This is a genomic window from Klebsiella sp. AqSCr, assembly GCF_008452795.1.
GTDB classification, from domain to species: domain Bacteria; phylum Pseudomonadota; class Gammaproteobacteria; order Enterobacterales; family Enterobacteriaceae; genus Klebsiella; species Klebsiella pneumoniae.
Window position 1 is genome coordinate 220771 of the sequence record NZ_MJDM01000010.1, and the last position, 56355, is coordinate 277125.

The following is a 56355-nucleotide window of genomic DNA, read 5'->3' on the forward strand; positions in this document are numbered from 1 at the left end:
GTGGTGGTGAAACGGGCCGACCCGCCGCCGGTGATGCCTTCCCGGACGACGACGTCAGGGCGTAACCCGTTCAGCTCGTCGGGTCATGAACGGCAGACGGTGATGACCTCCTCTCAGCCGGCGATGACCAACAATCAGACCGTGACTCGCCCGGCGGCCCGCACGGTGTCGGCGGATGATAAAGTCATTATCGCCATTGATGCTGGGCACGGCGGCCAGGATCCTGGCGCGATTGGCCCGAACGGCACCAAAGAGAAAAACGTGACTATCGCTATCGCGCGCAAGCTGCGGGCGTTACTGAACGCCGATCCGCAGTTTAAGCCGGTGCTGACCCGCGACGGGGATTACTTTATTTCGGTGATGGGCCGCTCTGACGTGGCGCGTAAGCAAAACGCCAATTTCCTCGTCTCTATCCATGCTGACGCCGCGCCAAACCGCGATGCCACTGGCGCCTCGGTGTGGGTGCTCTCGAACCGTCGCGCCAACAGCGAAATGGCCGGTTGGCTCGAGCAGCATGAGAAACAGTCTGAACTGCTCGGCGGTGCGGGCGATGTGCTGGCAAACAGCCAGGCCGACCCCTACCTGAGCCAGGCGGTGCTGGATCTGCAGTTTGGTCATTCCCAGCGCGTCGGCTACGATGTGGCGACCAACGTGCTGAGCCAGCTGCAGCGTATTGGCAACCTGCACAAACGCCGCCCGGAGCATGCCAGCCTTGGAGTGCTGCGCTCGCCGGACATCCCGTCGATCCTCGTGGAAACGGGCTTTATCAGTAACAACGGCGAAGAGCGGCTGCTGGGGAGCGATGATTACCAGGAGCAGATTGCGGAGGCGATTTATAACGGCTTACGCAACTACTTTATGCAGCATCCGCTGCAGTCGGCGCCTCGCGGCGAGGCGGCGCAGACCGCCAGCGCCGCGGCGCCGGGCGGGATGTTGATTAACTAAGGAGCAGGGGATGCCGATTCAGGTTCTGCCGCCGCAGCTCGCCAACCAGATTGCCGCCGGCGAGGTGGTGGAGCGGCCCGCGTCGGTGGTGAAAGAGCTGGTTGAGAACAGTCTTGATGCGGGCGCCACGCGGATTGACATTGATATCGAACGCGGCGGCGCGAAGCTTATTCGCATCCGCGATAACGGCAGCGGCATCAAAAAAGACGAGCTGGCGCTGGCCCTGGCTCGTCATGCGACCAGCAAGATCGCCTCGCTTGACGATCTGGAGGCCATTATTAGCCTCGGCTTTCGCGGCGAAGCGCTGGCCAGTATCAGTTCGGTAGCGCGCTTAACGCTGACTTCGCGCACGGCGGAGCAGCAGGAAGCCTGGCAGGCGTATGCTGAAGGCCGCGATCAGGCGGTGACGGTGAAGCCGGCGGCGCACCCGGTCGGTACCACTCTGGAAGTCCTCGATCTGTTCTATAACACCCCGGCGCGGCGCAAATTTATGCGCACCGAAAAGACCGAGTTCGGCCACATTGACGAGGTGGTGCGCCGCATTGCGCTGGCGCGCTTCGACGTCACTATCAACCTCAGCCATAACGGCAAGGTGATGCGCCAGTATCGGGGAGTCGCTCAGGATGGCCAGCGCGAGCGCCGGCTGGGGACAATTTGCGGCGCCGCTTTTCTCGAACATGCGCTGGCGATCGAGTGGCAGCATGGCGATCTGACCCTGCGCGGCTGGGTCGCCGATCCGCTGCATACCACCCCGGCGCTGGCGGAAATTCAGTATTGCTACGTTAACGGGCGGATGATGCGCGATCGGCTGATCAACCATGCTATCCGCCAGGCCTGTGAAGACAAGCTGGGGGCCGATCAGCAACCGGCGTTTGTGCTGTATCTGGAGATCGATCCCCATCAGGTGGATGTAAACGTCCACCCGGCCAAGCATGAGGTGCGTTTTCATCAGTCGCGCCTGGTGCACGACTTTATCTACCAGGGCGTACTGAGCGTACTGCAGCAGCAGCTTGACGCGCCGCTGGCGGAAAAAGACGACCCGCCGGCGCCGCGCCAGATGCCGGAGAACCGCATCGCCGCGGGAGGCAACCAGTTTGCGCGGCCAGCGGAAGCGCGGGAACCTGCGGCCCGCTTCAGCATCACGCCATCGCGTGAGCCTGCGGCCTCCAGCGCCAGGCCGGGCGGCGCGAGCTGGCCGCATGCGCAGCCGGGTTACCAGAAGCAGCAGGGAGCGCTTTATCGTCAACTGCTCGACACGCCAACGGCGCCAAAGCCAGCGTTGCAGCCTCCGGCGGCGGCAGAGTTGGCCGGTCACAGTCAGAGCTTTGGCAGAGTGCTGACGATTGTTGGCGGCGACTGCGCGCTGCTGGAGCGCGAGGGCGGTCTGGCGCTGCTGTCGTTGACCGTTGCCGAGCGCTGGCTGCGCCAGGCGCAGTTGACCCCGGGAGCGGAGGCGGTATGTGCTCAGCCGCTGCTGATCCCGCTGCGGTTAAAAGTTACGGAAGGGGAAAAACAGGCGCTGGCCGCCGCTCAGCCGGCGCTGGCGCAGCTAGGGATCGATGTGCATACCGATGCCCTGCACGTGACGGTGCGCGCGGTCCCTTTACCCTTAAGACAACAAAATTTACAAATCTTGATTCCTGAACTGATAGGCTACCTGGCGCAGCAAAACGCATTCGACGTCGGCAATATCGCCCAATGGATGGCGCGTAATCTGACGAGCGAACAGACGTCATGGAATATGGCGCAGGCGATTGCGCTGCTGGCGGACGTTGAGCGTCTTTGCCCGCAGCTGGTGAGAACGCCGCCGGGTGGCCTGTTACAACCTGTAGATCTCCATTCGGCGATGAATGCCCTGAAAGATGAATGATGTAACCGAGGCGAGCCTGCCCAAGGCAATTTTTTTAATGGGCCCGACGGCCTCCGGCAAAACCGCGCTGGCGATAGCCTTACGTAAAGTTTTGCCAGTAGAGTTGATTAGCGTTGATTCCGCCCTCATTTATCGGGGAATGGATATTGGCACCGCCAAACCGGATGCTGCGGAGCTTAGCGCTGCGCCGCATCGGCTGCTGGATATTTTGGATCCTGCGGAGGCCTATTCCGCGGCGGATTTTCGCCGCGATGCGCTGGCGGCGATGGCGGATATAGTCGCCGCCGGGCGAATTCCGCTGTTAGTCGGCGGAACGATGTTGTATTTCAAAGCGTTGCTGGAAGGATTGTCGCCCTTACCGTCGGCTGACCCAGAGGTCAGAGCGCGGATTGAGCAGCAGGCCGCAGAGCAGGGGTGGAATGCGTTACATCAGCAATTACAGGAGATCGATCCCGTGGCTGCTGCGCGTATTCATCCAAATGATCCGCAAAGGCTTTCCCGGGCACTGGAAGTTTTTTTCATTTCGGGTAAAACTTTAACGGAACTGACGCAAACGTCAGGAGACGCTCTGCCATATCAGGTGCATCAGTTCGCCATCGCCCCGGCGAGCCGTGAACTGCTCCATCAACGCATAGAACAGCGTTTTCATCAGATGTTAGCTTCAGGTTTTGAAGCAGAAGTACGGGCGCTTTTTGCCCGCGGAGATTTGCATACGGACATGCCTTCCATCCGTTGTGTCGGATACCGCCAGATGTGGTCATATCTCAATGGCGAGATCCCGTATGATGAGATGGTTTATCGAGGTGTTTGCGCCACGAGACAGTTAGCCAAACGTCAGGTCACCTGGCTGCGCGGTTGGGAAGGTGTGCACTGGTTAGACAGTGAACAACCTGAACAAGCGCTCAACAAAGTATTACAGGTTGTTGGTGCGAGCCAGAACTGAACGTGTACAATTAAACGGTATCGTGCGTAATTTTTTTGAGAATCGTAAGGTTCTGAGTACAAAACAAGCATACATATAAGGAAAAGAGAGAATGGCTAAGGGGCAATCTTTACAAGATCCGTTCCTGAACGCTTTGCGTCGGGAACGCGTTCCGGTTTCTATTTATTTGGTGAATGGTATCAAGCTGCAAGGGCAAATTGAGTCTTTCGATCAGTTCGTGATCCTGTTGAAGAACACGGTCAGCCAGATGGTCTATAAGCACGCAATTTCTACTGTTGTCCCGTCTCGCCCGGTGTCTCACCACAGCAACAATGCTGGCGGCGGTTCCAGTAACTATCACCACGGTGGTAGCGCGCAGGGTTCTTCTGCGCCGCAACAAGACAGCGACGACGCCGAATAAGGCCAGTGCTGTTTTTCCACGCCGGGGAGCCAGGTTTTCTGCGTTCCCCGCTGGTATTTTATAAGGGGTTTACGCTTGTTTGACCGTTATGACGCCGGTGAGCAGGCGGTACTGGTACACATCTATTTTTCGCAAGACAAAGATATGGAAGATCTCCAGGAGTTTGAAACTCTGGCCTCTTCCGCCGGTGTCGAAGCAATGCAGGTGATTACCGGTAGCCGTAAAGCACCGCACCCGAAGTATTTTGTTGGTGAAGGTAAGGCAGTCGAAATTGCGGAAGCCGTTAAAGCGACCGGCGCTTCGGTCGTGCTCTTCGATCATGCCCTGAGTCCGGCGCAAGAACGTAACCTGGAACGCCTGTGCGAATGCCGGGTTATCGATCGCACCGGTCTTATTTTAGATATTTTCGCCCAGCGCGCGCGCACCCATGAAGGGAAATTGCAGGTCGAGCTGGCGCAGCTGCGCCATATGGCGACTCGCCTTGTCCGCGGTTGGACCCACCTTGAAAGACAGAAGGGCGGGATTGGTTTGCGTGGCCCGGGTGAAACCCAGCTCGAAACCGACCGCCGTTTATTGCGTAACCGTATCATGCAGATCCTGTCGCGGCTGGAAAAAGTCGAGAAACAGCGCGAGCAGGGGCGGCGGTCGCGTGCGAAAGCCGATATTCCTACCGTGTCGCTGGTGGGCTATACCAACGCTGGAAAATCAACGCTCTTTAACCAGATCACTGCCGCCGAGGTCTATGCCGCGAACCAGCTGTTCGCCACCCTGGACCCGACGCTGCGCCGCATTGACGTCCCTGACGTCGGCGAAACGGTGCTGGCCGATACCGTCGGCTTTATTCGCCACCTGCCGCACGATCTGGTAGCCGCGTTTAAAGCGACGTTGCAGGAGACGCGTCAGGCGACGCTGCTGCTGCATGTGATTGACGCGGCGGATGTCCGCGTGCAGGAAAACATTGATGCGGTAAATACGGTTCTCGCTGAAATTGAGGCCGATGAGATCCCGGCGCTGCTGGTGATGAACAAAATCGACATGCTTGACGATTTTGAACCGCGCATCGATCGCGACGATGAAAATAAACCGATTCGGGTCTGGCTTTCAGCCCAGACCGGGGTTGGCGTACCACTGCTTTTTCAGGCATTAACGGAGCGTCTTTCCGGTGAAGTGGCCCAGCATACGCTGCGCTTACCGCCGAAAGAAGGGCGACTGAGAAGCCGTTTCTATCAGCTTCAGGCGATAGAAAAAGAGTGGATGGAGGATGACGGCAGCGTGAGTCTGCAGGTGCGCATGCCGATCGTTGACTGGCGGCGCCTCTGTAAGCAAGAGCCAACGCTTGTTGACTATGTGGTTTAACCTTGCAGCTTGCCTGAAGATATTGACCCCTGTGGGGATATCAAAAACAAATATGGAGCATATACATGGCGTGGAATCAGCCCGGTAATAACGGACAGGACCGCGACCCGTGGGGGAGCAGCAAACCTGGCGGCAACTCTGAGGGAAATGGCAATAAAGGCGGTCGCGAGCAGGGGCCGCCGGATCTGGATGATATCTTCCGCAAGTTAAGTAAAAAACTTGGCGGGCTCGGCGGCGGCAAGGGCGGACTGGGCGGCGGCAATAGCGCGCAGGGGCCTCGCGGACCGATGGGCGGGCGTATTGTCGGCATCGTTGCCGCGGCGGCAGTGATTATCTGGGCGGCCAGCGGTTTCTATACCATTAAAGAGGCCGAGCGCGGCGTGGTCACCCGTTTTGGCAAGTTCAGCCATCTGGTTGAGCCTGGCCTGAACTGGAAACCGACCTTTATCGATAACGTTCAGGCGGTGAACGTGGAGTCGGTGCGCGAACTTGCGGCTTCCGGCGTCATGCTGACCTCTGACGAAAACGTGGTGCGCGTTGAGATGAACGTGCAGTACCGCGTCACCGATCCGGAGCGCTATCTGTTTAGCGTGACCAGCGCGGACGACAGTCTGCGTCAGGCCACCGACAGCGCGCTGCGCGGCGTGATCGGCAAATACACCATGGATCGCATTCTGACCGAAGGTCGTACCGTGATCCGTAGCGATACCCAGCGTGAGCTGGAAGAGACGATTCGCCCGTACAACATGGGTATCACTCTGCTGGACGTCAACTTCCAGACGGCGCGTCCGCCGGAAGAGGTGAAGGCCGCGTTTGACGATGCCATTGCCGCGCGTGAGAACGAGCAGCAGTACATTCGTGAAGCGGAAGCGTATACCAACGAAGTCCAGCCGCGGGCGAATGGTCAGGCGCAGCGTATCCTCGAAGAGGCACGCGCCTATAAGACCCAGACCGTTCTGGAAGCCCAGGGTGAAGTGGCTCGCTTTGCGAAGATCCTGCCGGAATACAAAGCCGCGCCGGAAATTACCCGCGAGCGTCTGTATATCGAAACCATGGAAAAAGTGCTGAGCCACACCCGTAAAGTGCTGGTCAATGACAGCAAAAACGGCAATCTGATGGTTCTGCCGCTGGATCAGATGCTGAAAGGCGCCGCTGCGCCGGCAGCAAAGAGCGATAGTAGTGACGCCAGCGATCTGCTGCGCCTGCCGCCAGCATCCAGCTCAAGCAGCGCCAGCACCTCATCAACCTCGAGCTCAACCGGGGGTAGCATTATGGACCAACGCCGCGCTAACGCGCAGCGTAACGACTACCAGCGTCAGGGGGAATAACGATGCGTAAATCTGTTATCGCGATCATTGTCATCGTGCTGGTAGTGCTCTACATGTCTGTCTTTGTCGTAAAAGAAGGCGAGCGCGGTATCACGCTGCGTTTCGGTAAAGTTCTGCGCGACGACGAAAACAAGCCGCTGGTGTATGCGCCAGGCCTGCACTTCAAGATCCCGTTTATCGAATCGGTGAAGATGCTGGATGCGCGTATTCAGACCATGGACAACCAGGCTGACCGTTTCGTTACTAAAGAGAAGAAAGACCTGATCGTCGACTCCTATATCAAGTGGCGCATCAGCGACTTCAGCCGTTACTACCTGGCAACCGGCGGCGGCGACGTCTCCCAGGCCGAGGTACTGCTGAAGCGTAAATTCTCTGACCGTCTGCGTTCTGAAATTGGTCGTCTGGATGTGAAAGATATCGTCACCGACTCCCGTGGTCGCCTGACCCTGGAAGTGCGCGATGCGCTGAACTCGGGTTCGGCCGGTACGGAAGATGAGGTTAGCACCCCGGCGGCTGACGACGCGATTGCTAAAGCGGCAGAGCGTGTGGAAGCCGAAACCAACGGTAAAGTGCAGGTGATCAACCCGAACAGTATGGCGGCGCTGGGTATCGAAGTTGTCGACGTACGTATCAAACAGATCAACCTGCCGGCAGAAGTGTCGGAAGCGATTTATAACCGTATGCGCGCGGAGCGTGAAGCGGTTGCTCGTCGCCATCGTTCACAGGGTCAGGAAGAGGCGGAAAAACTGCGCGCGACTGCGGACTATGAAGTCACCAAGACGCTGGCGGAAGCCGAGCGCCAGGGCCGTATCCTGCGTGGTGAAGGTGATGCGGAATCAGCGAAACTGTTTGCCGACGCGTTCAGCCAGGATCCAGGCTTCTACTCCTTTATCCGTAGCCTGCGTGCCTATGAGAAGAGCTTCCAGAGCAATCAGGATGTGATGGTCCTGAGTCCGGACAGCGATTTCTTCCGCTATATGCGTTCACCGGATTCGGCGCGTAAATAAGCCGGAGAAGGTGTAAACCTGAAGTAATAATGCGAAAAGGCGCCTGAAACAGGCGCCTTTTTTCATGCTGCGAGGGCGGGAATTAGTTGCCGAGTAGCTTGTTCAGCAGGCCGCCGATCACCGGCAGGCCTGCCAGCGCACTTTCGATGGTGCCGCCGATAGTCGACCCAACGCTTTCGCCCAGGGTTTTGCCCAGGTCCGGCGCCAGGTCGGCCAGATTGAGGGTGCCAAGCAGTGGCAGGTTAATGCTCAGGGCATCAGTGCCCATCGTCCATGCGGCTGCGCCGACCTTGCTGCCTAAGGCCGCCAGACCATCCTGTAACCAGCCTGCGCCGCTCACATTTTCGATTTCAAATGCGGTTAATTCTCTCATCATAATCTTCCTGATTAAGTAGACGTACCGGGTTGTAGTACGCGATGGCATAGTTACAATTTAAAAAATATCCAGCAATACAATTAGTTGTGAATTTTGTTTCACCTTTCCGGTTCATAATGAAGCTGAAATACGGGACAATGTGAAATGAGGGAATGAATTCACCATGCTGGCCGAGACGCCCGCGAGGGCGGCAATGATACTTTTCAATTAGGGTTGACGATGAACTCCACCATTTGGCTGGCGCTGGCGCTGGTTTTAGTACTTGAAGGGCTTGGCCCGCTGCTTTATCCGCGCGCCTGGCGCAAGATGGTAGCCAGCCTGAGCCAGCTACCGGATAATTTATTGCGTCGTTTTGGCGGCGGACTTGTGGTTGCCGGGATTGTGATCTACTACATGTTGAGGAAATCGATTGGCTGATCAAAAAGTGGTCGGATTTGCCTTATTTTGGATGCAAAAAGTGCTGTAACTCTGAAAAAGCGATGGTAGAATCCATTTTTAAGCAAACGGTGATTTTGAAAAATGGGTAACAACGTCGTCGTACTGGGCACCCAATGGGGTGACGAAGGTAAAGGGAAGATCGTCGATCTCCTGACTGAACGGGCTAAATATGTTGTGCGCTACCAGGGTGGTCACAACGCCGGCCATACTCTCGTAATCAACGGTGAAAAAACCGTTCTCCATCTTATTCCATCAGGCATTCTGCGTGAAAACGTCACCAGCATCATCGGTAACGGCGTCGTGCTGTCTCCGGCCGCGCTGATGAAAGAGATGAAGGGCCTGGAAGACCGTGGTATCCCGGTTCGCGAGCGTCTGCTGCTCTCTGAAGCCTGCCCGCTTATCCTTGACTATCACGTGGCGCTGGACGTGGCGCGTGAAAAAGCGCGTGGCGCGAAAGCGATCGGCACTACCGGTCGCGGCATTGGCCCGGCTTACGAAGATAAAGTCGCTCGTCGCGGTCTGCGCGTTGGCGATCTGTTCGATAAAGCAACCTTCGCCGATAAACTGAAAGAAGTGATGGAATATCACAACTTCCAGCTGGTGAACTTCTACAAAGCAGAAGCGGTTGACTACCAGAAAGTGCTGGACGATGTGATGGCGATTGCCGACATCCTGACCAGCATGGTGGTGGACGTATCCGACCTGCTGGATCAGGCGCGTCAGCGCGGCGACTTCGTGATGTTCGAAGGCGCGCAGGGTACGCTGCTGGATATCGACCATGGTACCTACCCGTACGTTACGTCCTCTAACACCACCGCAGGTGGCGTGGCGACCGGCTCCGGCCTGGGCCCGCGTTATGTGGATTACGTTCTCGGTATCATTAAAGCGTACTCAACTCGCGTCGGTGCAGGTCCGTTCCCGACCGAGCTGTTTGATGAAACTGGCGAGTTCCTCTGCAAGCAGGGTAACGAATTCGGCGCCACCACCGGCCGTCGTCGTCGTACCGGCTGGCTGGATGCGGTCGCAGTCCGTCGCGCGGTGCAGATTAACTCCCTGTCCGGCTTCTGCCTGACTAAACTGGACGTCCTCGACGGCCTGAAAGAAGTGAAAATCTGCGTTGGCTACCGTATGCCGGATGGCCGCGAAGTGACCACCACTCCGCTGGCTGCCGATAACTGGGAAGGTATCGAGCCTATCTACGAAACCATGCCGGGCTGGTCCGAAACCACCTTCGGCGTGAAAGAGCGCAGCGGCCTGCCGCAGGCAGCCCTGAACTACATCCAGCGTATTGAAGAGCTGACCGGCGTGCCGGTGGATATCATCTCTACCGGTCCAGACCGTACCGAGACTATGATTCTGCGCGATCCGTTCGACGCGTAATCACTCTCAAGGGGCGCCGTTCGGGCGCCCTTGTTTTTGCTGTTCGCCCGCCCCATTTCAAATAAATTAGCGGCCTGAGCGCTGGCTGGTTTATCATCAATAATAATGATGTCGCTCGACATACCCTGTTTTCTTTTCCCTGAGGTTTATGTGCAGTTAACGAGTTTCACCGATTACGGACTACGCGCGCTGATTTATATGGCGTCGCTGCCGGAAGGACGAATGACCAGTATCTCGGAAGTGACCGAGGTCTATGGCGTCTCCCGTAATCATATGGTTAAAATAATCAATCAGTTAAGTCGCATGGGCTACGTGACTGCCGTGCGGGGGAAGAACGGGGGCATTCGCCTCGGCAAACCAGCAGGACAGATCCGCGTCGGTGACGTGGTGCGTGACCTTGAACCCTTATCGCTGGTCAACTGCAGCAGCGAGTTTTGCCACATTACACCAGCCTGTCGTCTGAAACAGGCACTAGCTGAAGCCGCGCAGAGTTTTCTCAAGGAACTGGATAACTATACGCTGGCTGATTTGGTTGAGAAGAATCAACCGCTTTATAAATTATTGCTGGTGGAGTGACGCCACTCTACCGGAGATGACAACGGAGGAACCGATATGTCACAAGATCCATTCCAGGAACGCGAAGCTGAGAAGTACGCGAACCCTATCCCGAGCCGGGAATTTATCCTCGAACATTTAACTAAACGGGAAAAGCCTGCCAGCCGCGATGAGCTGGCCATCGAGTTAAATATCGAGGGCGAAGAGCAAACCGAAGCGCTGCGCCGCCGCCTGCGCGCGATGGAGCGCGACGGTCAGCTGGTCTTCACCCGCCGCCAGTGCTATGCCCTGCCGGAACGCCTCGATCTCCTCAAAGGAACCGTTATTGGCCACCGCGATGGCTATGGTTTCCTGCGCGTTGAAGGGCGCAAAGACGATCTGTACCTGTCGTCAGAACAGATGAAAACCTGTATTCACGGCGACCAGGTGCTGGCTCAGCCGCTGGGCGCGGACCGTAAGGGCCGCCGCGAAGCGCGCATCGTCCGCGTCCTCGTGCCGAAAACCAGCCAGATAGTTGGCCGTTACTTCACCGACGCTGGCGTCGGCTTTGTCGTCCCGGACGACAGCCGCCTGAGCTTCGATATCCTGATCCCGCCGGAAGAGATAATGGGCGCGCGGATGGGCTACGTGGTCGTGGTCGAGCTGACCCAGCGACCAACCCGCCGCACCAAAGCGGTGGGTAAAATCGTCGAAGTGCTGGGCGACAACATGGGCACCGGCATGGCCGTCGATATGGCGCTGCGTACCCATGAAATTCCTTATGTCTGGCCGCCGGCGGTGGAAAAACAGGTTTCCGGTCTCAAAGAACAGGTGCCGGAAGAGGCGAAGGCCGGCCGCGTCGATTTACGCTCGCTGCCGCTGGTTACCATTGACGGCGAAGATGCCCGCGACTTCGATGACGCGGTGTACTGCGAGAAGAAACGCGGCGGCGGCTGGCGCCTGTGGGTAGCCATTGCCGACGTCAGCTACTACGTGCGCCCGGGGACGCCGCTGGATGCGGAAGCGCGCAGTCGTGGCACCTCGGTCTACTTCCCGTCGCAGGTAGTGCCGATGCTGCCGGAAGTGCTGTCTAACGGTCTATGCTCGCTGAACCCGCAGGTCGATCGCCTGTGTATGGTGTGCGAGATGACGATTTCGTCAAAAGGCCGTCTGACCGGGTATAAATTCTATGAAGCGGTGATGAGTTCACATGCTCGCCTGACCTACACCAAAGTGTGGCATATGCTGCAGGGTGACCAGGAACTGCGCGAACACTACGCGCCGCTGGTGAAGCACATTGAAGAGCTGCATAACCTCTACAACGTGCTGGAGAGCGCCCGCGAAGAGCGCGGCGGTATCTCATTTGAAAGTGAAGAAGCTAAATTCATCTTCAATGCCGAACGCCGTATTGAGCGTATCGAACAGACTCAGCGTAACGATGCGCATAAGCTGATTGAAGAGTGCATGATCCTGGCGAACATCTCCGCCGCGCGCTTCGTTGAGAAGGCGCAGGAGCCGGCGCTGTTCCGTATCCATGATAAGCCAACCACCGAAGCGATTACCTCCTTCCGTACCGTGCTGGCTGAGCTGGGACTGGAGCTGCCTGGCGGCAACAAGCCGGAGCCGCGTGATTACGCAGAGCTGCTAACCTCCATCGCCGATCGCCCGGATGCGGAAATGCTGCAGACGATGCTCCTGCGCTCCATGAAGCAGGCGGTCTACGATCCGGAAAACCGCGGTCACTTTGGCCTGGCGCTGCAGTCATACGCCCACTTCACCTCGCCGATTCGTCGTTACCCGGACCTGTCGCTGCACCGCGCTATCAAGTATCTGCTGGCCAAAGAGCAGGGACATAAAGGCAACAGCACCGAGACCGGCGGCTGGCACTACAGCATGGAAGAGATGCTCCAGCTGGGTCAGCACTGTTCGATGACCGAGCGCCGCGCCGACGAAGCGACGCGCGAAGTGTCTGACTGGCTGAAGTGCGACTTCATGCAGGATCAGGTGGGCAACATCTTCTCCGGCGTGATCGCCAGCGTGACCGGCTTTGGCTTCTTCGTCCGCCTGAACGATCTGTTTATCGACGGTCTGGTGCATGTTTCCAGCCTGGATAACGACTATTATCGTTTCGATCAGGTGGGGCAGCGTCTCATTGGTGAGTCCGGCGGCCAGACCTATCGCCTGGGCGACCGCGTGGAAGTCCGTGTGGAAGCGGTCAACATGGACGAGCGGAAAATCGACTTTACCCTGATCTCCAGCGAGCGTGCGCCGCGTAATGTCGGCAAGACCGCCCGTGAGAAAGCGAAAAAGAGTACCTCTGGCAAGCCGGGCGGCCGTCGCCGCCAGGTGGGTAAGCAGGTAAACTTCGAGCCGGACAGCGCTTTCCGTAAAGAGAAAGAGACCGCCCGACCGAAGAAAGAGAAAAAAGCGAAAAAACCGTCGGCGAAAACACAGAAAATCGCCGCCGCGACGAAAGCCAAGCGCGCGGCAAAGAAGAAGATCGCCGAGTGATTGACCTCCCTTCACCCTGAAGTCTGCTGACGCAGGATGGGGTGAAGGGGGCAGATAACAGAACCTAAAACGAGTACATCAATGAGTGAAATGATTTACGGCATCCATGCGGTGCAGGCACTGCTGGAGCGCGCACCTGAGCGTTTTCAGGAAGTTTATATTCTGAAAGGCCGTGAGGATAAGCGCTTGCTGCCGCTGATCCATGCCCTGGAAGCGCAGGGCGTGGTGATTCAGCTGGCCAACCGTCAGTTTCTTGATGAGAAGAGCGAAGGCGCTGTGCACCAGGGGATCATTGCCCGCGTGAAGCCGGGGCGTCAGTATCAGGAGAACGATCTGCCGGATCTGCTGGCGCAGCTCGATCAACCGTTCCTGCTGATCCTCGACGGCGTAACCGATCCGCACAACCTCGGCGCCTGCCTGCGTAGCGCTGACGCCGCCGGCGTGCATGCGGTGATCGTGCCAAAAGATCGTTCCGCTCAGTTGAATGCGACGGCGAAGAAAGTGGCCTGCGGCGCGGCGGAGAACGTCCCGCTGATCCGCGTCACCAACCTGGCGCGCACCATGCGTCTGCTGCAGGAAGAGAACGTCTGGATCGTCGGAACCGCAGGGGAAGCCGACCATACGCTGTTCCAGAGCAAAATGACCGGCCCGATGGCGCTGGTGATGGGCGCGGAAGGCGAAGGCATGCGTCGTCTGACCCGCGAACACTGTGATGAATTGATCAGCATCCCGATGGCGGGCAGCGTCTCCTCGCTGAACGTCTCGGTGGCTACCGGCATCTGTCTGTTTGAAGCAGTACGCCAGCGCAGCTAAGCTGAACCATCGACGAATCAAAAAAAAGCCATCCTCCGGGATGGCTTTTTTGTGACCGCTCTCGCGGGCGAGTATCCCTCCGGATAACCATACTTATGGCTATCGCCATTGATGGAGGGAGACACGATGCACTGGCAAACGCACACCGTTTTTAATCAACCCACCCCGCTGAATAACAGCAATCTGTTTCTGTCCGATACCGCTCTGCGTGAAGCCGTGGTCCGCGAAGGCGCCGGCTGGGATGGCGATCTGCTCGCCAGCATTGGCCAGCAGCTGGGGACAGCCGAATCGCTGGAGCTGGGACGCCTGGCCAACAGCAATCCGCCGGAGCTGCTGCGCTATGACGCCACCGGCGCCCGGCTGGACGACGTGCGCTTTCATCCCGCCTGGCACCTGCTGATGCAGGGGCTGTGCGCGAACCGGGTACATAACCTCGCCTGGCAGGAGGATGCCCGCGAAGGCGCGTTTGTCGCCCGCGCCGCCCGCTTTCTGCTCCATGCCCAGGTGGAGGCCGGGACGTTGTGCCCGATTACCATGACCTTCGCCGCGACGCCCCTGCTGCAGCACGCCCTGCCCGCGCCCTTTCGCGACTGGCTGTCGCCACTGCTGAGCGACCGTTACGATCCGCACCTTGCGCCTGGCGGCCAGAAGCGCGGCCTGCTGATCGGCATGGGGATGACCGAGAAGCAAGGGGGGTCTGATGTGCTGAGCAATACCACTCGCGCGGAGAAAACGGCGGAAGGGTTTTACCGACTGGTGGGACACAAGTGGTTCTTCTCGGTGCCGCAGAGCGATGCTCACCTGGTGCTGGCTCAGGCTCCGGCGGGGCTCTCATGCTTCTTTGTGCCGCGTCTGCTGCCCGACGGGCAGCGTAACGGCGTGCGTCTTGAACGCTTAAAAGAGAAGCTCGGCAACCGCTCCAACGCCAGTAGCGAAGTGGAGTTTTATGAGGCCTGCGGCTGGCTGGTGGGCGACGAAGGCGACGGCGTGCGGCAGATCCTCAGGATGGGCGGCCTGACCCGCTTTGACTGCGCGCTGGGCAGCCATGCCCTGATGCGTCGCGCCTTCTCGGTGGCGCTGTATCACGCGCTACAGCGTCAGGCGTTTGGCAAAAACCTGGTCGAACAGCCGATGATGCGCCAGCTGCTGGGGCAAATGGCGCTCCGTCTGGAGGGGCAGACCGCGTTTCTGTTTCGCCTGGCGCGGGCCTGGGACCGTCGGGATGATGCCCGGGAAAGCGCCTGGGCGCGCCTGTTTACGCCTGCGGCCAAGTTTGCCATCTGTAAGGCCGGTATCCCGTTTGTCGCCGAGGCGATGGAAGTGCTGGGCGGCATCGGCTATTGCGAGGAGAGCGAACTCCCGCGCCTCTACCGTGAGATGCCGGTCAACAGCATCTGGGAAGGCTCCGGCAATATTATGTGCCTCGATGTGATGCGGGTGCTCAGCAAGCAGCCGGCGGCGATGGAGCTGCTGGCCGCGGAGTGTGCGGAGGTGAAAGGACAGAACCGCCATCTCGACCGCGCATGGCGTCAGCTGCAGCAACTGCTGAAACGACCCGCCGAAGAGCAGGGGAGAGAGATTGCCCGGCTGGTCTATCGTCTTGGCGCGGGGGCGCAGATGCTGCGCCATGCTTCGCCGCCGCTGGCCGAAGCCTGGTGCCGGATGATGCTCGACACCCGCGGCGGCATACGTCTTGACGCGCCGACCCTCGACGACCTGCTGCTGCGGGCTATGGGGCGCGGGCGCCAGGCGCCTCAGGCGTAGAGAATGGCCTGCACGCGCCAGCTGTCCGGCTGTTGTTCCTCGTACATCTGAATAATGCGATACCAGGAGGCGCCTTGCTCGTCTGCTTTGCGGGCAATGGCGTGCTCTACATCCTGTTGGCTACCGGAAAGATTAGTGACGGAGATCAGACCGATTTCATTCAGGCCAGTGACGCAATCCGCGCTGGCGAATTCGGCTGACTGCGCGGACGTATTGGCCGTCGCAGCGGTTAACAGCAGGCTGGATAGGGTAAAAGATCGTTTCATCGTCAGCTCCATTTCACGTAGTCCCAAGGGCAGTCCGTTGCTAACGTCCTGCCAGGTGGCTGGCCGAACGTTATTATGCACAGGAGAACGTGAATGGACGCAAAGCTGTGTAAAGCAGATTTAAAGACGCCGCCTCGTTATCGACGATAGAGGATCGCCTGCGAATACCACTGGCCGGGTACCATGGTGTCATCGATCATGATGATGACGTAGTAATCGGCTTTGGCTGCTTCTGCTTTGGCCTTCAGCGCCGCTTCGACATCCATCGGCGAACCGTACATCAGTACGCTCACCGTGGCCATTTTCTGCAGGCCAGCCGTCTGGTAGCGCTGGATCTCCTGCGGATGGTCGGTGGCGGGCGGCGGGGCTTCCGGCGTTCCCTGCAGGGCGCTACACCCGCTGAGGACGATAGCCAGTAACCACGGTGAAAACCTGCGCATAACCATATCTCGTTTCCTGATAGTGATAGTGTAGTGGTAGCCTTAACAGGATTGCCGGGGAATGTTCCCGAACTGTTATCTCTGACGCGATTTTCGAATGAAAATGTTGTGAAAGCGTAACCGGGTTCTCAACATTATGAATCGTAGCAAACTGGGTTGCCTGGTGAATGAATTTTCCCATGACGCCTAACCACGATAGAGAAGGAAGACGATAAATGATTGCACTAGAAATGCGCAACCTCGGCGGTGGTGAAATTTTACATGCCTGTCCGCAGGAGAGTCTGGATAAGCCCTTGCCCTGTATCGTCTTTTATCATGGCTTTACCTCGTCGAAGCTGGTCTACAGCTACTTTGCGGTGGCGCTGGCCGAGGCCGGATTCCGGGTGATCATGCCGGACGCGCCGGAGCATGGGGCGCGCTATCAGGGCGATGAGGCCGGGCGGATGCAGCGCTTCTGGCCGATTCTGCAGCAGAATTTCAGGGAGTTTCCTGCGCTGCGCGAGGCGATAATCGCTGAAGGATGGCTGGAAGGGGAGCGGCTGGCGGTGGCGGGCGCTTCGATGGGGGGAATGACGGCGTTGGGCATCATGACGCATCACCCCGAGCTGAACAGCGTCGCCTGTCTGATGGGGTCGGGCTATTTTCGTTCCCTGTCGCAAACCCTGTTCCCCTCGCCTGATTTTGATGTCGATAGCCTCAACGAATGGGATGTCAGCCATCAGCTGGCGTCCCTTGCCCGGCGACCGCTGCTGCTCTGGCATGGCGATGCCGATGACGTGGTGCCGCCGGAAGAAACCTTTCGACTAGAGCAGGCGCTCCGGCAGGCTGACCTTGCCGCCAGGCTGACCTGCGTCTGGCAGAAAGGGGTCCGCCATCGCATTACGCCAGAGGCGCTGGCTACCACGGTCGCCTTTTTTCAGCAGCACCTTTAAACGCGGATTACGCTGACGCCCTGATCCTCAAGCTGTTTGAGGATCGCGGCATCGGCCTGTTTGCCGGTGATCACCACGTCTATTTGTCCGGCCTGGCTGAATAGCATCCCGGCGCGCTCGCCGATCTTGCTGCTGTCGACCAGCACCGCCAGTTTGCCGACCACGTTAAGCATTTTTTGCTCGGCCATGGCGGTCAACATATCCGTTTTGTAGAGGCCTTCGGCGGTGAGCCCTTTGCCGCTGGTAAACATCCAGTGTCCGGCATAGAGGCTGTTCTCGCTACCGTGGGGGCTGAGGGTGATGGCGTGGCTGCGGTTGTACTGGCCGCCCATGATAATCACGCTGTCATGCTCCTGGTCGATCAGGTAGTTAGCCAGCGGCAGATAGTTGGTGATGATCTGCACCGGTTTGCCGCACAGTTCCCGACCCAACAGAAAGGCGGTGGAGCCGCAGTTAATGACGATGCTCTCACCCGGCGCGATCAGTTGCGAAGCGGCGCGTGCAATACGCACTTTTTCATCCAGATTTTGCGCCTGGTGGATGTTCATCGGCGTCCAGCGGGGGCGCTGTTCGCTAATGGCTTCCGCGCCATTACGAACCTTTTTCAGTTTGCCGCTTTCATCCAGCTTGTTGATATCACGTCGGGCGGTAGCGGGTGAGATCCCGAGCCGCGACATCACCTGCTCCACGGTAACAAACCCCGTTTGGGCGAGCAGATCCAGCAGAATTTGGTGCCTTTGCGCTTCCGTCATGAGCGAATCCGATTAAAAGTGAACGGCAAAGATGATATTTGAAATCATGTGAAAATACTAACCCTGCGGCGGGGTATTTCCGGCAGGCAGGGCCTGCCGGCGGCGACTTACAGGAAGGATTTGAAAGGCAGATCCGGCTCAATGGTAAAGCAATCGTCGAAACCGCGCGGGTAGTGATATTCGAAATTGTCTTTATCCAGCGGCCAGGTAAATTTGCCGCCGACCTGCCAGATAAACGGCTTGAAGCCGTACTTCAGACGATCCTTTTTCATCTCCCACAGAACGCGGATCTCCTGCGGATCGGCCTGAAAGTTTGACCAGATATCATGGTGGAACGGGATCACAACTTTGGCGTTGAGCGACTCTGCCATGCGCAGGATATCGGCGCTGGTCATTTTGTCGGTGATCCCGCGCGGGTTCTCGCCATACGAGCCGAGGGCGACGTCAATCCGATGCTCGTTGCCATGCTTCGCGTAGTAGTTGGAGTAGTGGGAATCGCCGCTGTGGTACAGGTTGCCGCCCGGTGTTTTAAACAGGTAGTTGACCGCGCGCTGGTCCATGCCGTCCGGCAGTACGCCAGCGGCTTTTTGGTCCGCCGGGAGGGTGATCAGCGCGGTGCGATCGAACGCATCGAGCGCATGGATCTCAATGTCTTTGATCTTCACGACATCGCCAGGTTTCATGACGATACAGCGCGCTTTCGGCACGCCCCAACCGATCCACAGGTCGACGCAGGTTTTCGGGCCGATAAACGGCACATCGGCCGGGCAGTTCTGCATGACGGCGGCGGCGACGTTGACGTCAATATGATCGTTGTGATCGTGGGTCGCGAGGACCGCGTCAATCTGGCGAATGGCGAACGGATCCAGCACGAACGGCGTGGTGCGCAGGTTAGGCTGTAATTTTTTCACGCCTGCCATCCGCTGCATCTGGTGGCCGGTTTTCATCAGCGGATTGCCGTGGCTCTGTTTGCCAGTGCCGCACCAGAAATCGACGCAGACGTTAGCCCCGCCTTCGGATTTTAACCAGATACCGGTACAGCCGAGCCACCACATGGCGAAGGTGCCGGGCGCAACCTGCTCCTGCTCAATCTCTTCATTCAGCCAGCTGCCCCATTCCGGAAAGGTGTTCAGGATCCATGATTCACGGGTGATGGTCTGTACTTTACTCATCGTGCTCTTCCTCGTATTTTCAATAGTAATCAAATTTTGATTGGTTTTGATTTATGTTGTCACTGGATTTTCAAGATTGCAATCTTGTTTTCCATCAATTTTACGAAGATATGCGCATCACCTCTCAGGGGGTCCAGCATCCATAAAGGTTGTGCTTTTCTTTATCTATATGATTTGAAAATGTTTAATTATATTTCGGCGCTACTGATCGGCAATAGTCACAATGAAATAGAGGATTATTGCGGCGCGCGTCACATTTAATCAAATTCAATCTTGTTGTGATTATTTTTGATTATTAGAGTGGGCAGCGAGAAATGCTGAGCGTAAGGCGCGTTCAGCGCCTTCACCATCGGGAGTGTGTTATGGCAATCCTCTACAACATCTTTACCGTTTTCTTTAATCAGGTGATGACCAATGCCCCGCTGCTGCTGGGTATCGTCACCTGCCTGGGCTATATCCTGCTGCGCAAAAGCGTCAGCGTGATTATTAAAGGCACGATCAAAACCATTATCGGCTTCATGCTGTTACAGGCCGGCTCCGGCATCCTCACCAGCACTTTTAAACCGGTGGTGGCGAAAATGTCAGAGGTGTACGGCATCAACGGCGCGATCTCTGACACCTATGCCTCGATGATGGCGACCATCGACCGGATGGGCGAGGCCTATAGCTGGGTGGGCTACGCGGTGCTGCTGGCGCTGGCGCTCAACATCTGTTACGTCCTGCTGCGCCGGATAACCGGCATCCGCACCATCATGCTGACTGGCCATATCATGTTTCAGCAGGCGGGGCTGATCGCCGTCTCGTTCTTTATCTTTGGTTACGGAATGTGGACGACCATCATCTGTACCGCCGTGCTGGTCTCCCTGTACTGGGGTATCACCTCCAACATGATGTTCAAGCCGACTCAGCTGGTCACCGACGGCTGCGGCTTCTCCATCGGTCACCAGCAGCAGTTTGCCTCGTGGATTGCCTACAAAGTGGCGCCGTATCTGGGGAAAAAAGAGGAGAGTGTGGAAGACCTCAAGCTGCCAGGCTGGCTCAATATCTTCCACGACAACATCGTTTCCACCGCGATTGTCATGACCATTTTCTTTGGCGCGATCCTGCTTTCCTTTGGTATTGACGTCGTGCAGACGATGGCGGGGAAAACCCACTGGACGGTCTATATCCTGCAGACCGGTTTCTCCTTCGCGGTGGCCATTTTCATCATTACCCAGGGCGTGCGGATGTTCGTCGCCGAACTGTCCGAAGCCTTCAACGGTATCTCGCAACGCCTGATCCCCGGCGCGGTGCTGGCGATTGACTGCGCCGCGATCTATAGCTTTGCGCCGAATGCGGTGGTGTGGGGCTTTATGTGGGGCACCATCGGCCAGCTGATTGCCGTCGGCATTCTGGTTGGCATTGGCTCTTCAATTCTGATTATTCCGGGCTTTATCCCGATGTTCTTCTCCAACGCGACGATTGGCGTCTTTGCCAACCACTTCGGCGGCTGGCGCGCGGCGCTCAAGATCTGCCTGGTGATGGGCATGGTTGAAATTTTCGGTTGCGTGTGGGCGGTGAAGCTCACCGGTATGAGCGCCTGGATGGGAATGGCGGACTGGTCGATTCTGGCGCCGCCGATGATGCAGGGCTTCGCCTCCATCGGGCTGGCGTTTATGGCCGTCATCATCCTGATTGCTCTCGCTTATATGTTCTTCGCTGGCCGCGCGCTGCGCGCCGAAGAAGACGCGGAAAAACAACTGGCAGAAGCCTCTGCCCAATAAGGAGTTCTGATTATGACCGTACGTATTCTGGCTGTGTGTGGTAACGGGCAAGGCAGTTCCATGATCATGAAAATGAAAGTGGATCAGTTCCTGACGCAATCCAATATCGACCACACGGTGAACAGCTGCGCGGTGGGTGAATACAAAAGCGAACTAAACGGCGCGGATATCATCATCGCTTCAACCCATATCGCGGGGGAGATTACCGTCTCCGGCAATAAACACGTGGTGGGGGTGCGTAATATGCTTTCCCCCGCGGATTTCGGGCCAAAGCTGCTGGAGGTGATTAAAGCTCATTTCCCGCAGGACGTGAAATAAGGAGCGGCCATGAAACTCCATGAATCACTGGCGCAGAATCACTCCATTCGCCTGCAGGCGGAAGCGGAAACCTGGCAGGAGGCGGTGAAAATCGGCGTCGATCTGCTGGTGGCCGCCGACGTGGTGGAGCCGCGCTACTACCAGGCAATCCTCGACGGCGTCGCGCAGCACGGCCCCTATTTTGTGATCGCTCCGGGATTAGCCATGCCGCACGGGCGGCCGGAAGAGGGCGTCAAAAAAACCGGCTTTGCGCTGGTCACGCTAAAGAAACCGCTGATTTTCAACCACGAAGATAACGACCCGGTCGACATCCTGATCACCATGGCGGCGGTTGACGCCACCACCCACCAGGAAGTGGGCATCATGCAGATCGTTAACCTGTTTGATGACGAAGCCAATTTCGACCGTTTACGCGCCTGCCGCAGTGAGCAGGAAGTGCTGGATTTAATCAAAAACGCCACCGCGGCGGCTGTTTAAAAGGAACACTATCATGTCATTACCTATGTTACAGGTCGCCCTGGACAACCAAACGCTGGCCAGCGCTTATGAAACAACCCGTCTGATCGCCGAAGAGGTAGATATCATTGAAGTCGGCACTATCCTCTGCGTCGGTGAAGGTGTACGCGCGGTGCGCGATCTGAAAGCGCTGTATCCGCATAAAATCGTGCTGGCGGACGCCAAAATTGCCGATGCCGGCAAGATCCTGTCGCGGATGTGCTTCGAAGCCAACGCCGACTGGGTCACAGTGATCTGCTGCGCCGATATCAACACCGCCAAAGGGGCGCTGGACGTCGCCAAAGAGTTCAACGGCGATGTGCAAATTGAGCTGACCGGCTTCTGGACCTGGGAGCAGGCGCAGGCGTGGCGCGAGGCGGGTATTCAGCAGGTGGTCTATCACCGCAGCCGCGACGCGCAGGCGGCAGGCGTGGCGTGGAGTGAGGCGGATATCAGCGCGATTAAGCGTCTGTCTGATATGGGCTTCAAAGTGACCGTCACCGGCGGGCTGGCGCTGGAAGACCTGCCGCTGTTTGCCGGGATCCCTGTTCACGTCTTTATTGCCGGACGCAGCATCCGCGATGCCGCCTCGCCGGTGGAAGCGGCGCGCCAGTTTAAACGCTCTATCGCCCAGCTGTGGGGTTAAGGAGCGACTATGTTGGCGAAATCCATTCCGCTCGGCATCTATGAAAAAGCGCTCCCCGCCGGGGAGTGCTGGCTGGAGCGGCTAAAGCTTGCAAAAGCGCTGGGCTTTGATTTCGTTGAGATGTCTCTCGATGAAACGGACGCCCGCCTTGCGCGGCTGGACTGGAGCCCGGAGCAGCGTCTGGCGCTGGTCAAGGCGGTGGCTGAAACCGGCGTCCGGGTGCCGTCGATGTGCCTTAGCGCCCATCGCCGTTTTCCGCTGGGTAGCGAAGACGACGCGGTGCGGCATCAGGGACTGGAGATCATGCGTAAAGCCATCCGCCTGGCGCAGGATGTGGGGATTCGGGTGATCCAGCTGGCAGGCTACGACGTCTATTACCAGCAGGCGAACGATGAGACGCGCCGCCGCTTTCGCGACGGCTTGAAACAGAGCGTCGAGATGGCCAGCCGAGCCCAGGTAACCCTGGCGATGGAGATCATGGACTACCCGCTGATGAACTCGATCAGTAAAGCGCTGGGCTATGCCCATTACCTGAATAATCCGTGGTTCCAGCTTTACCCGGATATCGGCAATCTGTCGGCGTGGGATAACGACGTCCAGATGGAGCTGAAGGCGGGGAGCGGGCATATCGTGGCGGTACACGTCAAAGACACAAAGCCCGGCGTCTTTAAAAACGTGCCGTTCGGCGAAGGGGTGGTCGATTTTGAACGCTGCTTCGAAACGCTCAAGCAGACCGGCTACTGCGGACCGTACCTGATTGAGATGTGGAGCGAAACCAGCGCTGACCCGCTGGCGGAGGTGGCGAAGGCGCGTGACTGGGTGAAGGCGCGGATGGCCCGCGCGGGCCTGATGGAGGCGGCATAATGCAACAGCTGAAACAGCAGGTGTTCGAGGCCAATATGGATCTGCCGCGCTACGGCCTGGTGACCTTTACCTGGGGTAACGTTAGCGCCATTGATCGGCAGCGTGGGCTGGTGGTGATTAAGCCCAGCGGCATCGCCTACGAGTCAATGACCGTCGATGACATGTCGGTGGTTGATCTGCAGGGGCACGTGGTGGAAGGGCGCTGGCGTCCCTCCTCTGATACCGCCACCCATCTGGCGCTCTATCGCCGTTATCCCGACCTTGGCGGGGTGGTGCATACCCATTCGACGCACGCCACCGCCTGGGCGCAGGCGGGGCTGGCGATCCCGGCGCTCGGCACCACCCATGCGGACTACTTCTTCGGCGATATTCCCTGCACCCGGGCGCTTAGCGCACAGGAGGTGGACGAGGCCTACGAGCTGAACACCGGGCAGGTGATTATCGAAACGCTGGGTGAGGCCAATCCGCTGCATACGCCGGGGATCGTCGTCTATCAGCACGGGCCATTTGCCTGGGGCAAAGACGCCCACGAGGCGGTACACAACGCGGTGGTGATGGAAGAGGTGGCGCGCATGGCGTGGATTGCCCGCGGCATTAATCCGCAGTTGCAGCCCATCGATAGCTGGCTGATGAATAAGCATTTTCAGCGTAAGCATGGGCCAAACGCCTACTATGGGCAAAAGTAGATAGCGCGCTCCGGGGCTTTCACCCCTCACGGTGAAGCAACTGGTCTGGCCCCGGAGCCGTTTTTAATCCTGACGATAGGCCGACGGCATCACGCGCATGCCGATGAGCGTGACCACGCAAATTATCGCCCCAGCGTAAAACGTCGAGGCGGCGCCGAAGGTTTCCCACAGTACCCCCGCGCCGGTGCTGGCCAGCAGCAGAGCCAGGCCACTCATCAGATTAAACATACCGAACGCCGTGCCGCGTAGCTCCGGTGGCGCCGTATGGGCGACCATCGCCGCCAGCAGGCCCTGGGTCATTCCCATATGAATCCCCCACAGCGCGACGCCGATCAGCAGCGTGCTCCAGTGGCCGCTGAGCGCCAGCACGATATCGGCGAGGATCAGCACCAGCAGCCCCCACTGCAGCAGTTTGCTGTGGCTCATGCTGTCTGAGAGTTTACCGAACGGGTAAGCCGTGAGGCTGTAGACCAGGTTCATCGCCACCATCACCAGCGGGATGGTATAGAGCGGGATCTCCATCTGCTGGGCGCGCAGCACCAGAAAGGCTTCGCTGAAGCGGGCGAGGGTGAAAATGCTGCCGATCGCGACCACCCACCAGTAGGCGGCGGAGAGCTTTTTCAGGTTTTCGCGCTTCAGCGGATTGCTGCGTTTGTGCGCGATGGCGGATTTTGGCTCCTGTAGGCCGAATCCGAGCAGGAGAATGGAGAGCACGCCGGGAATGACCGCCACCCAGAAAATAGCGTGAAAATCGTTGGCCCAGATAAACATCAGCAGCACCGCCAGCAGCGGGCCGAGAAAGGCGCCGACGGTATCCAGCGCCTGGCGTAGTCCGTAGGCGGCGCCGCGGATCTCCGGCGGGGTGACGTCGGCGACCAGCGCATCGCGCGGCGCGCCGCGAATACCTTTGCCTACGCGGTCAATCATGCGGGCGCTAAACACCACCCCGGCGGTAGGGGCGATGGCAAACAGCGGCTTACTGAGCGCGCCCAGGCCGTAGCCCAGCAGCGCCAGTCCTTTACGCTTGCCGACATAGTCGCTGATCGCGCCGGAGAAGACCTTCAGGATCAGGGCGGTGGCTTCCGCCAGTCCCTCGATAAGACCGATAATTATCACGCTGGCGCCGAGGGTAGTGGCCATAAACAGCGGTAAGAGGCTGTGGATCATCTCGGAGGAGACATCCATCAGCAGGCTGACGCCGCCGAGTACCCAAACGCCTTTGGGGATACGGCCTAAGGTGGCGAAACGCGGAACCATCAATCACTCCTGATTATCAAATGGCGAGTGGCTGATTAAATCAGGTTGCGATGACGCTGGTAAGTCGGTTTGTAAAATAATTCTCAATTGCGTTTAGGCGCAGACCTCGCTTCGCCCCTCGCGAGGAGAGGCGAAGAATCGGGCAGGCGTTAGCGGTATATCACCGCGCTGGCGCGAAGCGGGCCGTTGGTTTCGGGTTCGTGCATCAGGATAGGCTGAAAGTATTTCGCCCCCTGCGCATCGCTCATCTGGCTAAGGGCCTGTTCGGCCTCGTGCTCAGTGGCCATATTGTGATTGATATAGATAACGCCGAGGCTCTGCACGTCGTCCATGTTGCGGGCCTGACGTTCGGTGATTTGGATAGCTGCCAGCGCGTTGGCGCTGAAGAAAAGCGCAGCCATCATGGCGATGATTTTCAGTTTCATATACTACGCTCCTGACTGACAGTCCTGACGCTGACTCGGGGCTCTCCTGTGGTCGTTGGGCTTTGATATAAGTGTAATCGCTGCGCGTTCATCGCATGGCGACCTTTTCTGATGCAGTTGTTCAAAAAAATGCCGCTTCCTTTATTGGTTAATTTTAAATCACCCACTTAGCCCAGCTTGGCGCTTAGTGCGAATTATTTGTGCAAATGCGCTTGTGTTCCTGAGGGGCCGCCATTAGAATGACGCGTCAATTTTTCAGCCGCCCTTTAACACGTTCCTTGCCTCCATGGGCCGCGGCTGACCCAGACAGGAGGCTGAATAATCCGTAAGGAGCAATTCGATGCGTCATTACGAAATCGTTTTTATGGTCCATCCTGACCAGAGCGAACAGGTTCCGGGCATGATCGAACGTTACACTGGTGCAATTACTGCAGCAGCAGGTACGATCCACCGTCTGGAAGACTGGGGCCGCCGTCAGCTGGCTTATCCGATCAACAAACTGCACAAAGCTCACTACGTTCTGATGAACGTTGAAGCGCCGCAGGAAGCGATCGATGAGCTGGAAACTAACTTCCGCTTCAACGACGCCGTTATCCGCAGCATGGTAATGCGTACTAAGCACGCTGTTACCGAAGCATCTCCGATGGTTAAAGCGAAAGACGAGCGCCGTGAGCGTCGCGAAGATTTCGCCAACGAAACCGCAGATGATTCTGAAGCTGGGGATTCTGAAGAGTAATCCTGATGACCAACCGTCTGGAGCTGTCCGGCATTATTTGCAGGACTCCACTTCGTAAGGTCAGCCCGTCAGGAATTCCTCACTGCCAGTTCGTGCTTGAGCATCGTTCAGTGCAGGAGGAAGCCGGTTTTCACCGGCAGGCATGGTGTCAGATGCCCGTTATTATTAGCGGTCACGAAAACCAGGCCATTACTCACAGTATAACGGTCGGTAGCGCAGTAACCGTTCGAGGGTTCATCTCTTGCCATAAGGCAAAGAACGGCTTGAGCAAAATGGTTCTGCATGCCGAGCAGATTGAATTGATAGATTCTGGAGACTAGCCATATGGCACGTTATTTCCGTCGTCGCAAGTTCTGCCGTTTCACCGCGGAAGGCGTTCAAGAGATCGACTATAAAGATATCGCTACGCTGAAAAACTACATCACCGAAAGCGGTAAGATTGTCCCGAGCCGTATCACCGGTACCCGTGCAAAATACCAGCGTCAGCTGGCTCGCGCTATCAAACGCGCTCGCTACCTGTCCCTGCTGCCGTACACTGATCGTCATCAGTAATCGGTCACGGTCCATTAATACGACTTTGAGAGGATAAGGTAATGCAAGTTATTCTGCTTGATAAAGTAGCAAACCTGGGTAGCCTGGGTGATCAGGTTAACGTTAAAGCGGGCTACGCTCGTAACTTCCTGGTCCCGCAGGGTAAAGCTGTTCCTGCTACCAAGAAAAACGTTGAATTCTTCGAAGCACGTCGTGCTGAACTGGAAGCCAAACTGGCTGACGTTCTGGCAGCAGCTGAAGCTCGTGCTGAGCAGATCAACGCCCTGGAATCCGTAACCATCGCGTCTAAAGCTGGCGACGAAGGTAAACTGTTCGGTTCCATCGGTACTCGCGACATCGCTGACGCTGTTACTGCAGCAGGCGTTAAAGTTGCTAAGAGCGAAGTTCGCCTGCCGAACGGCGTTCTGCGTAACGTTGGCGAGCACGAAGTGAACTTCCAGGTTCACAGCGAAGTATTCGCTAAAGTTATCATCAACGTGGTTGCTGAGTAATCGGCCTCTGACGTTCTGGTAACAACAAACCGCCGGCCTTGTGCCGGCGTTTTGCTTTTTAGCGCCTTTCATTTTGCGGTGGCGTAACGCTTGCTGTCGTCTTCTCTGCTATCGCGCACGCACAAAGCTGCCGTTCGACTGGCGGGTAAACAGCACCTGCTGGCCGTTGCCGGTATCGATAGTGAGCCCGGTGACCACGCCGTTGGCGTTCTGCCGAATCTGCACCGTCTGTCCGCTCTGCAAAGTACTTAGCGGCTTGCCAGCGCCTTCAACCTGCGCCATGGCGTAGACGTCAGTGGCCGGCAGCCCATGATCGCGGAACAGCTGCGCCAGGGTTTTGCCTGACTCGATGCGATAGGTCCGCCATTGCTGCTCAATACCCGGCGCGGACTGCTGTGATGAGGATTGATAAGGCTGGGTGGCGGCGGGCTGCTGCGTCTGCGCTTGATCCGGCTGCTCATCCTGAATCGGCTCCGGGGCGACCGGCGCCATCTGATCGGCGTCGCTCACGGTAGGCGTATTAGTGATCGGCGGCAGCGGAACGGCCTGATTGCCGCCAGCTTGCGGCTGGGACTGCGACTGTAGGTTCAGGTTCGCTTCACGGCTGGTGGACGCCGGGCTTTGGCTATCATCGGAGGGAAGCAGAATACCGATAATAACCAACAGGAAGCCAGCGATAATTCCCCGGCGGTGCATCGGAGGCAGCGGGTCCAGGAGGCGAAAATGATCCGGGGCGTGCCAGATTTTCGCCAGGGTAGATGTCAGTTCAAAGCGCCCGGGCATGGCTTTCCTCCTGCTCCGCATATTTATATCCTGCTCATGAGTATAGATGGCTAACGTCCTGATGACCGGAACAAAGTGAAGTTAACCTGCTGCCGCCTATTGTTTCTTTTTCGCTGAGATTTGTCATCATCCGCCGACAAAGTTTTACCCATTTCGCTATGGCTGTTATGCTTTCGCACGCTTTTATCTTGATGTTTATCACCCAAAAAGGAACAACGATGGCAACCCCAACTTTTGACACTATCGAAGCGCAGGCAAGTTACGGTATCGGCTTGCAGGTTGGACAACAGCTGAGCGAATCCGGCCTGCAGGGGCTGCTGCCGGAAGCGCTGGTGGCGGGTATCGCCGATGCGCTGGAAGGTAACCAGCCGCAGGTGCCGGTGGAAGCCGTTCACCGCGCGCTGCGTGAAATCCACGAGCGTGCTGACGCTGTGCGTCGCGAGCGTTTTCAGGCCATGGCCGCTGACGGCCAAAAATACCTTGATGAAAACCGCGAGAAAGAGGGTGTGAACAGCACCGAGTCTGGTCTGCAGTTCCGCGTACTGACCCAGGGCGAAGGCCCGATCCCGGCGCGTACTGACCGCGTTCGCGTGCACTACACTGGCAAACTGATCGACGGCACCGTCTTCGACAGCTCCGTTGCTCGCGGTGAACCGGCTGAATTCCCGGTGACCGGCGTGATCGGCGGCTGGATTGAAGCGCTGACTCTGATGCCGGTAGGTTCCAAATGGGAACTGACGATCCCGCACAACCTCGCCTACGGTGAGCGCGGCGCTGGCGCATCGATTCCTCCGTTCAGCACCCTGATCTTCGAAGTTGAACTGCTGGACATTATCTAAACAGCAGCGGCTTCCTCTTCCCCGCGGCAGGGGAAGCCATAAAAATAGCGTAAAATCCTTAAGTTAAAAATTAATTGGAATTATGTTTTGCATTCATCACGTATGGGTGTATTTTTGTGAGCTATTTCGCGTTAGATGAGTGATATAACACTCACTTTAAACATAAAATTAACATTATATCTAAATCATAGTATTCATCCCTCCGATTCTTACCTAATATCGACTAGCCCTTGCTGGGGTTAATGACAGACGACGGGCCATCAGAGCCTGAACAACACAGACAGGTACAACAGGAAGAAATCACATGGTAGATCAGGTTAAAGTCGCTGCTGTCGAGCAGGAGCCGACTGAACAATCGCTACGGCGAAATCTCACAAACCGACATATTCAGCTGATCGCGATTGGCGGAGCGATCGGCACCGGGTTATTTATGGGTTCTGGCAAAACCATCAGCCTTGCCGGACCATCCATTATCTTTGTTTATATGATTATCGGTTTTATGCTGTTTTTCGTGATGCGTGCCATGGGCGAATTACTGCTGTCGAACCTCGAATATAAATCCTTTAGCGACTTCGCGGCCGATCTGCTGGGGCCGTGGGCGGGCTACTTTACCGGCTGGACCTACTGGTTCTGCTGGGTAGTGACCGGGATGGCGGACGTTGTCGCCATCACCGCCTACGCGCAGTTCTGGTTTCCCGGACTCTCCGACTGGGTCGCCTCGCTGGCGGTGATCCTGCTGCTGCTGGGCCTGAACCTGGCCACCGTCAAGATGTTTGGCGAAATGGAGTTCTGGTTCGCGATGATCAAAATTGTCGCCATCGTGGCGCTGATCGTGGTCGGCCTGGTAATGGTGATGATGCATTTCAAATCGCCGACCGGGGTCGAAGCCTCTTTTGCCCACCTGTGGAATGACGGCGGCTGGTTCCCGAAAGGGCTGAGCGGCTTCTTCGCCGGCTTCCAGATTGCGGTGTTTGCCTTCGTGGGGATTGAGCTGGTGGGTACCACCGCCGCCGAAACCAAAGACCCGGAAAAGTCCCTGCCGCGGGCGATTAACTCCATCCCGCTGCGTATCATTATGTTCTACGTCTTCGCGCTGATTGTGATTATGTCGGTGACGCCGTGGAGCTCCGTGGTGCCGAGCAAGAGCCCGTTCGTTGAGCTGTTCGTGCTGGTTGGTCTGCCGGCGGCGGCGAGCCTGATCAACTTCGTGGTGCTGACCTCCGCGGCCTCCTCGGCCAACAGCGGCGTGTTCTCTACCAGCCGTATGCTGTTCGGTCTGGCGCAGGATGGTCAGGCGCCGAAGATGTTCGCCAAGCTGTCGAAGCGTGCGGTGCCGGCGAAGGGCTTAACCTTCTCCTGCATGTGTCTGCTGGGCGGGGTGGTGATGCTGATGGTCAACCCGAGCGTGATTGCCGCCTTCACCATGATCACCACGGTGTCGGCGATCCTGTTTATGTTCGTCTGGACCATCATCCTTTGCTCTTACCTGGCGTATCGCAAAAACCGCCCTCAGCTGCATGAGAAGTCGAGCTACAAGATGCCGCTAGGTAAAGTCATGTGCTGGGTGTGCATGGCCTTCTTCGTCTTTGTGCTGGTGCTGTTGACCCTGGAAGACGATACCCGTGAAGCGCTGATGGTCACCCCGCTGTGGTTTGTGCTGCTGGGCGCGGGCTGGCTGTTTGCCGGCAAAAAACGGCTGGCGAAATAAACGAAAATTTTAACGTTGCTTGCAACGGCCCGTCATAAAAAAGGCCACCCAGAGTGGCCAAATAAGACGGACAATGTCGAGGGCGCCCGCGGGCGCCTTTTTCTTTACTTTCCGCCGAGGGCGCGCGGGAACAGCACATTATTTTCCAGGCTGATGTGTTCCATCAGATCGTCGATCATCTCGTTGATACCGTTATACATCGCCTTCCAGGTGGTACAGGCTTCCGGCGGCGGCGTCACGTTGTGGGTGATGTGCTTAATGACTTCCAGCAGTTCACCCGCTTCATCATGCTCGCTTTCCATCACGCTGATCGGCCCCCCGGCCTGGGCGCCCATTCCCTGTTTGATCATCGGGAACAGGATCTGTTCCTCTTTCATCATGTGGCTGGAAAGCTCCTGATGCAGCATGGTCAGGTACTTAGTCAGTCCTTTCGGCACGTTCGGTTTATCGGCATGGACGCGTTCAACCTTGGTGGCCTGCAGGATCAGCTCCGGCAGCTGTTCACGGTGCCGGTCGTGATAGCGAACGATGATATGGTCGATAATCTCCGCGAGGGGCGCCGCGCGCCAGTCGCGGGAGAGAGGCTGTTCGGCCAGTTTCGCCAGCTCGGCTTCAATCACCGCGACATCCAGCGCTTTGCGCGACGCGGCGCGCGCCAGGGTCTGTTTGCCGCCGCAGCAGTAATCCATATCGTATTGACGGAACAGGGCGGAGGCGCGCGGGATGGTCAACGCCAGCTCGCCTAAAGGTTGGTCACGGAAAGCCATAGCAGTTACCTCGTCATCAGGAATATAAGATGTATTTTAAATGCATCTTTTTGGCGAGGGAATACCCCTTAAGGAGGCGAGGCTACTTTTTTTCGTCCGCCAGCGGCTGCAGCATCGGTTTTTCCGGTCTGGCGCGTACGGCGGAGACCACGCCGAGCACCAGCAGCAGGATGCCGCTCAGGGTCAGCAGCGGCGGTAAGCTTTGCCGCAGCAGGAAGGTATACAGCAGTCCGGCCAGGGTTTCGAAGACGATAAGCGGGCCGAGGATCACCGTCGGCAGCCGCTGGCTGGCAATATTCCAGCATAGCGCGCCGACCCATGAGCAGAGCACCGCGATGGCCAGCATCAGCGTAATAAACACCGCCGGACGCGGGCCGAAGGGCAGGGGAAACCCGGCCTGCTGACCGTGCAGCCAGGCGCAGGCGGCGAGATAGCCGGCCAGCGAAACCGGAAGCGTCACCAGCGCCTGAGCGGTAGCCCACATCATTGGCGGTTGATGCGGGTTCTCCCGCAGCCAGCGGGCGTTGCGCAGGGCATACCAGGCCCAGCAGACCACCGATCCCAGCGCCAGCGCAATGCCGGAGCCGTAGCGCCACGGGCTAAAATTCGGCAGCCCCTGACGCAGCTCCGCGACGTTAACGCAGATCAGGCCCACAGCGATGCAGATCAGCGCCGGAAACAGGCGCCGCCACGGCAGCTTCCCGTCGCGCTGGCTGTAGAGCAGATTGGCGAACACCGGCAGTACCACCGGCAGCGTGCCGATAATCATGGTGGAAACCGGCGCCCCGGTGCGCTGAATGGCGCTGGCCAGGCAGACGTAATAGATAAGGTTCCCCATCATTGTCAGGCCCAGCGCGGTCCACCAGTCGTGCCGGCTCAACTGGCGCAGTCGCGCGCGCCCGAGCCACGCCAGCGGCAGGGCGATCAGGCCCAGCGCCAGATAGCGTCCCATCGACTGCAGCATCGCCGGATACTCTGGCACCAGCAAAGGCCCGACGAAAATTAAACCCCACATCAGCCCCGCCAGCAGGGCGTATAACACACCACTAATCATCATTGCATCCGTTGTCATTACCGTTGTCTGCAGTGTAGAAGGGGGCCGGGCAGGAATATTGTATGAGATTGCGCATTAGCGCCTGGCGACCTGCTTCTGATAGCGCACCGGCGTAATGCCGTAACGCTGGGTGAAGGCGCGGGTCAGGTGGGACTGGTCGGTGAGGCCGACGGCTATCGCCACTTCGGCGGCGGGCATGCCGTGGGTGAGGAACGCTTTGGCGCGCCACAGACGGATGGCCATCAGCATCTGATGGGGCGTTACGTGATAGTGGGCTTTAAACTGGCGCTGAAAGTGGTACGGGCTCAGCGCCGCCACCTGCGCCAGCTCGTCGAGGGTGATGGGACGCATATAGTTATCGTGCAGGTAGTCGCGCACGCGGTCAAAGCGATGCCCGGCCTCACCTTGCGCAGAGGCATGGTGGGCCAGAGGGCGGAAGGCGTCGATGAGGTCGAGCAGCAGTCCCTGCTGGGCCAGCGGATCGTCGCTATGCCACAGGCCATAAATCAGCTGGCCAATTTGTCGGGAACGCAGGGGATCCTCGCGGACCACCTCGCTGAACCACCAGTCTCGCACCCCGGTGATGGCTTCCAGACGGTCCGGCTCCAGATAAATCATCCGGTAGCGCCAGCCGTCGGCGGTTTCCGCTTCGCCGGTGTGCAGCTCGTCGGGATTCATGGTGACAATTGAGTTTGCGGCGGCAATATGCTGACTGCCGCGGTAGCGAAAGCGCTCCGCGCCTTGCTCAATCACGCCGATGCCGAAGGCTTCGTGGGTATGGGGTTCAAAGGCGTAGCGGGATATATGGGCGTGGTAAAGCTCCACCCCGGGCAGCTGTTCGAGATGGCGAAAGCGCGCGCGGTCTTTTTCATCACTAAATTGGAGTGGTACGCCCTGCATGCCTGCCTCCCGACGGTTATCCCTTCAATATGGGAGAGGAACCGCCGGGACGCAACCGCAAAAGCTGAGAGGGGCGGTTACAGAATGCCTTTCACGCTTTCAGCAAGGGAGGTGGTCGGGCGGCCGATCAGCGTACTCAGGGTGCGGCTGTCGTCAAACAGTCCGCCTTTCGACGCGCCGACGTCGGAATCCGCCAGCATATCGGCAAGCCCGGCCGGCAGGCCGACGCTTTTCAGCGCGGCGGCGAAATCGGCTTCGCTGAGGTTCTGGTAGACCACGTTTTTCCCGCTTTGCTTGCTCAGCTCGGCAGCCAGGTCGCTCAGCGTCCAGGCGTTATCACCCGCCAGTTCGTAAATTTTGCCTTCATGACCCTCACTGGCGATAACGCGGGCGGCAGCGGCGGCATAATCCGCGCGGGTGGCGGAGGCGATTTTACCCTCGCCGGCGGCGCCGATAAACACGCCATGCTCCAGCGCCGGCGGCGCGCTGGCCAGATAGTTTTCGGTATACCAGCCGTTACGCAGCAGGGCGTAAGCGATACCAGAGTCGGCCAGCATCTGCTCGGTTTCGATATGCTCTGCGGCCAGACCCAGCGGCGAAGTGTCGGCATGCAGCAGGCTGGTATAGGCGATGAATTTCACCCCGGCGGCTTTGGCGGCGTTAATGACGTTGCGGTGCTGTACAGCACGCTGGCCGACTTCGCTGGAGGAGATTAACAGCAGTTTATCCACGCCCTGCAGCGCGGCGGTCAGCGCCGCTTCGTCGCTGTAGTCGGCCTGGCGGACAACCACGCCCTGCTGGCTGAGCGCCTGGGCTTTGGCCGGGTTGCGGACAATCGCCACAATCTGGCTGGCAGGGACGGTGTTAAGCAGGTCTTGCAGAACGTAGTGGCCAAGCTGGCCGGTGGCACCGGTAAGAGCGATCATGGGTCTTCTCCTTCGTGTTTATTGGCAGTTGTGGTAAGCTACCACCTTAACTAACTTTTAGTAAGTACGTACAAAAAGGTAAGTGTGAAATGGCCGAACCGACGCTGAGCGAGAAATTGCGCACCGGCAATTTGTTTGCGGAACAGTGCCCGTCGCGCGATGTGCTTAAACATGTCACCAGCCGCTGGGGCGTGTTGATTCTGGTGGCGCTGCGCGAGGGAACCCACCGTTTCAGCGATCTGCGCCGTAAGATGGGCGGGGTCAGCGAAAAGATGCTGGCGCAGTCGCTGCAGGCGCTGGAGCAGGATGGTTTTATCGACCGCGTCTCTTATCCGGTGGTGCCCCCGCACGTTGAATATAGCCTCACGCCGCTCGGCCTGCAGGTGAGCGAGAAGGTGGCCGCCCTGGCGGACTGGATCGAGGTTAATCTGCCCTCGGTGCTGGCTAACCACGGGGAGTGAAAATGTATCACTCCCTGTAGCCCCGGTAAGCGCAGCGCCGCCGGGGAACAGGCATTACTTGCTCAAATCCAGCTGATAAATGGCGAAGCCGATATCATCGGTGGCCACCTGGCGCATTGGATACTGCGCTTTCTCTTTGATAAACGCCGCGGCTTTGTCGCCAGGCGAGGTCTCAAAACGAATATCCAACGGCGTGTTGCTGTGGATCGGCGCCAGACGCCAGTTGTTATCCGCCGCCGGATGGATCGCGCCTTCCTTCTTCGATTGCGCGCCAATCCACGCCGCCAGCACCGAACGGTTTTCATCCGGTGAGGCGAAGGCGATATGGCTCTCACCGGTGCCGGCGAATTTGCCGCCGTAAGCGCGATAGTTATTGGTCGCGACCAGGAAAGTAGCCTGCGGATCAACCGGTTTTCCATTGAAGGTCAGGTGCTTAATACGCTCTGCCTGCGGATGGATCATCTGACATTCGCCGTCATAGCGGGCCGGCTGAGTGACGTCGATCTGGTAGTTCACCCCGTCAATGACGTCGAAGTTGTAGGTGCGGAAGCCGTCCCAGTTGATCAGCGACTGCGGCTTGCTGCTGGCGGGATCGATCTGGTTAAACTGTCCGGCAGAGCATTCCAGCCACTCCTTAACCTTTTTCCCGCTGACCTTCATCACCACCAGGGTGTTGGGGTAGAGATAGAGGTCGGCGGCATTGCGGAAGGTGAGCTGGCCTTTCTCCACTTCGACAAAGCTCGCCGGATCGTTTTTACGCCCGCCGACTTTAAACGGCGCGGCGGCGGAGAGCACCGGCAGCTTCGCCAGATCCGGGTCGCCCTGAATATAGTGTTCGACGTAGGCTTTCTGCGCCATGTTGACCACCTGCACCGTCGGGTCGTCCTGCACCAGCGCCAGATAGCTGTACATGTTGTCGGCGGACTTGCCGATCGGCTTGCTGACGAATTCGCGAGTGGCGTCATGATCGGCTTTCAGCACCGCCACCAGCTTGCCATCTTCGGCCGCCAGTGATTTCTTCGCCACCGCGTCATAGATTGGCCGCGCTTCCGCTTTACTCTGAGTTACCTGCCATTTACCGCTGTCGTTATTTAGCACCAGATCGACCACCCCGAGATGATCGCCCCACATTCCCGGCATCACCGCCGGTACGCCGTTCAGCGTCCCTTTGGCGATATCCGCGCCTTTGATGTTGGCGAAGTCTTTACCCGGGAACACCGCGTGGGCATGGCCGAACATAATGGCGTCCACGCCGGGCACCTGGCTTAAGTAGTAAACCGAATTCTCGGCCATCGCCTGATACGGGTCGGCGGAGAGGCCGGAGTGAGCGACCACTACCACCACATCAGCCCCTTTCGCCAGCATCTCCGGGATATATTTGCGCGCGGTTTCGGTAATGTCATTGACCGTCACCTTGCCGTTAAGATTGGCTTTATCCCAGGTCATGATCTGCGGCGGCACAAAGCCGATATAGCCGATGCGCAGGGTGTGGGATTGACCGTCGCTGTCCATGACCCGGGTATCCTGGATCAGGTACGGCGTAAACATCGGTTTGCCGGTTTTGGCATCGATGATATTGGCGTTCACGTAGGGGAACTTCGCCCCGGCCAACGCCTTGTGCAGGAAGTCGAGACCGTAATTGAACTCATGGTTGCCCAGGTTGCCGACGGCGTAATTCAGGGTGTTCATCGCCTTATACACCGGATGTACATCGCCCTCTTTGAGCCCTTTTGCCGCCATATAGTCGCCTAACGGGCTCCCCTGGATCACATCCCCGTTATCCACCAGCACGCTGTTTTTAACTTCTGCCCGCGCCTGTTCGATCAGGCTGGCGGTACGCACCAGGCCGAATTTCTCCGTGGCGGCATCTTTGTAATAGTTGAAGTCCATCATATTGCTGTGCAGATCGGTGGTTTCCATGATCCGCAGGTCGACCGTCGCGGCGTTGACGCTGGCGGCGATCAGCGTGGCCAGGAGCGTTGCGCTAAACTTAATCATCAGAGGCGTCCTTTTTTATGAGCGATAGCACAGAAGAAAATGTATTTATATTCTGTTGCTTACAGAAATGTGAATCTTGCCAGAAAAGCGGGCAGAGAAACCGCCATCGTTATCACAGATAGCGGAACTCGCGGTGATGCGATATAAATAAAACAACGAGTTAACGCCACTGTAACCAGACGAGGTGGAGAATGTTAGAACAAGTATGTCAGCTTGCACGGAATGCGGGCGATGCCATCATGGAAGTCTACGATGGAAACCAGCCGATCAACGTCGCCAGCAAGAAAGATGATTCTCCGGTCACGGCGGCGGATATCGCAGCGCATAAAGTCATTGTCAGCGGCCTGCAGGCGCTGGATCCGGATACCCCGATCCTCTCCGAGGAGGACCCGCCGTCCTGGGAAGTGCGCCAGCACTGGCAGCGCTACTGGTTGGTCGACCCGCTGGACGGCACCAAAGAGTTTATTAAGCGTAACGGCGAATTCACCGTCAATATCGCGCTGATTGAAAACGGCAAGCCGACGCTGGGGGTTGTCTATGCGCCGGTGATGAAGGTGATGTACAGCGCGCAAAATGGCAAAGCCTGGAAAGAAGAGTGCGGCGTACGCAAGCAGATCCAGGTCCGCGATGCCCGTCCGCCGCTGGTGGTGATTAGCCGCTCCCATAGCAACGATCCGGAGCTGCAGGAGTACCTTGAGCAACTGGGCGAACACCAGACCACCTCAATCGGTTCGTCGCTGAAATTCTGCCTGGTGGCGGAAGGTCAGGCCCAGCTCTATCCGCGCTTCGGGCCGACCAGCACCTGGGACACCGCCGCCGGCCATGCGGTCGCGGTGGCCGCCGGGGCGCATGTTCACGACTGGCAGGGGAAAACCCTCGACTACACGCCGCGTGAATCCTTCCTCAACCCCGGCTTCCGGGTCTCTATTTATTAAGCAATTTATGCAGCAGGTCGATCACCTGCTGCACCTCTTGTTGGGTGAGGGCGCCGTCTTTAGCCCACTGCACACGCCCGTTCTTATCCAGCACCACGATCGCTGAGCTCTTCTCGTCCAGCTGCCAGGCCTTCCGCACCAGGCCGTTGCTGTCGACGATAAATTGCGACCATGGGAAGAGCTTTTTATTACTTTCAATGCTGTTGCGTACAAACATCCCGGTGCCCGGGATGGCGTCGTCAGTGTTTACAATGGTGGTGGTCTGATAGCGATCGTGCGGGAAGCCCGCCGCTTTAATCGCCTCGATCAGATTGGCATTTTTCTCTTTTGCTGACGAGCGTCCGGCGATGTGCTGGACCACGCGCACTTTTCCCGCCAGCTGGGCGCTATTCCAGTTTTTATAGCTAAACTTATCCTTATCCAGAATAAGCTCTCCCCGATCCGCGACGCCAACGGGCGCCACGCGCTGGCCGTCGACGAAGTTATGCGCTGTGGCCAGCAGCGGGAGAAGCAGTAACGAGGCGGCCAGTATGCTACGTAGGGTCATGCGCAATCCTTAATCATTTTTATGCAGGTGATCCGACCACTTGGTCTCGTTTAATCATAAGTGCGATTGACGGTGATTACCCGCAATGAGGATGCCAGTTTGCGTGTTGACGCACAAATTAGTCGTAAAACGGCGACTTATACTTACTTCATCGTATGTCTGAAACGAAAATTCTGAATTATTGTCATCAAAGGGTAAATAAACTTATACATACTGGGTCCCTCTGAGATTCTGGACTATAGTTTTAGGGCATTAAAATTTGCGCTCCCAAGACGTGGGCTAACTGTGGCACCACAAGAGCGTAACCCTGGCAGGAGAGAAGAATGAAAATTTTCCAACGCTACAATCCGCTGCAAGTGGCGAAGTACGTGAAGATCCTGTTTCGTGGACGGTTGTACATCAAGGACGTTGGCGCATTTGAATTTGATAAGGGCAAAATCCTTATCCCGAAGGTCAAGGACAAGCTGCATCTGTCAGTGATGTCCGAAGTCAATCGTCAGGTGTTGCGTCTGCAAACTGAGATGGCATAACCTGGCACGTAGCAGTACGTAGTAGGTAAAAGACGGCTCCCGATGGGAGCCGTTGATGTTTTTAGCCCTTCATTTCCGCATAGCGTTTGCGATATTCGCCCGGTGGGATGCCGTTATGTTTACGAAACAAGCGGGTGAAATAGACCGGATCGCTGTAGCCCACCGATAAAGCAATTTTGTTAAGTGGGAGCGAAGTGCTCTGAATAAGCCACCTGGCGCGGTTGATGCGCTGCGTTTCCCGCCACGCATAGACCGTTTGCCCCAGTTCATTTTTGAAAAGGTGCGCCAGACGTGAAGGGGAGATAAACACCATCGCCGCCAGAGTCTCGATTTTTACCTCCTGTGCAATATGGGCGTTAAGATAGTCGCAGATGGCGTTAATCCGTGGGTCGTGGGCATGGCGGTTGCTAATGGGCTGCTGCTGAAAACAGCGGAGAATTAATCTCTCCAGCGCGTTCATTGCCAGCGCTTCTGACAGCGGTACGGACGCAGAGTGGTGGCGTATCACTTCGTAGAACAGATCGCGCAGTTGCTGGAGCTGCTCGGGATCGTTAATGGTTGTTTTGCCGATACCGTGGGTGGTTTGGTCCCACTTCAGCCAGTCTATCCAGTAGGGGCGGGGGATAAAGTAGATCCACAGATGGTCCCAGTACTCGCTGTGTTCGTCCCTGCCGTAATGATGGGGCACGCCGGGAGGAAACAGCAACAGATCGTTTTCCCGGCACAGCAGGAAGCCATCGCCCGCTTTCGCCCGCGCCTGGCCGCGCAGGGTCAGATTAATGATGTAACCTTTCATCCCCTGCGGGCGATTAATGTAGTAGTCCAGCGTGGAGCCGCGGGTAATCGGCGTGAAGCCTGCGACGACCCAGGCATTGAAGGTAAAGGTCTTCATCAATGGCGAGAAATTGAGTAGCTCATTGATATCCAGTTCCATTCTCTCTTCCACCTGAGCGCCGCCGCGTCGTTAGCTTTCGATGATAGTAAATTCCCAGGCCCCGAGGCGCAACGGCTGGCCGACGTATACTGTCTCCCCGCTCAGCAGCGCGGTACCCAGGGTCTCGCTGACAACATCCATCGCCTCGCCGGAGTAATTGAACAGGAAGTGGATATTATTTCCGGCGCGGTTACGCATCTTTTTAACCACTAACGGATAGCGATAGGCGGAAGTTCGCGAGTTCAGCGTGAGATCCGCCGTCAGGACATCAAACAGCTGGCTAATCAGGCCCTTCTGCGGCAGAAAGCCAACGTACAGGGCGCGACCCTGACCGTAATCCGCCTCCGTTGCGGCGGCGTATTCGCCCCATGCCGGGTGCTGATAGCGCAGCAGGGTGCGGGTCCCGTCATCGGGCGTCAGCAATTCCATCCACAGCTCAGCCTGATTGTCATTGCGACAATCAATCTCTGCGCAGCAAGAGCTTACCGTCGTCTCTTCCGGCAGGGTGAACTGGCTGTAGCTGACGCCGCAGCTCTGGCGCAAAACCCCCGGCTGCGCGCTGCTGCGCACCTTGACGTTTTCATCGCTAAAGCCTGATTTAAAGCCGATCAGCGCTCTGCCGCCCCGGGCGATATAGTCGTTAATCCGCGTTAGCAGGCCCTCATCGGCGGCGTACAGACCAGGAACGATCAGCACCCGGTAGCGCGAGGTTTCCTCGTTCACATCGTGGATGATGTCGAGGCTGATATTGTGGTCATACAGCGCATCGTGGAAGCGGCGGAAGATATCGTTATAAATGTTGCCCCTGGCGTCGCCGGGAAGGAAGTGATTGAGAGCGTCCATCGCCTCATTACTTATTAGCAACGCGACGTCATTTTCGGCCTTCAGCTCCGCCAGCTGCGGCGACAGGCGGGCGAAATCGGCGCCGATGGTGGTAGCTTCCTGCAAGGTTGGGTTGCGCGAGAAGTCGTGGCTGAGCAGCCCCTTCCAGTAGGTTTCAAAGGCGTTATGAATCGAATGCCAGTGCCAGTAGGAGACCATGGCGGCGCCGGAGGCGATATGGCTGAATGCCTGCAGGCGTAGCTGGCCCGGGAAGGGGGTCCACTGGGCGAAGCCCTGAGCCTGGGTTTCCAGCACGAAGTAGTTCTGGCCCGGCTTAAGCGAGCGGGTGATGGCGCCGCCAAAGGCGATTTCCCGTCCGGTCAGGTGTGCCTGACTCGGGTGATAGATATCGACGCCGGCGATATCCAGCGCCTGCGCCGCCGCAAAATGGTCGACCCGCGGCTGCACGCCGTAAGAGTAACCGCGCCATTCGAAATCGAAGTTGTGGGTGACGAACTGGTGCGGCTGGGCGTATTCCCGAACGATGGCCGCCTGCCAGGCCAGATACTCGGTGACCTGCTGACGCTGATAGCGGGAGAAGGCGCAGGCGAGGCTGGCGTTGATGGTGTTTTCCACCGGCGGAAAATCCTGCCAGCGGTCAATGCGGTTGCTCCAGTAATCCAGGCCGAAATCGTGATTCAGCTGCCGGAGGTCAGGATATTTCTCCTGCAGGCTGCGCACGAAGCCCTCCTGCATATAGCGGCCAATATTGTCGTAATGCTTGGTTTCGTTATCCAGTTGCCAGCCGATAATCGCCGGATGGTGTTGCACATGGGCCATCAGCGTGCGGATAATTTTTTCGGCATAGCGGCGAAAGGTCGGGTTGACGATATCCATGATCTGCCGCGGACCATATTTTTGCTGCCCCGCGACGGTGGTGACCAGAATATCGGGATGTTTCGCCGCCAGCCAGGCCGGGACCGCGTAGGTGGGCGTCCCGACGATGACCGCAATGCCGGCCTCATGCATCGCCTCCAGCACCCGGTCGATATGGTAGAAATTATACTGGCCCTCTTCAGGCTCCAGCGTACTCCAGGTGGACTCGGCAATACGCACCACGTTAATGCCGGTTTCGCGCATTAAGGCGATATCCTTAGCCAGCCGATCTTCCGGCATATATTCATCGTAATACGCCACGCCATAAAATAAATGAGACATACACACTACCTCCTGACATTAATTCGCGGGCACCGGTTGTGAAGCGAAGACACGCGCTTTATCCAGCGTAATAAAAGAAATAAGCGTGAAGCACAGAGCGATACCGCCGAGTACGATATAGCTACTGGTAAAGCCCATGCTCTGGTACATATGGCCGATACCGGTCGAGAGAAAAATAGAGCTAAAGCTTTTCGAAAATTGGAAGCCAATTAAGTAAACGGTCGCTGACAGCAGAGGATTAAAGTTAGCCGTAATATATTTTAACGCCGCGACAAGTAGCACCGAGCTTTCAAAACCGTGGAGGAGTTTAATCAGACTGATGGAGACGGGGCCAATAGCCCACGCGGAGCCGATAATACGCAAGCTCATAATCAGCCCGCAGTATAACAGCGCATTTTTCGGGCCGATTTTATTCACAAACCATGGCGCAAAGAACATCACGATGGCATCAAGGAAAATCTGACCCGTGGTTAAATAACCGAAGACTTCTGCACCCGGGCTTTACTCTCAAAAAAATGGCTGTAGTAGATAGCGAACTGCTGGTCATAGGTTTCATAGACCGCCCCGACGCCAATGACATAGAGGGCGAAGAACCAGAATTTTTTAACTTTTAACAGCGAGACGGCATCGCGGAGGGTAACCGGCGAGGCTTTGCCAGACAGCAATCCCTGCTGCGGGTGGGCGCTGATCTGCATTTTCCAGACAATGACCAGCAGGCAGACGCCTGCGCCGCTGGCCAACCAGAAAATCATATTCTGATCAATGCCGTAGAGTTTTCCTGCCGCAAAGGTGCCGATTGCGGCGCCGATGCCGCCGAACATCCGCGCCCGGCCAAATTCGAAACCGGAGGCGCGGCTGACTTTATCAATGTAGGCTTCGCAAACCCCGCAGCCGGCGCCGTAGGCCATGCCAATATAAAGGCCGCCAGCCAGCGCGCCGAGGAACACATTTATTTTTAACAGGGGAGCAAAGACATAAATCCAGTAAGGGGCGAATAACGTGATAATAATCGCCAGCATCCACATCAGATTCTTACGATACACCAGTTTATCGGAGATGAAGCCGAATAATGGCTGAACGCAGACGGCGACAATGGCGGTGAAAGAATAAACCAGGCCGACGTCTGTGTAGTTAATACCGATGGTTTCCGTCAACCACAGGGATAAATAAGGGTAGCAGCATCCCCAACCTATAAAGAAGAACAGGAAAAACAGACAGCTGATAAAGTAATTTTTATTTGACGTTATCATGGTAACCCTCGCTTCCTTTATTCAGGAATATGATCGTGTTGATGCGAGCAACGTTACCTTTTTGCGCGTCGGGGAGTCATGAACGTTTCGCTATCGAGCAGGAGTAATCTGCTATCGGCAGAGGGGCGTGAGCCGCTTCACATTCGAGCCATAAAAAAGGGCGGATGGTCATCCGCCCTTAGGAGAGAGAAAAGATTACGCTCAGGCGTTCTGGCTTTCCGCCGTTTCCGCCTGCTTCGGCACCAGCACCGTTGGCTTGTTATCGATGCGGGTCACCAGCAGCTGGTCGATACGGTAGTTATCGATATCCACGACCTCAAACTTATAGCCGGAGAACTTCACCGCGTCGGTGCGTTTGGGGATTTTACGCAGCATAAACATCATAAAGCCGCCGATGGTCTCGTAATTCCCGGACTGCGGGAACTCGTCGATATCCAGCACGCGCATCACGTCATCAATCGGCGTACCGCCATCGATCAGCCACGAGTTTTCATCGCGGGCGACAATCTGCTCTTCCAGCCCCTGGCCGACGAGGTCGCCCATCAGGGTGGTCATTACGTCGTTGAGAGTGATGATCCCGACCACCAGCGCGTATTCATTCATGATCACCGCGAAGTCTTCCCCGGCGGTTTTGAAGCTTTCCAGCGCTTCCGACAGGGTCAGGGTGTCCGGCACGATCAACGTGTTGCGGATCTGTACGCCGCCGGTCAGCACCAGGCTCTGGTTCGCCAGCACGCGGTTCAGCAGATCTTTTGAATCGACGTAACCGATAATGTGGTCGATATCTTCATTACAGACGAGGAACTTCGAGTGCGGATGTTCGGCCACTTTATTCTTCAGGCTCTGCTCGTCTTCGTGCAAATCAAACCAAATGACGCTTTCACGCGGGGTCATGGAGGAAGGAACGGTGCGGGACTCCAGCTCGAACACGTTCTCAATTAGCTCATGCTCCTGCTTGCGCAGCACCCCGGCCAGCGCGCCGGCCTCGACCACGGCATAGATATCATCGGAAGTGATATCGTCTTTCCGCACCATCGGCAGTTTGAAGATGCGGAAGATCATGTTGGCCATGCCGTTAAACAACCACACCAGCGGGCGGAAGACTAACAGGCAGAAGCGCATCGGGTTGATGATGCGCAGGGCCACTGTTTCGGGCGCAATCATACCGATGCGTTTCGGAGTCAGGTCAGCAAACAGGATGAACAAGCTGGTGACCAGGGTAAAAGAGATGATGAAGCTCAGCTGCTCGGAGAGCTCCGGTGACAAATACCCGCTGAGCAGGCTATGAAACGCCGGTGAGAAAGCCGCGTCGCCCACAATACCGCCAAGAATGGCGACGGCGTTGAGGCCAATCTGCACGACGGTAAAGAAGGTGCCCGGGTTCTCCTGCATCTTCAGCACCCGCTGTGCGTTGACGTTGCCTTCATCGGCCAGCAGTTTCAGTTTGATTTTACGTGAGGCGGCCAGTGAAATTTCCGATATCGAAAAAAACGCACTGACGGCTATCAGACAGAGTATTACTAAAATACTGTTTAACATATCTTTTCTGACCGTTGAGGCCAGATCCTCGGAAGGGAAGTTGATAACTCAAATGTGGAATACATAAAAAACCGGTCCGAAGGCGCTGGACCGGCTGTCACACTGGCTAGTATAGCGTAAGGGAATGTAAAGCCGCCAGAGCGTTCATTGACCGCCTCGCTGTTGAGGCGGAAATCAGAATTACGCCTGAGGCGGCAGGCAGACGCCAATGCCGCCGATGCCGCAATAGCCGTGCGGGTTTTTATACAGATACTGCTGGTGATCGTCCTCGGCATAGTAGAACGGTTTGGCGGTGGCGATCTCGGTGGTGATGTGACGGGTATCGTGCGCGTCGTTCATCGCCGCCTGGAAGCGCGCGAGGCTGGCCTTTGCCGCCTCCGTCTGTTCCGGGGTCAGCGGGTAAATCGCCGAGCGGTACTGGGTGCCGTGGTCGTTACCCTGCCGCATACCCTGCGCCGGGTCGTGATTTTCCCAGAACACCTGCAATAACTGCTCATAGCTAATCACCTGCGGATCATAAACCACGCGTACCGCTTCCGCGTGACCGGTCTGGCCGCTGCATACTTCGCGATAGGTCGGATTGGGCGTATAGCCGCCAGTGTAACCTGCGGCGGTGCTGTAAACCCCCGGCAATTGCCAGAACAGGCGCTCAACTCCCCAGAAGCAGCCCATGGCGAACAGCGCCACTTCCATCCCCGCCGGGACGTTGGTCATCGAGTGGCCGTTAACTGCGTGGAGCGTCGCCACTGGCATGGGGGTATTGCGTCCAGGCAGCGCATCCGCCTGGGCGACAAGATGCGTTTTATCAAATAGACTCACGGTTGGCCTCTCAATACAGAAATCGTCGTTAAGGTTGTAACGAAGCGTGTCTTTTAACACAATAAATACGCGTAATACGTCTAGATTAATACATAAGAATTATTTGGGTTATTGCCACTTTTTCAACCCTATGTTGTTAGGGTTTTGTTAAGCCGTGGAGCGGCGCCAGTGTTTCCTGTAGAGGAAACAGGGATATTCAGGAGAAAATGTGCTAAAAATCCGCCAGTTATGCGTCACCAGCCTTTTGCTGGTCAGCGGGGTCGCCAGCGCAGCGAATGTGCGTTTGCAGGTTGAGGGATTATCCGGGGAGCTGGAGAAAAACGTTCGCGCCCAGCTTTCCACCATCCAGAGCGATGAAGTCACGCCGGATCGTCGCTTTCGCGCGCGCGTCGATGACGCCATTCGCGAAGGTCTGAAAGCGCTGGGTTATTACGAGCCGACGATTGAATTTGATTTGCGTCCGCCGCCGAAAAGGGGACGTCAGGTGCTGATCGCCAAAGTGACCCCGGGAGAACCGGTGCGCATTGGCGGAACCGAGGTGATTCTGCGCGGCGGCGCCCGCACCGATAGCGACTACCTGGCGCTGCTGAAAACGCGCCCGGCCATCGGGACGGTGCTCAACCACGGGGATTACGACGGCTTCAAGAGCTCGCTGACCCGCGTCGCCCTGCGCAAAGGCTACTTTGACAGCGAGTTTCTTAAGAGCCAGCTCGGGGTCTCCCTCGACCGTCATCAGGCGTTCTGGGATATCGATTACGACAGCGGCGAACGCTATCGCTTTGGCCACGTCACTTTCTCTGGCTCGCAAATCCGCGATGAATACCTGCAAAACCTCGTGCCGTTTAAAGAGGGCGACTACTACACCTCGCAGGACCTGGCCGAGCTAAACCGCCGCCTGGCGGCGACCGGCTGGTTCAGTTCGGTGGTGGTGGCGCCTGATTTTGCTAAGTCGCGGAAAACCAAGGTGCTGCCTCTGCAGGGCGTTGTCTCGCCTCGCAAAGAGAACACCGTGGAAACCGGGGTCGGCTATTCCACAGACGTCGGTCCGCGGGTGAAAGCCACGTGGAAAAAACCATGGGTCAACTCGTATGGTCACAGCCTGACCTCCAGCGTCAGCCTCTCCGCCCCGGAGCAGCAGTTCGACTTTACCTATAAAGTCCCACTGCTGAAGAGCCCCCTCGAACAGTATTATCTGATGCAGGGCGGTTTTAAGCGTACCGACCTCAATGATACCCAGGCCGACTCTACCACCCTGGGGGTCTCGCGTTTCTGGGAGATGTCGAGCGGCTGGCAGCGAGCGATTAACCTGCGCTGGAGCCTGGATCACTTTACCCAGGCGAACGTCACCAACACCACCATGCTGATTTATCCTGGGGTCTCGGTGAACCGCACTCGCTCCCGCGGCGGTCTGATGCCTACCTGGGGCGATTCCCAGCGCTACTCGGTGGATTACTCCAACACCATGTGGGGCTCGGACATCAACTTCATCGTGATGCAGGCCCAGGACGTCTGGATCCGTACCCTCTATGACCGCCACCGCTTTGTGGTGCGCGGCAACCTTGGCTGGATCGAAGCGGACAACTTTGACAAGGTGCCGCCGGATCTGCGCTTTTTCGCCGGGGGCGACCGCAGTATTCGCGGCTATAAATACAAATCTATCTCGCCGAAGGACGATGACGGCAAGCTGATCGGGGCCTCGAAGCTGGCCACCGGCTCGCTGGAGTATCAGTACAACGTCAGTGGCAAATGGTGGGGCGCCGTCTTTATCGATAGCGGCGAAGCGGTCAGCGATATTCGCGAGAGCGATTTCAAAACCGGCGCAGGGGTGGGCGTGCGCTGGCAGTCGCCGGTGGGGCCGATCAAGCTGGATATCGCCCGGCCGATCGGCGACAAAGAAGAGCATGGTTTACAGTTTTACATCGGTCTGGGGCCTGAATTATGAGTTTATGGAAGAAGATAAGCCTCGGCGTCTTAATCGTGTTAGTGCTCCTGCTGGGCACCGTCGGGTTCCTGGTGGGGACCACCACCGGCTTGCATCTGGTGTTCAAGGCGGCGGATCGCTGGGTACCGGGGCTGGAAATCGGCAAAGTGACCGGTGGCTGGCGTGATTTAACCCTCGATAATGTTCGCTACGAACAGCCCGGCGTGGCGGTGACCGCCGGTCAGTTTCACCTCAGCGTCAGGTTGCGCTGCCTGTGGGACAGCAGCCTGTGCGTAAACGACATCGCGCTGCGCGATATTTATGTCGCCGTCGATACCAAGAAGATGCCGCCCTCAGCGCCGGTCGAGGAAGAGGACAGCGGGCCGCTGAATCTCTCCACTCCTTATCCGATCACCCTCAGCCGCGTCGCGCTGCATAACGTCAACGTCAAAATCGATGATACCGCGGTCTCCGTACGCGACTTTTCCACCGGCCTGAACTGGCAGGAGAAAAATCTGACCCTGACGCCGACCTCGCTGCAGGGGCTGCTGATCGCCCTGCCTAAGGTGGCGAAAGTGGCGCAGGAGCAGGTGGTTGAGCCGAAAATTGACAACCCGCAGCCGCAGGAAAAACCGCTCGGCGAGACGATGACCGACCTCTTCTCGCAGCCAGTGCTGCCGGCGATGACCGATGTCCATCTGCCGCTGAACCTCAATATTCAGGCGTTCCGCGGCGAGCAGCTGCGCCTGACCGGCGATACCGATATCACCGTGTATAACCTGCTGCTGAAAGTCAGCAGTATCGACGGCCAGATGAAGCTCGACGCCCTTGATATCGACTCCGATCAGGGCAAGGTCAGCGCCTCGGGCAGCGCGCAGCTGCAGGATAACTGGCCGGTGGACATTACTCTCGCCGGAACCCTGAACGTCGACCCGATGAAAGGGGAGAAGGTGCAGCTGAAGGTGGGCGGCGAAGTGCGTAAAACGCTCAAAGTCGGAGTGGACTTAAGCGGGCCGGTCGCGGCCACGCTGCGCGCGGATGCGCAGCTGGCGGAGGTAGGGCTGCCGCTCAATATGGAGCTGAAGAGTAAGCAGCTCGCCTGGCCGTTCAGCGGCGAGAAGCAGTTTCAGGCCGACGATGTCCAGCTGAAGTTCAGCGGCAAAATGACCGACTATGCGCTGGCCTTCTCCACCGCGGTGAAAGGTCAATCGCTGCCGCCGGCGAAAATCGCCCTCAACGCCAAAGGCAATGAACGGCAGATCAATCTCGACAAGCTGACGGTCAATGCCCTGGAAGGGAAAACCGAGCTGAAGGCGCTGCTCGACTGGCAGCAGGCGATCAGCTGGCGCGGCGAGCTGACCCTCGACGGCATCAACACCGCCAAAGAGGTGCCGGACTGGCCGTCGAAGCTTAACGGCCGGATCAAGACCCAGGGCAGCCTGTACGGCGGCAGCTGGCAGATGTCGGTGCCGGAGCTGAAAATTACCGGCAACGTGAAGCAGAACAAAGTGGATGTGGCGGGCTCGCTGCAGGGTAACAGCTATCTGCAGTGGAAAATCCCGGGACTGCATCTGGCGTTGGGCCCGAACAGCGCTGATATCAAAGGCGAACTGGGGGTGAAGGATCTTAATCTCGACGCCACCATCGATGCGCCGCACCTGGATAATGCGCTGCCGGGGCTCGGCGGGACGGCGAAGGGCTTGGTAAAAGTGCGCGGCACTGTCGATGCGCCGCAGCTGCTGGCCGATATCACCGCCCGGGCGCTGCGCTGGCAGGAGCTGACCATCGCCCAGGTCAACGTCAAAGGGGATGTGAAATCCACCGATCAGATTGGCGGTAACCTGGACGTGCGGGTGGATCGCATCAGCCAGCCGGGGGTCAATATCAGCCTGGTGCAGCTCAATGCCAACGGTACAGAGAAACAGCATGAGCTGCGGCTGCGCGTGCAGGGCGATCCGGTTTCCGGCCAGCTGGCGCTGGCAGGCAGCTTCGATCGTCAGGCCGAACGCTGGAAGGGCTCGCTGAGCGATACCCGCTTCCAGACGCCGGTGGGGCCGGTAGCGCTGACGCGCAGCATTGCGCTGGACTATCGCAATCTGGAGCAGAAAATCAGCATCGGGCCACACTGCTGGACCAACCCGAACGCCGAGCTCTGCGTGCCTGAAACCATTGACGCGGGCGCCAGCGGACGGGCGCGGGTGAATCTCAACCGCTTCGATCTGGCGATGCTCAAGCCGTTTATGCCGGAGGCGACCCAGGCCAGCGGCGTGTTTACTGGTAATGCCGATGTGAGCTGGGACACCACCAAAGAGGGACTGCCGCAGGGCAAAGTGACCCTCAGCGGGCGCAACGTCAAGGTGACCCAGGTCGTCAACGACGCGCCGTTGCCGGTGGCGTTCGATACGCTGAACCTCAGCGCCGACCTGCACAACAATCGCGCCGAGCTGGGCTGGCTTATCCGCCTGACTAACAATGGTCAACTGGATGGGCAAGTGCAGGTTACCGACCCGCAGGGGCGGCGTAATCTCGGCGGCAATGTCAATATCAGCAACTTCTCGCTGGCGATGATCAACCCGATTTTCGCTCGTGGTGAAAAGGCAGAGGGAAGGCTCAACGCCCGTCTGCGTCTGGGCGGTAATGTGAAAAGTCCGCAGCTGTTCGGCCAGATGCAGCTGAGCGGGGTGGATATCGACGGCAACTTTATGCCGTTTGATATGCAGCCGAGCCAGCTGGCGATGAACTTCAACGGCACGCGCTCGACCCTGCAGGGGACGGTGAACACCCGCCAGGGGCAAATCGCCCTCAGCGGTAACGCCGACTGGACGCAGATCGATAACTGGCGGGCGCAAATTGCGGCGAAAGGCAGCCGGGTGCGGATCACGGTGCCGCCGATGGTGCGTCTCGATGTATCGCCGGATGTGGTGTTTACCGCCACGCCAAGCCTGTTCAATCTCGACGGCAAAGTGGATGTGCCCTGGGCGCGGATCGTGGTCAACGAGGTGCCGGAGAGCGCGGTCGGCGTCTCCTCTGATGAAGTGATGCTGGATAAAAATCTCAAGCCGATTAAGCAGCAGAGCGCCAGCATCCCGATCAACAGCAACCTGACCATTCACGTCGGCAACAACGTTCGTCTGGAAGCCTTCGGCCTGAAAGCGCGTCTGACCGGTGATTTGAAAGTGGCGCAGGACAAGCAGGGGCTGGGCCTCAACGGGCAGATTAATATTCCGGACGGCCGTTTCCACGCCTATGGTCAGGACTTGATTGTCCGCAAAGGGGAGCTGCTGTTCTCCGGTCCGCCGGATCAGCCGTTGCTGAATATCGAAGCGATTCGTAACCCGGATGCCACCGAAGACGATGTGATCGCCGGCGTTCGCGTCACCGGCTCCGCCGATCAGCCGAAAGCGGAGATCTTCTCTGATCCGGTTATGTCCCAGCAGGAAGCGCTGTCTTATCTGCTGCGCGGCCAGGGTTTGAGTAGTGGTCAGAGCGATAGCGCCGCGATGACCTCAATGCTTATTGGTATGGGGGTTGCACAAAGTGGTCAGGTTGTGGGTAAAATCGGCGAGACGTTTGGCGTAAGCAACTTGGCGTTGGACACCGAAGGGGTAGGCGATTCTTCCCAGGTGGTGGTCAGCGGCTATGTACTGCCGGGTCTGCAGGTAAAATACGGGGTCGGTATCTTCGATTCCCTGGCGACGCTGACTTTACGTTATCGCCTGATGCCTAAGCTATATGTGGAAGCGGTGTCTGGCATCGACCAGGCGCTCGATTTGCTCTATCAGTTTGAGTTTTAGCAATGCGAATATTTGTTTACGGCAGTTTACGACGCAAACAAGGCAACAGCCACTGGATGACCAACGCCCAGTGGCTGGGCGCTCATAGTGTCGACGATTATCAGCTGTACAGCCTGGGCCACTATCCAGGCGCGGTGCCCGGCGAAGGCACAGTACATGGTGAAGTTTATCGTATTGATGCATCGACGCTGGCCGAACTGGATGCGCTGCGCACCAAGGGGGGCGAGTATGCGCGCCACCTGATTCAGACGCCTTACGGCAGCGCATGGATGTATGTCTATCAACGTTCCGTTGAGGGTTGTACGTTGATAGCGAACGGCAACTGGTTGGATCGCGACCAGTATTAACCACGACAGCGCCACCTTCGGGTGGCGTTGTTTTTTATTACTTCAGTTCCCATGGCGTCATTCTGGCGCCCTGACGTCTGGCATAACGTAATATGGCCTGATGTACCTTCACTCTACCGGCCACCCGACGTGACAGGGGATGGGCAATCATACGGACAAACTCCATCACTATTAACAGCAGGTTAATCGGGAGCAGGGTGCCTGTCAGCCTGGTAAGCATTTCACGATAAAATGGCCAACTGCCCAGATTAAGCATGGGGTCGTGCAGTTTGATGGTGAGCGTAAAAAACATCACTATGAGTACGAGGCCGTACGCGATTTTATAAATTGATGCCATCTGCTGATTGCCGGGATGAAAGGGGCTATTTTTTAAATAAACACTGCCATCACTGACATTGTATAACGCCTGAAGATCATCGTATCCATGCCGGCGTGCGGCGATAACCCAGTCCCCATCGGCAAGAAATGGCGGGCGACAACGATTATTCAGGGCATCGCTCAGCCAGGTCAAGCGCGCTGAAAAAAACGAGTGACGAGTCGCCAGCTGAAAACAGGCGCCTTCTTTGATAAAATAAGGCCTTACCCTCGTAGCGAACCATATTTGATAATAACTATTCAGAATCACGCCTTCTTCAAGCGCAAATTCTTTTGGCAGCGCTATCTCGTTGTTGGCCGATGGTGGATGCCTTTCAGAAGTAGCGGGTAGAATTTCCAGACGCTGACAGAATGAAATATCGCCTTGCTTCGTTCGCTGCATTTTCGCATTGAGAACACGTAACCTGAGTGAGAAATTGCAAGAGCAAAAAGAGAAGATGCCGAAGGGATTCACCAACATTGTGATAAAACATAATAATAAAAAAATATCCAACCATGGAGCACAAGCGAGAATGATCAAGCAAACAAAAAAGACCAAGCCGACAGGTCGAAGAAGCTTTTTAATACTCAGCGGCTGCCGGGAAGGTTCGAGCAAAATGTGGCCATCGCTTAACCAGTGGATCCAGTAACTGCCATCCTTTAGGCGGCAAGTGCCGATATGTAGCGGCTGGCCGAGCCTCAGACGGTCAAAAAGCGAGGGGTCTTTAAAATGGCGTTTATCGGTATAAAAGGCATGCTCGCCTGCAATGAGGCGTAAATAGCTTTGCTCTTCCGAGGCGGCAGTGGTGAAGCCGGTAAAATTCACGGTGAAATAATGGGTCTGTTTCACAAGGTTCCTTCCTTGATGAAATGATGGTGTTTTACGTATCACGCGTTGCCGACCCACTCCTTACCAGAGCGGGAGATGATCCTTCGCCAGCCACATCGCGGAAGCCAACGTCGTCAGCGCGAGGAATAATAATCGTCGTGTTGGGGTACTGAACATTACATGATCTCCTCGAGCGCGGTATGGCGGGCCGCTCCCTGCAGGTAGTGCCGCATCGCCGAGCGCATCTTCATCCAGTCAGCCACCCGGTGTGACAATAACCAGGCCGTCGGGCCAATCAGCTCCAGTACCGCCAGGATCCCGCCGAAACTGAGTAATAATAGGGACAGCATGTCCAGTGAATCCTGAATTAACCACCCAAATCCCCTGGCTGGTTTGTATGGGTTATTTAGCGACATGCCGAGTATGAGGAGGTACATCACCAGCACCATGCCATAAAACAGGTTATAGACTAGCGACATTTGCCGGTCACCGGGATAACAGGGATGATTTTTCAGAAAAGCGCCCCCGTCGCTGACGTTGTATAACGCCTGGACGTCGTTATCTTTCCGTTGGTAGACGACGACTATCCGATCGCCGATAGCGAGAAAGGGCGGTTGACGGCGGTAAAAAAAGGGATGCAGGCCGAAGTTGGCGAAGCCGTTCTGCCAGAAGAAGGCCAGCGGCGCCGTGTCGCATTGTATCCCAACGCCATGGTATTCCCGCGTTGGGTTCCCCGCGAACCACTTCTTAAAAATGATATTGCTAATTTTTCCCGTCCGGACGGCATAGCGTTCCGGCAGGGCTTGCGTAAAAGGCTTCGCCGACTGGCGGAGGGTTTGCGCCGTAGTCGGTAGCGGCTGGCAAAAGGAAAAGTCGCGGCGGCGGGCCTGCGCCATCTTCGCCAACAGATCGCGCATGGCGGGGTGCATTTTTAGCGCCCGGTGGAACAGTAGCTCGCAGAGGCCGGTTAACAACGCGATGAAGGCCAGTATCGCGATAATGCCGAAGCCGAACCTTCCCCATTCTGAGGTGCTCATCATGAGCGGGATAAGAGCGACGATGAGCGTCAGCAGGCTGATACTCAGCAGCGGCCGGGCCCAGCGCTTTACCCGTTGACTGGGCTCAAGGAGCGTTTCGCCATCGCTGAGCCAGTGGATCCAGTAACTGCCGTTGTCCAGGCGGCGGACGCCAAGGTGCAGAGGCTGATTGATCGTCAGGCGGTCAAAAAGCGAGGGGTCGTTAAAATAGCGTTTATCGGTATAAAAGACATGGTCGCCGGCGATAAGACGCAGATACCCCTGTTTTTCACAGGCGGCGGTCGTGAAGCCAGAAAAGTTAAGGGTGAAATAGCGAACGCTTTTCACGGGACACCCTCCATGGTGTTATCGCGGCTATCCGTGCCGCAATCAGGCAGGGGATGACCCTGCCTGAGACAGAATTACTTCTGCTTAGCGCGCTCGAAAGAGGCAACGATTTCGGCTTTCGCCGCTTCCGCGTTGTCCCAACCGTCGACTTTAACCCACTTGCCTTTTTCCAGATCTTTGTAGTGCTCAAAGAAATGAGTGATCTGGGCTTTCAGCAGTTCCGGCAGGTCGTTCACATCGTTGATGTGATCGTATTCTTTGCTCAGCTTGGTGTGCGGTACGGCAACCAGTTTCGCATCTTCACCAGATTCGTCGGTCATCTTCAGAACGCCAACCGGACGGCAGCGGATCACGGAGCCCGGCTGCAGCGGGTACGGAGTCGGGACCAGCACGTCAACCGGGTCGCCGTCCAGGGACAGGGTGTGGTTGATGTAGCCGTAGTTGCACGGATAGAACATTGCCGTGGACATGAAACGGTCAACGAACAGTGCACCGCTCTCTTTGTCGACTTCGTATTTGATAGGATCTGCGTTCGCCGGGATTTCGATCACGACGTAGATGTCTTCCGGCAGATCTTTGCCCGCAGGTACGTTGAGTAAGCTCATGTCTGTTTCCTTTAAAATGTATGGCAAACAAGTGCTCGGTATTATAGCCAACTCACATCGAAAGTCTTCGCTTCTTTTTCCCGATATCGCCGCAGAGTGCTCCGAATTTTTCGCGTAATAATGACATGAAAATCCATAAACATAGCCACATCATGAATAAATTTATGTAACCGTTTTCATTGCATGTGATTGATTTATCATACTGCTTAAAAAAACGTCATAAACCGCAACAGCCGCGCTCCCTGCGAAGCCTTATCGGCTCTCCGCTGGGAAGTAGGGCCGGCATTAACATCTCATTTACTTTTTTGAAGTGTGATGTAACGCATTCAGTTACATCACCGATTGTCTATAGTTTGTCCGCAGGTGAGACTTTAACCAACAATAACCCTACGAGGATACCCTTATGTGGAAGCGCTTACTTCTTGTCACAGCAGTTTCCGCAGCTATGTCGTCTATGGCGATAGCTGCCCCGCTAACCGTAGGTTTTTCGCAGGTCGGTTCTGAATCCGGCTGGCGTGCGGCGGAAACCAGCGTCGCGAAAGAGGAGGCCGCCAAGCGCGGTATCACCCTGAAGATCGCTGATGGTCAGCAAAAACAGGAAAACCAGATCAAAGCAGTGCGTTCCTTTATCGCTCAAGGGGTCGACGCGATCTTCATTGCGCCGGTGGTGGCCACCGGCTGGGAACCGGTGCTGAAAGAGGCGAAAGAGGCCAAGATCCCGGTTTTCCTCCTCGACCGTTCCATTGATGTTAAAGATAAAGATCTCTACATGACCATCGTGACCGCCAACAACGTGCTGGAAGGCCAGCTGATTGGCGACTGGCTGGTGAAAACCGTCGACGGTAAGCCGTGTAACGTCGTTGAACTGCAGGGCACCGTTGGGGCCAGCGTGGCCATCGATCGTAAGAAAGGCTTCGCCGACGCGATTGCCAAAGCGTCGAATATCAAAATTATCCGCTCCCAGTCCGGTGACTTCACCCGCAGTAAAGGGAAAGAGGTCATGGAGAGCTTTATCAAAGCTGAGAATAACGGCAAAAACATCTGCATGGTGTTCGCTCATAACGACGATATGGCCATCGGCGCTATCCAGGCCATTAAAGAAGCTGGCCTGAAGCCGGGCAAAGATATTCTGACCGGCTCCATCGACGGCGTGCCGGATATCTATAAAGCGATGATCGCCGGAGAAGCCAACGCCAGCGTCGAGCTGACGCCAAATATGGCCGGCCCGGCGTTCGATGCGCTGGAGAAATACAAAAAAGACGGCACCCTGCCGGAGAAGCTGACCATTACCAAATCGACGCTGTACCTGCCGGATACGGCGAAAGAAGAGTTAGAGAAGAAGAAAAATATGGGCTACTGAGTGGGGAGCCCCTCATTCCATCCCTCTCCCCGGTGGGAGAGGGTAAAAAGCAGCGTTCCAGAAACCCCGGGAAGCCCAGCGCGACCCGGGGTAACCTGACATCATTTGAAGGTGACATCGATTATGAGCGCCGAGGCACACCAGGAGATCCTTCGCACCGAAGGACTTAGTAAATTCTTCCCCGGCGTTAAGGCGCTGGATAACGTCAACTTTAGCCTGCGGCGCGGCGAAATCATGGCCCTGTTGGGCGAAAACGGCGCCGGAAAATCGACGCTGATCAAAGCGCTGACC

General features: G+C 57.2%; 55 protein-coding genes and 1 pseudogene (1 of these 56 only partly in view). 34 read left to right on the forward strand and 22 right to left on the reverse strand.

What is annotated here, in order from left to right; translation table 11 throughout:
- The 7 genes from amiB to hflC form a co-directional block, all read left to right on the forward strand.
- A partial coding sequence (gene amiB / locus BHE81_RS24880) for an N-acetylmuramoyl-L-alanine amidase AmiB (protein ID WP_228268729.1) occupies window positions 1-945 on the forward strand: 945 nt, incomplete at its 5' end.
- A gap of 10 nt (window positions 946-955) precedes the next feature.
- Window positions 956-2815 carry a DNA mismatch repair endonuclease MutL gene (mutL, locus tag BHE81_RS24885; RefSeq protein ID WP_023302379.1) on the forward strand — a complete coding sequence of 620 codons (1860 nt, stop codon included), beginning with the start codon at window positions 956-958 and terminating at the stop codon, window positions 2813-2815.
- Window positions 2808-3758: a tRNA (adenosine(37)-N6)-dimethylallyltransferase MiaA gene (miaA, locus tag BHE81_RS24890; RefSeq protein ID WP_002885652.1), complete on the forward strand. Its 951-nt coding sequence runs from the start codon at window positions 2808-2810 to the stop codon at window positions 3756-3758. The genes mutL and miaA overlap by 8 nt, the downstream gene beginning before the upstream one ends.
- Before the next feature lie 91 nt (window positions 3759-3849).
- Window positions 3850-4158 (forward strand): RNA chaperone Hfq, encoded by a 309-nt coding sequence (gene hfq, locus BHE81_RS24895; RefSeq protein ID WP_002885659.1) that lies wholly within the window; start codon window positions 3850-3852, stop codon window positions 4156-4158.
- 75 nt (window positions 4159-4233) lie between these two features.
- On the forward strand, window positions 4234-5514 hold the full coding sequence (gene hflX / locus BHE81_RS24900) for a ribosome rescue GTPase HflX (RefSeq protein ID WP_004146725.1): 1281 nt from the start codon (window positions 4234-4236) through the stop codon (window positions 5512-5514).
- Between the two features lie 65 nt (window positions 5515-5579).
- Complete coding sequence (gene hflK, locus BHE81_RS24905; protein WP_004146726.1) at window positions 5580-6842, forward strand: FtsH protease activity modulator HflK; 1263 nt, start codon at window positions 5580-5582, stop codon at window positions 6840-6842.
- A gap of 2 nt (window positions 6843-6844) precedes the next feature.
- The gene (hflC, locus tag BHE81_RS24910) at window positions 6845-7849 is read left to right on the forward strand and encodes a protease modulator HflC (RefSeq protein WP_002885662.1); all 1005 of its coding nucleotides are present in this window, start codon (window positions 6845-6847) and stop codon (window positions 7847-7849) included.
- A gap of 82 nt (window positions 7850-7931) precedes the next feature.
- Here hflC and BHE81_RS24915 read toward each other — a convergent pair whose 3' ends face one another.
- The gene (locus tag BHE81_RS24915; protein ID WP_002885663.1) at window positions 7932-8222 is read right to left on the reverse strand and encodes a hypothetical protein; all 291 of its coding nucleotides are present in this window, start codon (window positions 8220-8222) and stop codon (window positions 7932-7934) included.
- A gap of 222 nt (window positions 8223-8444) precedes the next feature.
- On the opposite strand from BHE81_RS24915, the gene BHE81_RS24920 reads away from it, so the two are divergent.
- From BHE81_RS24920 to BHE81_RS24945, 6 genes are all read left to right on the forward strand, one after another.
- A complete protein-coding gene (locus tag BHE81_RS24920; protein ID WP_002885664.1) occupies window positions 8445-8642 on the forward strand; it encodes a DUF2065 domain-containing protein in 198 nt (65 codons plus the stop codon).
- 102 nt (window positions 8643-8744) lie between these two features.
- Window positions 8745-10043, forward strand: coding sequence for an adenylosuccinate synthase (locus BHE81_RS24925; protein ID WP_002885665.1), 1299 nt, complete (start codon window positions 8745-8747; stop codon window positions 10041-10043).
- A 150-nt stretch (window positions 10044-10193) separates the two neighbouring features.
- The gene (nsrR, locus tag BHE81_RS24930; RefSeq protein ID WP_002885667.1) at window positions 10194-10619 is read left to right on the forward strand and encodes a nitric oxide-sensing transcriptional repressor NsrR; all 426 of its coding nucleotides are present in this window, start codon (window positions 10194-10196) and stop codon (window positions 10617-10619) included.
- Between the two features lie 36 nt (window positions 10620-10655).
- Window positions 10656-13088: a ribonuclease R gene (gene rnr, locus BHE81_RS24935; RefSeq protein ID WP_023302380.1), complete on the forward strand. Its 2433-nt coding sequence runs from the start codon at window positions 10656-10658 to the stop codon at window positions 13086-13088.
- Window positions 13089-13169: 81 nt separating this feature from the next.
- Window positions 13170-13901 (forward strand): 23S rRNA (guanosine(2251)-2'-O)-methyltransferase RlmB, encoded by a 732-nt coding sequence (gene rlmB, locus BHE81_RS24940; protein WP_002885669.1) that lies wholly within the window; start codon window positions 13170-13172, stop codon window positions 13899-13901.
- Window positions 13902-14027: 126 nt separating this feature from the next.
- Entirely contained in the window at window positions 14028-15665 is a 1638-nt protein-coding gene (locus BHE81_RS24945; protein ID WP_004178342.1) for an isovaleryl-CoA dehydrogenase, read from the forward strand.
- Here the strand turns inward: BHE81_RS24945 and yjfN are convergent.
- A complete protein-coding gene (gene yjfN, locus BHE81_RS24950; protein ID WP_002885673.1) occupies window positions 15656-15931 on the reverse strand; it encodes a DUF1471 family protease activator YjfN in 276 nt (91 codons plus the stop codon). The two genes, BHE81_RS24945 and yjfN, sit on opposite strands and share 10 nt — an antisense overlap.
- Before the next feature lie 137 nt (window positions 15932-16068).
- Complete coding sequence (gene bsmA / locus BHE81_RS24955; RefSeq protein WP_002885674.1) at window positions 16069-16377, reverse strand: biofilm peroxide resistance protein BsmA; 309 nt, start codon at window positions 16375-16377, stop codon at window positions 16069-16071.
- Between the two features lie 209 nt (window positions 16378-16586).
- Between bsmA and yjfP the strand changes: the two genes are divergently transcribed.
- On the forward strand, window positions 16587-17303 hold the full coding sequence (yjfP, locus tag BHE81_RS24960; protein WP_004178343.1) for an esterase: 717 nt from the start codon (window positions 16587-16589) through the stop codon (window positions 17301-17303).
- Here the strand turns inward: yjfP and ulaR are convergent.
- Window positions 17300-18055, reverse strand: coding sequence for an HTH-type transcriptional regulator UlaR (gene ulaR / locus BHE81_RS24965; protein WP_004177697.1), 756 nt, complete (start codon window positions 18053-18055; stop codon window positions 17300-17302). The two genes, yjfP and ulaR, sit on opposite strands and share 4 nt — an antisense overlap.
- Before the next feature lie 107 nt (window positions 18056-18162).
- Window positions 18163-19227, reverse strand: coding sequence for an L-ascorbate 6-phosphate lactonase (gene ulaG / locus BHE81_RS24970; protein WP_004194176.1), 1065 nt, complete (start codon window positions 19225-19227; stop codon window positions 18163-18165).
- A gap of 362 nt (window positions 19228-19589) precedes the next feature.
- Here ulaG and ulaA point away from each other — a divergent pair, with 362 nt between their 5' ends.
- The 6 genes from ulaA to BHE81_RS25000 are packed head-to-tail and all read left to right on the forward strand — an operon-like array spanning window position 19590 to window position 23999.
- Window positions 19590-20990 (forward strand): PTS ascorbate transporter subunit IIC, encoded by a 1401-nt coding sequence (gene ulaA / locus BHE81_RS24975; protein WP_019704708.1) that lies wholly within the window; start codon window positions 19590-19592, stop codon window positions 20988-20990.
- A gap of 12 nt (window positions 20991-21002) precedes the next feature.
- Entirely contained in the window at window positions 21003-21308 is a 306-nt protein-coding gene (gene ulaB / locus BHE81_RS24980; RefSeq protein WP_002885682.1) for a PTS ascorbate transporter subunit IIB, read from the forward strand.
- A gap of 9 nt (window positions 21309-21317) precedes the next feature.
- Complete coding sequence (ulaC, locus tag BHE81_RS24985; protein WP_002885683.1) at window positions 21318-21785, forward strand: PTS ascorbate transporter subunit IIA; 468 nt, start codon at window positions 21318-21320, stop codon at window positions 21783-21785.
- Between the two features lie 13 nt (window positions 21786-21798).
- Window positions 21799-22449, forward strand: a complete 651-nt coding sequence (gene ulaD / locus BHE81_RS24990) for a 3-keto-L-gulonate-6-phosphate decarboxylase UlaD (protein WP_002885684.1) — start codon at window positions 21799-21801, stop codon at window positions 22447-22449.
- 9 nt (window positions 22450-22458) lie between these two features.
- Window positions 22459-23313, forward strand: a complete 855-nt coding sequence (locus BHE81_RS24995; protein ID WP_002885686.1) for an L-ribulose-5-phosphate 3-epimerase — start codon at window positions 22459-22461, stop codon at window positions 23311-23313.
- On the forward strand, window positions 23313-23999 hold the full coding sequence (locus BHE81_RS25000) for an L-ribulose-5-phosphate 4-epimerase (RefSeq protein ID WP_002885687.1): 687 nt from the start codon (window positions 23313-23315) through the stop codon (window positions 23997-23999). The genes BHE81_RS24995 and BHE81_RS25000 overlap by 1 nt, the downstream gene beginning before the upstream one ends.
- 63 nt (window positions 24000-24062) lie before the next feature.
- On the opposite strand, the gene BHE81_RS25005 is transcribed toward BHE81_RS25000, so the two are convergent.
- Together BHE81_RS25005 and BHE81_RS25010 are read right to left on the reverse strand one after the other, a co-directional pair.
- A complete protein-coding gene (locus BHE81_RS25005; protein ID WP_004872725.1) occupies window positions 24063-25256 on the reverse strand; it encodes an MFS transporter in 1194 nt (397 codons plus the stop codon).
- 149 nt (window positions 25257-25405) lie between these two features.
- Entirely contained in the window at window positions 25406-25681 is a 276-nt protein-coding gene (locus tag BHE81_RS25010; protein WP_002885689.1) for a DUF1471 domain-containing protein, read from the reverse strand.
- A 340-nt stretch (window positions 25682-26021) separates the two neighbouring features.
- Here BHE81_RS25010 and rpsF point away from each other — a divergent pair, with 340 nt between their 5' ends.
- Genes rpsF through rplI form a run of 4 tightly spaced genes read left to right on the forward strand, consistent with a single transcriptional unit; the run spans window position 26022 to window position 27460 of the window.
- On the forward strand, window positions 26022-26417 hold the full coding sequence (gene rpsF, locus BHE81_RS25015; RefSeq protein ID WP_002885691.1) for a 30S ribosomal protein S6: 396 nt from the start codon (window positions 26022-26024) through the stop codon (window positions 26415-26417).
- Between the two features lie 5 nt (window positions 26418-26422).
- A complete protein-coding gene (gene priB / locus BHE81_RS25020; RefSeq protein WP_002885722.1) occupies window positions 26423-26737 on the forward strand; it encodes a primosomal replication protein N in 315 nt (104 codons plus the stop codon).
- A 4-nt stretch (window positions 26738-26741) separates the two neighbouring features.
- Window positions 26742-26969, forward strand: a complete 228-nt coding sequence (gene rpsR / locus BHE81_RS25025; RefSeq protein ID WP_000135199.1) for a 30S ribosomal protein S18 — start codon at window positions 26742-26744, stop codon at window positions 26967-26969.
- A 41-nt stretch (window positions 26970-27010) separates the two neighbouring features.
- A complete protein-coding gene (gene rplI / locus BHE81_RS25030; protein WP_002886682.1) occupies window positions 27011-27460 on the forward strand; it encodes a 50S ribosomal protein L9 in 450 nt (149 codons plus the stop codon).
- Between the two features lie 108 nt (window positions 27461-27568).
- Here the strand turns inward: rplI and BHE81_RS25035 are convergent, their stop codons facing one another.
- On the reverse strand, window positions 27569-28243 hold the full coding sequence (locus BHE81_RS25035; protein ID WP_004177687.1) for a LysM-like peptidoglycan-binding domain-containing protein: 675 nt from the start codon (window positions 28241-28243) through the stop codon (window positions 27569-27571).
- Window positions 28244-28461: 218 nt separating this feature from the next.
- On the opposite strand from BHE81_RS25035, the gene fklB reads away from it, so the two are divergent.
- Window positions 28462-29082, forward strand: a complete 621-nt coding sequence (fklB, locus tag BHE81_RS25040) for an FKBP-type peptidyl-prolyl cis-trans isomerase (RefSeq protein WP_002886687.1) — start codon at window positions 28462-28464, stop codon at window positions 29080-29082.
- A gap of 304 nt (window positions 29083-29386) precedes the next feature.
- The gene (cycA, locus tag BHE81_RS25045) at window positions 29387-30790 is read left to right on the forward strand and encodes a D-serine/D-alanine/glycine transporter (protein ID WP_002886688.1); all 1404 of its coding nucleotides are present in this window, start codon (window positions 29387-29389) and stop codon (window positions 30788-30790) included.
- A 104-nt stretch (window positions 30791-30894) separates the two neighbouring features.
- Here the strand turns inward: cycA and ytfE are convergent, their stop codons facing one another.
- The 4 genes from ytfE to BHE81_RS25065 all read right to left on the reverse strand — a co-directional run bounded on the left by ytfE (window position 30895) and on the right by BHE81_RS25065 (window position 34437).
- The gene (gene ytfE, locus BHE81_RS25050; RefSeq protein ID WP_004152016.1) at window positions 30895-31557 is read right to left on the reverse strand and encodes an iron-sulfur cluster repair protein YtfE; all 663 of its coding nucleotides are present in this window, start codon (window positions 31555-31557) and stop codon (window positions 30895-30897) included.
- 82 nt (window positions 31558-31639) lie between these two features.
- Window positions 31640-32611 carry a DMT family transporter gene (locus BHE81_RS25055; protein WP_002886691.1) on the reverse strand — a complete coding sequence of 324 codons (972 nt, stop codon included), beginning with the start codon at window positions 32609-32611 and terminating at the stop codon, window positions 31640-31642.
- Between the two features lie 75 nt (window positions 32612-32686).
- Complete coding sequence (locus tag BHE81_RS25060) at window positions 32687-33511, reverse strand: AraC family transcriptional regulator (RefSeq protein WP_002886699.1); 825 nt, start codon at window positions 33509-33511, stop codon at window positions 32687-32689.
- Between the two features lie 77 nt (window positions 33512-33588).
- Window positions 33589-34437 carry an SDR family oxidoreductase gene (locus BHE81_RS25065; protein WP_002886702.1) on the reverse strand — a complete coding sequence of 283 codons (849 nt, stop codon included), beginning with the start codon at window positions 34435-34437 and terminating at the stop codon, window positions 33589-33591.
- Between the two features lie 89 nt (window positions 34438-34526).
- Here BHE81_RS25065 and BHE81_RS25070 point away from each other — a divergent pair, with 89 nt between their 5' ends.
- Entirely contained in the window at window positions 34527-34898 is a 372-nt protein-coding gene (locus BHE81_RS25070) for a winged helix-turn-helix transcriptional regulator (RefSeq protein ID WP_004152015.1), read from the forward strand.
- 54 nt (window positions 34899-34952) lie between these two features.
- On the opposite strand, the gene cpdB is transcribed toward BHE81_RS25070, so the two are convergent.
- On the reverse strand, window positions 34953-36896 hold the full coding sequence (gene cpdB, locus BHE81_RS25075) for a 2',3'-cyclic-nucleotide 2'-phosphodiesterase (protein ID WP_023302381.1): 1944 nt from the start codon (window positions 36894-36896) through the stop codon (window positions 34953-34955).
- Between the two features lie 191 nt (window positions 36897-37087).
- Between cpdB and cysQ the strand changes: the two genes are divergently transcribed.
- Window positions 37088-37831, forward strand: coding sequence for a 3'(2'),5'-bisphosphate nucleotidase CysQ (cysQ, locus tag BHE81_RS25080; RefSeq protein ID WP_002886705.1), 744 nt, complete (start codon window positions 37088-37090; stop codon window positions 37829-37831).
- On the opposite strand, the gene BHE81_RS25085 is transcribed toward cysQ, so the two are convergent.
- Window positions 37821-38378: a YtfJ family protein gene (locus BHE81_RS25085; RefSeq protein WP_002886706.1), complete on the reverse strand. Its 558-nt coding sequence runs from the start codon at window positions 38376-38378 to the stop codon at window positions 37821-37823. The genes cysQ and BHE81_RS25085 overlap by 11 nt on opposite strands.
- 323 nt (window positions 38379-38701) lie before the next feature.
- Between BHE81_RS25085 and BHE81_RS25090 the strand changes: the two genes are divergently transcribed.
- Window positions 38702-38908: a DUF1107 domain-containing protein gene (locus BHE81_RS25090; protein ID WP_002886707.1), complete on the forward strand. Its 207-nt coding sequence runs from the start codon at window positions 38702-38704 to the stop codon at window positions 38906-38908.
- A 61-nt stretch (window positions 38909-38969) separates the two neighbouring features.
- On the opposite strand, the gene araC is transcribed toward BHE81_RS25090, so the two are convergent.
- The 5 genes and pseudogenes from araC to msrA all read right to left on the reverse strand — a co-directional run bounded on the left by araC (window position 38970) and on the right by msrA (window position 45490).
- The gene (gene araC / locus BHE81_RS25095) at window positions 38970-39842 is read right to left on the reverse strand and encodes an arabinose operon transcriptional regulator AraC (protein ID WP_019725356.1); all 873 of its coding nucleotides are present in this window, start codon (window positions 39840-39842) and stop codon (window positions 38970-38972) included.
- A 30-nt stretch (window positions 39843-39872) separates the two neighbouring features.
- Window positions 39873-41882: a beta-galactosidase gene (locus BHE81_RS25100; protein WP_019725355.1), complete on the reverse strand. Its 2010-nt coding sequence runs from the start codon at window positions 41880-41882 to the stop codon at window positions 39873-39875.
- A gap of 18 nt (window positions 41883-41900) precedes the next feature.
- Window positions 41901-43132 (reverse strand): annotated as a pseudogene (locus tag BHE81_RS25105) (oligosaccharide MFS transporter).
- A gap of 201 nt (window positions 43133-43333) precedes the next feature.
- Window positions 43334-44671 (reverse strand): hemolysin family protein, encoded by a 1338-nt coding sequence (locus BHE81_RS25110; RefSeq protein ID WP_002886718.1) that lies wholly within the window; start codon window positions 44669-44671, stop codon window positions 43334-43336.
- Between the two features lie 180 nt (window positions 44672-44851).
- Entirely contained in the window at window positions 44852-45490 is a 639-nt protein-coding gene (gene msrA, locus BHE81_RS25115) for a peptide-methionine (S)-S-oxide reductase MsrA (protein ID WP_002886721.1), read from the reverse strand.
- A 208-nt stretch (window positions 45491-45698) separates the two neighbouring features.
- On the opposite strand from msrA, the gene tamA reads away from it, so the two are divergent.
- From tamA to BHE81_RS25130, 3 genes are read left to right on the forward strand one after another with little or no spacing between them, the layout of a single operon-like run.
- Window positions 45699-47432 (forward strand): autotransporter assembly complex protein TamA, encoded by a 1734-nt coding sequence (gene tamA, locus BHE81_RS25120; protein WP_004178361.1) that lies wholly within the window; start codon window positions 45699-45701, stop codon window positions 47430-47432.
- Window positions 47429-51205 carry an autotransporter assembly complex protein TamB gene (tamB, locus tag BHE81_RS25125; RefSeq protein WP_020805443.1) on the forward strand — a complete coding sequence of 1259 codons (3777 nt, stop codon included), beginning with the start codon at window positions 47429-47431 and terminating at the stop codon, window positions 51203-51205. Before tamA ends, tamB begins: the two co-directional genes overlap by 4 nt.
- 2 nt (window positions 51206-51207) lie before the next feature.
- Complete coding sequence (locus tag BHE81_RS25130; RefSeq protein WP_002886724.1) at window positions 51208-51552, forward strand: gamma-glutamylcyclotransferase family protein; 345 nt, start codon at window positions 51208-51210, stop codon at window positions 51550-51552.
- A gap of 37 nt (window positions 51553-51589) precedes the next feature.
- Here the strand turns inward: BHE81_RS25130 and BHE81_RS25135 are convergent, their stop codons facing one another.
- The 3 genes from BHE81_RS25135 to ppa all read right to left on the reverse strand — a co-directional run bounded on the left by BHE81_RS25135 (window position 51590) and on the right by ppa (window position 54704).
- Window positions 51590-52756 carry a hypothetical protein gene (locus BHE81_RS25135; RefSeq protein WP_002886725.1) on the reverse strand — a complete coding sequence of 389 codons (1167 nt, stop codon included), beginning with the start codon at window positions 52754-52756 and terminating at the stop codon, window positions 51590-51592.
- A 155-nt stretch (window positions 52757-52911) separates the two neighbouring features.
- On the reverse strand, window positions 52912-54099 hold the full coding sequence (locus tag BHE81_RS25140) for a hypothetical protein (RefSeq protein ID WP_023343017.1): 1188 nt from the start codon (window positions 54097-54099) through the stop codon (window positions 52912-52914).
- A 74-nt stretch (window positions 54100-54173) separates the two neighbouring features.
- Complete coding sequence (gene ppa / locus BHE81_RS25145) at window positions 54174-54704, reverse strand: inorganic diphosphatase (protein ID WP_002886766.1); 531 nt, start codon at window positions 54702-54704, stop codon at window positions 54174-54176.
- 403 nt (window positions 54705-55107) lie between these two features.
- On the opposite strand from ppa, the gene ytfQ reads away from it, so the two are divergent.
- Window positions 55108-56064, forward strand: coding sequence for a galactofuranose ABC transporter, galactofuranose-binding protein YtfQ (gene ytfQ, locus BHE81_RS25150; RefSeq protein ID WP_023302384.1), 957 nt, complete (start codon window positions 55108-55110; stop codon window positions 56062-56064).
- 123 nt (window positions 56065-56187) lie between these two features.
- On the forward strand, window positions 56188-56355 hold the 5' end (the start) of the coding sequence (ytfR, locus tag BHE81_RS25155) for a galactofuranose ABC transporter, ATP-binding protein YtfR (RefSeq protein WP_004177669.1). The gene runs 1335 nt beyond the window's last position; only the first 168 of its 1503 coding nucleotides appear in the window; it begins with the start codon at window positions 56188-56190; its stop codon lies off the right edge, out of view.

What these genes read in the sequence shown, in the direction of transcription:
- mutL (WP_023302379.1), top strand. Translation starts at nt 956, where the DNA reads ATGCCGATTCAGGTTCTGCCGCCGCAGCTCGCCAACCAGATTGCCGCC.
- miaA (WP_002885652.1), top strand. Translation starts at nt 2,808, where the DNA reads ATGAATGATGTAACCGAGGCGAGCCTGCCCAAGGCAATTTTTTTAATG.
- hfq (WP_002885659.1), top strand. Translation starts at nt 3,850, where the DNA reads ATGGCTAAGGGGCAATCTTTACAAGATCCGTTCCTGAACGCTTTGCGT.
- hflK (WP_004146726.1), top strand. Translation starts at nt 5,580, where the DNA reads ATGGCGTGGAATCAGCCCGGTAATAACGGACAGGACCGCGACCCGTGG.
- hflC (WP_002885662.1), top strand. Translation starts at nt 6,845, where the DNA reads ATGCGTAAATCTGTTATCGCGATCATTGTCATCGTGCTGGTAGTGCTC.
- BHE81_RS24915 (WP_002885663.1), bottom strand. Translation starts at nt 8,222, where the DNA reads ATGAGAGAATTAACCGCATTTGAAATCGAAAATGTGAGCGGCGCAGGC.
- BHE81_RS24920 (WP_002885664.1), top strand. Translation starts at nt 8,445, where the DNA reads ATGAACTCCACCATTTGGCTGGCGCTGGCGCTGGTTTTAGTACTTGAA.
- BHE81_RS24925 (WP_002885665.1), top strand. Translation starts at nt 8,745, where the DNA reads ATGGGTAACAACGTCGTCGTACTGGGCACCCAATGGGGTGACGAAGGT.
- rnr (WP_023302380.1), top strand. Translation starts at nt 10,656, where the DNA reads ATGTCACAAGATCCATTCCAGGAACGCGAAGCTGAGAAGTACGCGAAC.
- rlmB (WP_002885669.1), top strand. Translation starts at nt 13,170, where the DNA reads ATGAGTGAAATGATTTACGGCATCCATGCGGTGCAGGCACTGCTGGAG.
- BHE81_RS24945 (WP_004178342.1), top strand. Translation starts at nt 14,028, where the DNA reads ATGCACTGGCAAACGCACACCGTTTTTAATCAACCCACCCCGCTGAAT.
- yjfN (WP_002885673.1), bottom strand. Translation starts at nt 15,931, where the DNA reads ATGAAACGATCTTTTACCCTATCCAGCCTGCTGTTAACCGCTGCGACG.
- bsmA (WP_002885674.1), bottom strand. Translation starts at nt 16,377, where the DNA reads ATGGTTATGCGCAGGTTTTCACCGTGGTTACTGGCTATCGTCCTCAGC.
- yjfP (WP_004178343.1), top strand. Translation starts at nt 16,587, where the DNA reads ATGATTGCACTAGAAATGCGCAACCTCGGCGGTGGTGAAATTTTACAT.
- ulaR (WP_004177697.1), bottom strand. Translation starts at nt 18,055, where the DNA reads ATGACGGAAGCGCAAAGGCACCAAATTCTGCTGGATCTGCTCGCCCAA.
- ulaG (WP_004194176.1), bottom strand. Translation starts at nt 19,227, where the DNA reads ATGAGTAAAGTACAGACCATCACCCGTGAATCATGGATCCTGAACACC.
- ulaA (WP_019704708.1), top strand. Translation starts at nt 19,590, where the DNA reads ATGGCAATCCTCTACAACATCTTTACCGTTTTCTTTAATCAGGTGATG.
- ulaB (WP_002885682.1), top strand. Translation starts at nt 21,003, where the DNA reads ATGACCGTACGTATTCTGGCTGTGTGTGGTAACGGGCAAGGCAGTTCC.
- ulaC (WP_002885683.1), top strand. Translation starts at nt 21,318, where the DNA reads ATGAAACTCCATGAATCACTGGCGCAGAATCACTCCATTCGCCTGCAG.
- ulaD (WP_002885684.1), top strand. Translation starts at nt 21,799, where the DNA reads ATGTCATTACCTATGTTACAGGTCGCCCTGGACAACCAAACGCTGGCC.
- BHE81_RS24995 (WP_002885686.1), top strand. Translation starts at nt 22,459, where the DNA reads ATGTTGGCGAAATCCATTCCGCTCGGCATCTATGAAAAAGCGCTCCCC.
- BHE81_RS25000 (WP_002885687.1), top strand. Translation starts at nt 23,313, where the DNA reads ATGCAACAGCTGAAACAGCAGGTGTTCGAGGCCAATATGGATCTGCCG.
- BHE81_RS25005 (WP_004872725.1), bottom strand. Translation starts at nt 25,256, where the DNA reads ATGGTTCCGCGTTTCGCCACCTTAGGCCGTATCCCCAAAGGCGTTTGG.
- BHE81_RS25010 (WP_002885689.1), bottom strand. Translation starts at nt 25,681, where the DNA reads ATGAAACTGAAAATCATCGCCATGATGGCTGCGCTTTTCTTCAGCGCC.
- rpsF (WP_002885691.1), top strand. Translation starts at nt 26,022, where the DNA reads ATGCGTCATTACGAAATCGTTTTTATGGTCCATCCTGACCAGAGCGAA.
- priB (WP_002885722.1), top strand. Translation starts at nt 26,423, where the DNA reads ATGACCAACCGTCTGGAGCTGTCCGGCATTATTTGCAGGACTCCACTT.
- rpsR (WP_000135199.1), top strand. Translation starts at nt 26,742, where the DNA reads ATGGCACGTTATTTCCGTCGTCGCAAGTTCTGCCGTTTCACCGCGGAA.
- rplI (WP_002886682.1), top strand. Translation starts at nt 27,011, where the DNA reads ATGCAAGTTATTCTGCTTGATAAAGTAGCAAACCTGGGTAGCCTGGGT.
- BHE81_RS25035 (WP_004177687.1), bottom strand. Translation starts at nt 28,243, where the DNA reads ATGCCCGGGCGCTTTGAACTGACATCTACCCTGGCGAAAATCTGGCAC.
- fklB (WP_002886687.1), top strand. Translation starts at nt 28,462, where the DNA reads ATGGCAACCCCAACTTTTGACACTATCGAAGCGCAGGCAAGTTACGGT.
- cycA (WP_002886688.1), top strand. Translation starts at nt 29,387, where the DNA reads ATGGTAGATCAGGTTAAAGTCGCTGCTGTCGAGCAGGAGCCGACTGAA.
- ytfE (WP_004152016.1), bottom strand. Translation starts at nt 31,557, where the DNA reads ATGGCTTTCCGTGACCAACCTTTAGGCGAGCTGGCGTTGACCATCCCG.
- BHE81_RS25055 (WP_002886691.1), bottom strand. Translation starts at nt 32,611, where the DNA reads ATGATTAGTGGTGTGTTATACGCCCTGCTGGCGGGGCTGATGTGGGGT.
- BHE81_RS25060 (WP_002886699.1), bottom strand. Translation starts at nt 33,511, where the DNA reads ATGCAGGGCGTACCACTCCAATTTAGTGATGAAAAAGACCGCGCGCGC.
- BHE81_RS25065 (WP_002886702.1), bottom strand. Translation starts at nt 34,437, where the DNA reads ATGATCGCTCTTACCGGTGCCACCGGCCAGCTTGGCCACTACGTTCTG.
- BHE81_RS25070 (WP_004152015.1), top strand. Translation starts at nt 34,527, where the DNA reads ATGGCCGAACCGACGCTGAGCGAGAAATTGCGCACCGGCAATTTGTTT.
- cpdB (WP_023302381.1), bottom strand. Translation starts at nt 36,896, where the DNA reads ATGATTAAGTTTAGCGCAACGCTCCTGGCCACGCTGATCGCCGCCAGC.
- cysQ (WP_002886705.1), top strand. Translation starts at nt 37,088, where the DNA reads ATGTTAGAACAAGTATGTCAGCTTGCACGGAATGCGGGCGATGCCATC.
- BHE81_RS25085 (WP_002886706.1), bottom strand. Translation starts at nt 38,378, where the DNA reads ATGACCCTACGTAGCATACTGGCCGCCTCGTTACTGCTTCTCCCGCTG.
- BHE81_RS25090 (WP_002886707.1), top strand. Translation starts at nt 38,702, where the DNA reads ATGAAAATTTTCCAACGCTACAATCCGCTGCAAGTGGCGAAGTACGTG.
- araC (WP_019725356.1), bottom strand. Translation starts at nt 39,842, where the DNA reads ATGGAACTGGATATCAATGAGCTACTCAATTTCTCGCCATTGATGAAG.
- BHE81_RS25100 (WP_019725355.1), bottom strand. Translation starts at nt 41,882, where the DNA reads ATGTCTCATTTATTTTATGGCGTGGCGTATTACGATGAATATATGCCG.
- BHE81_RS25110 (WP_002886718.1), bottom strand. Translation starts at nt 44,671, where the DNA reads ATGTTAAACAGTATTTTAGTAATACTCTGTCTGATAGCCGTCAGTGCG.
- tamB (WP_020805443.1), top strand. Translation starts at nt 47,429, where the DNA reads ATGAGTTTATGGAAGAAGATAAGCCTCGGCGTCTTAATCGTGTTAGTG.
- BHE81_RS25130 (WP_002886724.1), top strand. Translation starts at nt 51,208, where the DNA reads ATGCGAATATTTGTTTACGGCAGTTTACGACGCAAACAAGGCAACAGC.
- ppa (WP_002886766.1), bottom strand. Translation starts at nt 54,704, where the DNA reads ATGAGCTTACTCAACGTACCTGCGGGCAAAGATCTGCCGGAAGACATC.
- ytfQ (WP_023302384.1), top strand. Translation starts at nt 55,108, where the DNA reads ATGTGGAAGCGCTTACTTCTTGTCACAGCAGTTTCCGCAGCTATGTCG.